52 protein-coding genes and 2 pseudogenes (2 of these 54 cut by a window edge) are annotated in these 54,800 nt (G+C 73.8%); 25 read left to right on the top strand and 29 right to left on the bottom strand.

Features of this window, described 5'->3' with window-relative positions; genetic code table 11:
* The 4 genes from QWJ13_RS19515 to QWJ13_RS19500 form a co-directional block, all read right to left on the bottom strand.
* A protein-coding gene (locus tag QWJ13_RS19515) for a sensor histidine kinase (RefSeq protein ID WP_316525953.1) crosses the window boundary here: on the bottom strand, positions 1-904 show its 5' portion. The gene continues 377 nt to the left of window position 1, outside the view; 904 of the gene's 1,281 nt are visible here — the first part of the coding sequence; it begins with the start codon at positions 902-904; its stop codon lies off the left edge, out of view.
* Between the two features lie 175 nt (positions 905-1,079).
* On the bottom strand, positions 1,080-2,471 hold the full coding sequence (locus QWJ13_RS19510; protein WP_316525952.1) for an FtsX-like permease family protein: 1,392 nt from the start codon (positions 2,469-2,471) through the stop codon (positions 1,080-1,082).
* Positions 2,468-3,253: an ABC transporter ATP-binding protein gene (locus tag QWJ13_RS19505; protein WP_316525951.1), complete on the bottom strand. Its 786-nt coding sequence runs from the start codon at positions 3,251-3,253 to the stop codon at positions 2,468-2,470. The genes QWJ13_RS19510 and QWJ13_RS19505 overlap by 4 nt, the downstream gene beginning before the upstream one ends.
* A gap of 88 nt (positions 3,254-3,341) precedes the next feature.
* Positions 3,342-4,742 carry a HEAT repeat domain-containing protein gene (locus QWJ13_RS19500; protein WP_316525950.1) on the bottom strand — a complete coding sequence of 467 codons (1,401 nt, stop codon included), beginning with the start codon at positions 4,740-4,742 and terminating at the stop codon, positions 3,342-3,344.
* A 124-nt stretch (positions 4,743-4,866) separates the two neighbouring features.
* Between QWJ13_RS19500 and QWJ13_RS19495 the strand changes: the two genes are divergently transcribed.
* The 4 genes from QWJ13_RS19495 (at position 4,867) to QWJ13_RS19480 (ending at position 7,768) form a co-directional block, all read left to right on the top strand.
* Positions 4,867-5,397, top strand: coding sequence for a hypothetical protein (locus QWJ13_RS19495; protein WP_316525949.1), 531 nt, complete (start codon positions 4,867-4,869; stop codon positions 5,395-5,397).
* A gap of 135 nt (positions 5,398-5,532) precedes the next feature.
* Positions 5,533-6,438: a ketopantoate reductase family protein gene (locus QWJ13_RS19490; RefSeq protein ID WP_316525948.1), complete on the top strand. Its 906-nt coding sequence runs from the start codon at positions 5,533-5,535 to the stop codon at positions 6,436-6,438.
* Positions 6,439-6,584: 146 nt separating this feature from the next.
* Complete coding sequence (locus QWJ13_RS19485; RefSeq protein ID WP_316525947.1) at positions 6,585-6,992, top strand: hypothetical protein; 408 nt, start codon at positions 6,585-6,587, stop codon at positions 6,990-6,992.
* A 116-nt stretch (positions 6,993-7,108) separates the two neighbouring features.
* A complete protein-coding gene (locus tag QWJ13_RS19480) occupies positions 7,109-7,768 on the top strand; it encodes a thiaminase II/PqqC family protein (protein WP_316525945.1) in 660 nt (219 codons plus the stop codon).
* A 151-nt stretch (positions 7,769-7,919) separates the two neighbouring features.
* Here the strand turns inward: QWJ13_RS19480 and QWJ13_RS19475 are convergent, their stop codons facing one another.
* From QWJ13_RS19475 to QWJ13_RS19460, 4 genes are all read right to left on the bottom strand, one after another.
* Positions 7,920-8,459, bottom strand: a complete 540-nt coding sequence (locus QWJ13_RS19475) for a hypothetical protein (protein ID WP_316525944.1) — start codon at positions 8,457-8,459, stop codon at positions 7,920-7,922.
* Between the two features lie 155 nt (positions 8,460-8,614).
* On the bottom strand, positions 8,615-9,838 hold the full coding sequence (locus QWJ13_RS19470) for an ROK family transcriptional regulator (RefSeq protein WP_316525942.1): 1,224 nt from the start codon (positions 9,836-9,838) through the stop codon (positions 8,615-8,617).
* Positions 9,839-10,128: 290 nt separating this feature from the next.
* Positions 10,129-11,337, bottom strand: coding sequence for a trans-sulfuration enzyme family protein (locus tag QWJ13_RS19465; RefSeq protein ID WP_316525941.1), 1,209 nt, complete (start codon positions 11,335-11,337; stop codon positions 10,129-10,131).
* A 148-nt stretch (positions 11,338-11,485) separates the two neighbouring features.
* Positions 11,486-11,860, bottom strand: a complete 375-nt coding sequence (locus QWJ13_RS19460; RefSeq protein ID WP_316525940.1) for a hypothetical protein — start codon at positions 11,858-11,860, stop codon at positions 11,486-11,488.
* 223 nt (positions 11,861-12,083) lie between these two features.
* Here QWJ13_RS19460 and QWJ13_RS19455 point away from each other — a divergent pair, with 223 nt between their 5' ends.
* Positions 12,084-13,733: an LCP family protein gene (locus tag QWJ13_RS19455; RefSeq protein ID WP_316525938.1), complete on the top strand. Its 1,650-nt coding sequence runs from the start codon at positions 12,084-12,086 to the stop codon at positions 13,731-13,733.
* A gap of 17 nt (positions 13,734-13,750) precedes the next feature.
* Here the strand turns inward: QWJ13_RS19455 and QWJ13_RS19450 are convergent, their stop codons facing one another.
* The 4 genes from QWJ13_RS19450 to QWJ13_RS19435 form a co-directional block, all read right to left on the bottom strand.
* Positions 13,751-14,410 (bottom strand): double zinc ribbon domain-containing protein, encoded by a 660-nt coding sequence (locus QWJ13_RS19450; RefSeq protein WP_316525937.1) that lies wholly within the window; start codon positions 14,408-14,410, stop codon positions 13,751-13,753.
* Positions 14,411-14,505: 95 nt separating this feature from the next.
* Positions 14,506-14,769 (bottom strand): hypothetical protein, encoded by a 264-nt coding sequence (locus QWJ13_RS19445; protein WP_316525936.1) that lies wholly within the window; start codon positions 14,767-14,769, stop codon positions 14,506-14,508.
* Positions 14,770-14,937: 168 nt separating this feature from the next.
* Entirely contained in the window at positions 14,938-15,918 is a 981-nt protein-coding gene (gene lepB / locus QWJ13_RS19440) for a signal peptidase I (RefSeq protein ID WP_316525935.1), read from the bottom strand.
* A 63-nt stretch (positions 15,919-15,981) separates the two neighbouring features.
* Entirely contained in the window at positions 15,982-16,578 is a 597-nt protein-coding gene (locus QWJ13_RS19435) for a helix-turn-helix domain-containing protein (RefSeq protein ID WP_316525934.1), read from the bottom strand.
* Between the two features lie 129 nt (positions 16,579-16,707).
* On the opposite strand from QWJ13_RS19435, the gene QWJ13_RS19430 reads away from it, so the two are divergent.
* Positions 16,708-17,052 carry a hypothetical protein gene (locus tag QWJ13_RS19430; protein WP_316525933.1) on the top strand — a complete coding sequence of 115 codons (345 nt, stop codon included), beginning with the start codon at positions 16,708-16,710 and terminating at the stop codon, positions 17,050-17,052.
* 10 nt (positions 17,053-17,062) lie between these two features.
* Here the strand turns inward: QWJ13_RS19430 and QWJ13_RS19425 are convergent, their stop codons facing one another.
* Positions 17,063-18,226, bottom strand: coding sequence for a magnesium and cobalt transport protein CorA (locus tag QWJ13_RS19425; protein ID WP_316525931.1), 1,164 nt, complete (start codon positions 18,224-18,226; stop codon positions 17,063-17,065).
* A 495-nt stretch (positions 18,227-18,721) separates the two neighbouring features.
* On the opposite strand from QWJ13_RS19425, the gene QWJ13_RS19420 reads away from it, so the two are divergent.
* The gene (locus QWJ13_RS19420; RefSeq protein WP_316525930.1) at positions 18,722-20,056 is read left to right on the top strand and encodes an NAD(P)/FAD-dependent oxidoreductase; all 1,335 of its coding nucleotides are present in this window, start codon (positions 18,722-18,724) and stop codon (positions 20,054-20,056) included.
* Positions 20,057-20,090: 34 nt separating this feature from the next.
* Here QWJ13_RS19420 and QWJ13_RS19415 read toward each other — a convergent pair whose 3' ends face one another.
* The gene (locus QWJ13_RS19415) at positions 20,091-21,011 is read right to left on the bottom strand and encodes an ATP-grasp domain-containing protein (protein WP_316525929.1); all 921 of its coding nucleotides are present in this window, start codon (positions 21,009-21,011) and stop codon (positions 20,091-20,093) included.
* Positions 21,012-21,263: 252 nt separating this feature from the next.
* Between QWJ13_RS19415 and QWJ13_RS19410 the strand changes: the two genes are divergently transcribed.
* Entirely contained in the window at positions 21,264-22,865 is a 1,602-nt protein-coding gene (locus QWJ13_RS19410; RefSeq protein WP_316525928.1) for an ABC-F family ATP-binding cassette domain-containing protein, read from the top strand.
* A gap of 76 nt (positions 22,866-22,941) precedes the next feature.
* Here the strand turns inward: QWJ13_RS19410 and QWJ13_RS19405 are convergent.
* Positions 22,942-23,366, bottom strand: a pseudogene (locus tag QWJ13_RS19405) (SAM-dependent methyltransferase); the annotation flags it as partial.
* A gap of 447 nt (positions 23,367-23,813) precedes the next feature.
* Between QWJ13_RS19405 and QWJ13_RS19400 the strand changes: the two are divergent.
* The 3 genes from QWJ13_RS19400 to QWJ13_RS19390 all read left to right on the top strand — a co-directional run bounded on the left by QWJ13_RS19400 (position 23,814) and on the right by QWJ13_RS19390 (position 25,521).
* The gene (locus tag QWJ13_RS19400) at positions 23,814-24,176 is read left to right on the top strand and encodes a hypothetical protein (RefSeq protein WP_316525927.1); all 363 of its coding nucleotides are present in this window, start codon (positions 23,814-23,816) and stop codon (positions 24,174-24,176) included.
* 65 nt (positions 24,177-24,241) lie between these two features.
* Complete coding sequence (locus QWJ13_RS19395) at positions 24,242-24,886, top strand: TetR/AcrR family transcriptional regulator (RefSeq protein WP_316525926.1); 645 nt, start codon at positions 24,242-24,244, stop codon at positions 24,884-24,886.
* Positions 24,883-25,521, top strand: a complete 639-nt coding sequence (locus QWJ13_RS19390; protein WP_316525925.1) for a VC0807 family protein — start codon at positions 24,883-24,885, stop codon at positions 25,519-25,521. The genes QWJ13_RS19395 and QWJ13_RS19390 overlap by 4 nt, the downstream gene beginning before the upstream one ends.
* 120 nt (positions 25,522-25,641) lie before the next feature.
* On the opposite strand, the gene QWJ13_RS19385 is transcribed toward QWJ13_RS19390, so the two are convergent.
* The 4 genes from QWJ13_RS19385 to QWJ13_RS19370 all read right to left on the bottom strand — a co-directional run bounded on the left by QWJ13_RS19385 (position 25,642) and on the right by QWJ13_RS19370 (position 29,340).
* Entirely contained in the window at positions 25,642-26,862 is a 1,221-nt protein-coding gene (locus QWJ13_RS19385) for a glycosyltransferase (protein WP_316525923.1), read from the bottom strand.
* On the bottom strand, positions 26,859-27,653 hold the full coding sequence (locus QWJ13_RS19380; protein ID WP_316525922.1) for a MerR family transcriptional regulator: 795 nt from the start codon (positions 27,651-27,653) through the stop codon (positions 26,859-26,861). Before QWJ13_RS19380 ends, QWJ13_RS19385 begins: the two co-directional genes overlap by 4 nt.
* 113 nt (positions 27,654-27,766) lie before the next feature.
* The gene (locus QWJ13_RS19375; protein WP_316525920.1) at positions 27,767-28,885 is read right to left on the bottom strand and encodes a DUF6745 domain-containing protein; all 1,119 of its coding nucleotides are present in this window, start codon (positions 28,883-28,885) and stop codon (positions 27,767-27,769) included.
* 128 nt (positions 28,886-29,013) lie between these two features.
* Positions 29,014-29,340: a DUF8820 family protein gene (locus tag QWJ13_RS19370; RefSeq protein WP_316525919.1), complete on the bottom strand. Its 327-nt coding sequence runs from the start codon at positions 29,338-29,340 to the stop codon at positions 29,014-29,016.
* A gap of 201 nt (positions 29,341-29,541) precedes the next feature.
* On the opposite strand from QWJ13_RS19370, the gene QWJ13_RS19365 reads away from it, so the two are divergent.
* The 7 genes from QWJ13_RS19365 to QWJ13_RS19335 all read left to right on the top strand — a co-directional run bounded on the left by QWJ13_RS19365 (position 29,542) and on the right by QWJ13_RS19335 (position 37,243).
* The gene (locus tag QWJ13_RS19365) at positions 29,542-30,519 is read left to right on the top strand and encodes an STM4015 family protein (RefSeq protein ID WP_316525918.1); all 978 of its coding nucleotides are present in this window, start codon (positions 29,542-29,544) and stop codon (positions 30,517-30,519) included.
* 49 nt (positions 30,520-30,568) lie between these two features.
* Positions 30,569-31,510, top strand: coding sequence for an STM4015 family protein (locus tag QWJ13_RS19360; protein WP_316525917.1), 942 nt, complete (start codon positions 30,569-30,571; stop codon positions 31,508-31,510).
* A 15-nt stretch (positions 31,511-31,525) separates the two neighbouring features.
* Positions 31,526-32,650 (top strand): STM4014 family protein, encoded by a 1,125-nt coding sequence (locus tag QWJ13_RS19355; protein WP_316525916.1) that lies wholly within the window; start codon positions 31,526-31,528, stop codon positions 32,648-32,650.
* 29 nt (positions 32,651-32,679) lie between these two features.
* Entirely contained in the window at positions 32,680-33,522 is an 843-nt protein-coding gene (locus QWJ13_RS19350; RefSeq protein WP_316526030.1) for an STM4013/SEN3800 family hydrolase, read from the top strand.
* Complete coding sequence (locus tag QWJ13_RS19345) at positions 33,519-34,853, top strand: STM4012 family radical SAM protein (RefSeq protein WP_316525915.1); 1,335 nt, start codon at positions 33,519-33,521, stop codon at positions 34,851-34,853. Before QWJ13_RS19350 ends, QWJ13_RS19345 begins: the two co-directional genes overlap by 4 nt.
* Positions 34,850-35,800 carry an STM4011 family radical SAM protein gene (locus tag QWJ13_RS19340; protein WP_316525914.1) on the top strand — a complete coding sequence of 317 codons (951 nt, stop codon included), beginning with the start codon at positions 34,850-34,852 and terminating at the stop codon, positions 35,798-35,800. The genes QWJ13_RS19345 and QWJ13_RS19340 overlap by 4 nt, the downstream gene beginning before the upstream one ends.
* Before the next feature lie 285 nt (positions 35,801-36,085).
* On the top strand, positions 36,086-37,243 hold the full coding sequence (locus tag QWJ13_RS19335; RefSeq protein ID WP_316525913.1) for a class I SAM-dependent methyltransferase: 1,158 nt from the start codon (positions 36,086-36,088) through the stop codon (positions 37,241-37,243).
* A 190-nt stretch (positions 37,244-37,433) separates the two neighbouring features.
* On the opposite strand, the gene QWJ13_RS19330 is transcribed toward QWJ13_RS19335, so the two are convergent.
* Positions 37,434-40,112, bottom strand: a complete 2,679-nt coding sequence (locus QWJ13_RS19330) for a ligand-binding sensor domain-containing protein (RefSeq protein ID WP_316526029.1) — start codon at positions 40,110-40,112, stop codon at positions 37,434-37,436.
* A 258-nt stretch (positions 40,113-40,370) separates the two neighbouring features.
* The gene (locus QWJ13_RS19325) at positions 40,371-41,081 is read right to left on the bottom strand and encodes a rhomboid-like protein (RefSeq protein WP_316525912.1); all 711 of its coding nucleotides are present in this window, start codon (positions 41,079-41,081) and stop codon (positions 40,371-40,373) included.
* A gap of 452 nt (positions 41,082-41,533) precedes the next feature.
* On the opposite strand from QWJ13_RS19325, the gene QWJ13_RS19320 reads away from it, so the two are divergent.
* The 3 genes and pseudogenes from QWJ13_RS19320 to QWJ13_RS19310 all read left to right on the top strand — a co-directional run.
* Positions 41,534-41,809 (top strand): hypothetical protein, encoded by a 276-nt coding sequence (locus tag QWJ13_RS19320; protein WP_316525911.1) that lies wholly within the window; start codon positions 41,534-41,536, stop codon positions 41,807-41,809.
* A 250-nt stretch (positions 41,810-42,059) separates the two neighbouring features.
* Complete coding sequence (argG, locus tag QWJ13_RS19315) at positions 42,060-43,472, top strand: argininosuccinate synthase (protein ID WP_316525909.1); 1,413 nt, start codon at positions 42,060-42,062, stop codon at positions 43,470-43,472.
* A 190-nt stretch (positions 43,473-43,662) separates the two neighbouring features.
* Positions 43,663-44,112: pseudogene (locus QWJ13_RS19310) on the top strand (GAP family protein); the annotation flags it as partial.
* A 190-nt stretch (positions 44,113-44,302) separates the two neighbouring features.
* On the opposite strand, the gene QWJ13_RS19305 reads toward QWJ13_RS19310, so the two are convergent.
* From QWJ13_RS19305 to QWJ13_RS19295, 3 genes are all read right to left on the bottom strand, one after another.
* A complete protein-coding gene (locus QWJ13_RS19305; RefSeq protein WP_316525908.1) occupies positions 44,303-45,100 on the bottom strand; it encodes a hypothetical protein in 798 nt (265 codons plus the stop codon).
* Positions 45,097-45,669 (bottom strand): RNA polymerase sigma factor, encoded by a 573-nt coding sequence (locus QWJ13_RS19300; protein ID WP_316525907.1) that lies wholly within the window; start codon positions 45,667-45,669, stop codon positions 45,097-45,099. The genes QWJ13_RS19305 and QWJ13_RS19300 overlap by 4 nt, the downstream gene beginning before the upstream one ends.
* Before the next feature lie 268 nt (positions 45,670-45,937).
* Positions 45,938-46,411: a MarR family winged helix-turn-helix transcriptional regulator gene (locus tag QWJ13_RS19295; protein WP_316525906.1), complete on the bottom strand. Its 474-nt coding sequence runs from the start codon at positions 46,409-46,411 to the stop codon at positions 45,938-45,940.
* Between the two features lie 207 nt (positions 46,412-46,618).
* Between QWJ13_RS19295 and QWJ13_RS19290 the strand changes: the two genes are divergently transcribed.
* Positions 46,619-47,029 carry an organic hydroperoxide resistance protein gene (locus QWJ13_RS19290; RefSeq protein WP_316525905.1) on the top strand — a complete coding sequence of 137 codons (411 nt, stop codon included), beginning with the start codon at positions 46,619-46,621 and terminating at the stop codon, positions 47,027-47,029.
* Between the two features lie 88 nt (positions 47,030-47,117).
* On the opposite strand, the gene QWJ13_RS19285 is transcribed toward QWJ13_RS19290, so the two are convergent.
* The 4 genes from QWJ13_RS19285 to QWJ13_RS19270 all read right to left on the bottom strand — a co-directional run bounded on the left by QWJ13_RS19285 (position 47,118) and on the right by QWJ13_RS19270 (position 50,569).
* Positions 47,118-47,471 carry an SHOCT domain-containing protein gene (locus tag QWJ13_RS19285; RefSeq protein ID WP_316525904.1) on the bottom strand — a complete coding sequence of 118 codons (354 nt, stop codon included), beginning with the start codon at positions 47,469-47,471 and terminating at the stop codon, positions 47,118-47,120.
* 162 nt (positions 47,472-47,633) lie between these two features.
* Positions 47,634-48,284, bottom strand: a complete 651-nt coding sequence (locus tag QWJ13_RS19280) for a LamG domain-containing protein (protein ID WP_316525903.1) — start codon at positions 48,282-48,284, stop codon at positions 47,634-47,636.
* 225 nt (positions 48,285-48,509) lie between these two features.
* On the bottom strand, positions 48,510-49,136 hold the full coding sequence (locus QWJ13_RS19275) for a CBS domain-containing protein (protein WP_316525902.1): 627 nt from the start codon (positions 49,134-49,136) through the stop codon (positions 48,510-48,512).
* 248 nt (positions 49,137-49,384) lie between these two features.
* Positions 49,385-50,569, bottom strand: a complete 1,185-nt coding sequence (locus QWJ13_RS19270; protein WP_316525901.1) for an FAD-dependent monooxygenase — start codon at positions 50,567-50,569, stop codon at positions 49,385-49,387.
* Positions 50,570-50,749: 180 nt separating this feature from the next.
* Between QWJ13_RS19270 and QWJ13_RS19265 the strand changes: the two genes are divergently transcribed.
* Complete coding sequence (locus QWJ13_RS19265; RefSeq protein WP_316525900.1) at positions 50,750-51,463, top strand: TetR/AcrR family transcriptional regulator; 714 nt, start codon at positions 50,750-50,752, stop codon at positions 51,461-51,463.
* 151 nt (positions 51,464-51,614) lie between these two features.
* Positions 51,615-51,884, top strand: coding sequence for a GlsB/YeaQ/YmgE family stress response membrane protein (locus tag QWJ13_RS19260; RefSeq protein ID WP_316525899.1), 270 nt, complete (start codon positions 51,615-51,617; stop codon positions 51,882-51,884).
* Positions 51,885-51,919: 35 nt separating this feature from the next.
* Here QWJ13_RS19260 and QWJ13_RS19255 read toward each other — a convergent pair whose 3' ends face one another.
* Entirely contained in the window at positions 51,920-53,800 is a 1,881-nt protein-coding gene (locus QWJ13_RS19255) for an APC family permease (protein WP_316525898.1), read from the bottom strand.
* Positions 53,801-54,262: 462 nt separating this feature from the next.
* Between QWJ13_RS19255 and QWJ13_RS19250 the strand changes: the two genes are divergently transcribed.
* Positions 54,263-54,800, top strand: the 5' end (the start) of a protein-coding gene (locus QWJ13_RS19250; RefSeq protein WP_432277551.1) for a N,N-dimethylformamidase beta subunit family domain-containing protein. The gene runs 1,073 nt beyond the window's last position; only the first 538 of its 1,611 coding nucleotides appear in the window; it begins with the start codon at positions 54,263-54,265; its stop codon lies beyond the right edge, outside the window.

The following is a 54,800-nucleotide window of genomic DNA, read 5'->3' as shown; positions in this document are numbered from 1 at the left end:
CCGGGTGGATGCCCTTGGTCAGCCGGCGCAGACCGGTGATGGTGGCGTCGGTCTGCTCGCGGGCCCGGTCGACCAGGGTGCGCAGCCGCCCGAGGTCGGGGCCATCCGGGCGCCTTCCCGCTACGGGAGCACCGTCGGCCGGAACGCTGCCGCCCGGCACGTCATCGGCCAACACGTCGTCGGCCAGGGACAGGGTGATGGCGAGCGCGACCAGCTGCGCCTGGGTGCCGTCGTGCAGGTCGCGTTCCAGGCGCCGCAGTCGGTCGGTGTTCTCGGCCAGCAGGACGGCCCGGGCGTGCTCCAACTGGCGCACCCGTTGCTGGGAGCGCGCCGGCCCGAGCAGCGCGCGGGCCAGCGCACGGTTCGCCGCGCTGACGACATGCAGCGCGGCGGGTACCACGGCCAGCACCGTGAGGCCGGCCGGGACCGCGCCCAGGTCCAGCAGGCCGATCAACCTCGGGCCCGGCTCCACCATCCGCGCCCAGAACGGGAAGCCCACCAGCCAGATGCTGCCGAGCGGCAGCACGACCACGGCCAGGAAGCCGAGCACGCCCAGTGGAAGCCGCAGGAAGAGGTAGAGCAGCGTCCGCCAGGCCACCGGGTCGGTCAGCGCCACCCTGCCCCGGGCGAGCACCCCGGACGGGCGCGGCAGCGGAGGAGGAGCGGGCACCGACTCCCCCAGTAGCCGCCCGACCAGCCACCGGTGCGGGCCACCGAGCCTGCGCGCCCCGAGCAGCGCGGCCACCACGAACGGCAGGCCCAGCACGGTGAGTGAGAGCAGGGCCCCCGCGTAGAGGACGGCGACGGCGTACACCCCGCCGAGCACTCCGAGCGGCAACCCGGCCACCGCAAAGGCCAGTTCACCACCGTGCACCGACCCGTACCGCCGCCGCTCAGCCACCATCCACCTCACCACTCACCCGCCGACCAGCCCCCAGCATCCACCAGGCACCTCCGGAACCCTCGCAACCACCGCACTCACCGCACTCACCTGCCCCTCCGTACGGACGCCCCGTCAGTCCGCTGACGCATGCCCGCACCCGGAAGCCTCCCTCCGTCGCCTCTTCACCTCCCTGGCCTCACCCCCGTTCCACGCCCGCCGACTCCACCGCCGCGCCGCCGACCGCCCACAGACCGGTACCCACGATCCCCGGCACGGTGAGCACCGCCGCCCCCAGCAGCACCCAGGCGCACGCCGCGCCCGGCACCACCGGCACCACCGAACCCGTCACCGCCAGGCTGAACGCCCCGGAGGCCGCCGCCGCCACCGCCGTGCCCAGCAGCACGCCGATCGCGGTGGTCAGCGCCGCCTCCACGGAGAGCATCCGCAGCAGCTGCCGCCGCGTCGCCCCGACCAGGCGCAGCAGCGCGAACTCGCGGCGCCGGTCGGCGGTCAGCGCCACCAGGGTGTTGACCGTGGAGACCGCCGCGAAGCAGACCAGCAGCCCGAGCTCCATCTCGCGCAGCCAGATGTCGCTCTCCTTGGTGACACTGGTCGTGGCACCCGTCGCCCGGGCGACCTGCTCGGCGGTGCTGGTCAGGACCAGCATGGTGCCGGAGAGCCCGACCAGCAGCGCGACCGGCACCACCGCGGAGGCGAGCCGGGCCGCGTAGCCGCGCAGGTTGGCGTCCGCCAGCCAGCCCGCCCGGGGGGCGAGTGCCCGCGCCGGAGCGCCCAGCACCGGGGCCAGGACCCGCGCCGCCGCCGGCCCCAGCAGTCCGACCGCCACCAGCAGCACCAGCGAACCGAGCAGCGAGGCCTGCCCCGCCTTGTCCAGCTCCCCGGGCGGCCGGCTCGCCGCCAGCCGCAGTAGCACCCCGCCGCCCGCGAGCACCGCCACGCCGGCGAGCAACCGCGGCGCACCCGTCCGCCGAGGCCCGCCCGCGCCCTCGGTCAGCGCGACCGCCGGAGCCGGCCGGGTGACCCGGTGCACCGAGACGGCGGTGGCGGCGAGGCCGACCAGCAGCGCCACCGCGAGCGCGACCAGCGCCGGCACCGGCGCGCCGGGTATGCGCAGCCCGGGCGCGGCCATCCCGCGCCGCTGGAGCGCGGTGAGGAAGGCGCGGGCGGCAAGGTGTCCCGTCAGGCCGCCAGGTACGGCCACCAACAGGGTGGTCGCGGCCACCTGCGCGCGCACCACCCGCCGCACCTGACGGGGTGTCGCCGCGACGGTGCGCAGCAGCGCCAGGTCGCGGTGCTGCTGGCGCAGGGTGAAGCCGAGCGCGTTGACCACGACGAACAGCGCGACCAGGACGGCGATCTCCCCGAAGCCCCCGGCGATCGGCATCAGGCCCGGCCCGGACACCGCCGCCCGCGTCACCGCCGCGGGCGCCGTGACCTGCGCGGCGACCAGTGAGCCGAACAGCGTCACGGCCGCCATCGCCAGGAACAGCGCCGCCCCCAGCCCGGCGAAGGACGCCGGACGGCGACGGATCTGCCCCGCCGACAGGGCCAGCACGGGACTGCTCATCGCGCTCCCCCGCCCAACCGGCTGAGCGCCTCGCCGACCCGCGCGGCGGTCGGATGGGTCAGCTCGTCCACCAGCAGGCCGTCCGCCAGCAGCAGCACCCGGTCCGCGTATCCGGCGGCGACCGGGTCGTGGGTGACCATCACACAGGTCTGCCCGTCGGTGTCGACGCCCGCGCGCAGCAGACCGAGGATCTCCTGTCCGGTGGCGCGGTCCAGCGCGCCGGTCGGCTCGTCGGCGAACAGCACCTCCGGTCGGGAGGTCAGCGCACGGGCTATCGCCACCCGCTGCTGCTGGCCTCCCGACAACTGCCCGGGCCTGTACCGCTCCCGCCCGCCCAGCCCGACCCGGGCCAGCGCCTCGCGGACCCCGGCCCGCTCCGGTGGCTGCCCGGCCAGCCGCCCGGGCAACTCGACGTTCTGCGCCACCGTCATCGCGGGCATCAGGTTGAAGGCCTGGAACACCAACCCCACCCGGGTGCGGCGCAGCTCCGCCAGTCGCCTCTCCGGCAGCCCGGACACCTCGGTGTCGCCCCACCGCACGGTGCCCCTGGTCGGGCGGTCCATCCCGGCCAGGCAGTGCAGCAGGGTGGTCTTGCCGGAGCCGGAGGGCCCCATCACCGCCGTGAACGTCCCCGGCGCGAAGGCCACCGAGACCCCGCGCAGCGCCCGCACCGCCGCCGCGCCGCGCCCGTACTCCCGGTGCAGCCCGGCCGCGCTCAGGGCCGCACCCGACACCCCGCCGCCGTACGCCGCCGTGGTGGCGGCTGTCGTCATCCCGTTCATGCCCTCCATCGTGGGCGTCCGGGCCCGGGAGATCGATTGTGCTGGCACCCGAATCCGGGGTTCGGAAAACCGAACCCCGCAGGTGGTGCTAGGTCTCCTTGGAGCCCCGGATCCCCGCAGACCCCCGGATCCCCGCAGACCCCCGGATCTCCTCGGGCGCGCGGGTCTCCCCGGGCCGGTTGCGGAGCCGCCAGTCCCTCACCGCGTCCGCCCTGTGTTCGTACCGGTACTCCGGCCGGCTCAGCGGCCCGAGCCGCTCCACCGCCAGCGCCGTGCGCGGGTCGTCCCGCACCGCGAGGCCGTGGGCGGCCGCCAGCCGCACCAGGTGGTCGTCCACGTCCAACAGCGCGGCCAGGGCGTCGGCGACCTCGGGCGTCCGGTCCGCGGAGTGGGCGAGGACGTCGGCCGCGGCGCCCTGGACGGCCGCCGACTCGTCCCGGGTCAGGGCGAGCAGCGCGGCCCTGGTCTGCGGGGTGCGCCGTCCGTCGCCGAGCGAGCCGGCGGCGGCACGCCGGACCGCCGCGTCCGGGTCCCGCGTCAGCCGGAGCACGCAGGCGTGCCCCGCCGCGGTCAGCGGGGCGCCGAGGCGGCGCGGCACCTCGCTGCGCACCCTCGGGTCCGGGTGGTCGGCGTGGCGCAGCCCGAGGGCCTCCTCGTCGGGGTGGTCGCGGTCACTCAGGGCACGGAGGACCTCCGCCAGCACCTCGCCGTCCGGCTCGACGGCCGCCCAGGCGGCGATCAGCTCCGTCTCCTCCGCCTCGTACTCGACCGTGGCGCCCATCCTGAGGAACGGGCAGCTCAGGAAGGTCGCGACGAAGCGGCGATGGGCGGGGTCGGGGTGCCGGTGGTGGGCCATCAGGGCCGACCAGGTCTCCCGGCTTCGGCGGTTGTGGAACACGTACAGGCAGGCGGACTGCCCGACGTGCAGGGCGTCACGGTGCCTGACGGCCCGGTTCACCAGTTCGTCGACCGGAGTGAGGATGCGGAAGGCCCACTCCAGTTCGGTCAGCACGGCCCCGTGTCCGGCCCGGACGGTCAGCCCGCCGAGCGAGACCTGTTCGACCTTCGCGTGGTCCTCGGTCAGCGACACCCGGTGCGCCGGTCCGACGGCCCCGGTCCGACGGCGCAGTTCCTCCTCCGCGCCCGTCTCGTCCCAGGACCTGGCCAGCGCCAGCAACCGCTCCCGGGCGTCGACCGACAGCCTGAGCGCCGGGTCCTTGCCCAGGACCGCCGTGACCAGCGCGGGGGAGCCGAGGTCCACGGCGCGCAGCAGCAGCGTCGTCCCGTCGTGCTGCGGACGGTCGGGGTCGGCGCCCTGGTCGACCAGGACCTCGGCGACCTCGTGGTCGAATCCGAGCACGGCCTCCCACAGCAGCGGCAGCCCGTCCGCGCCGCGGGCGTTCGGGTCCGCTCCCGCACCGAGCGCCTCCCGCACCGCGTCGACGTCCCGCGCCCGTACCGCCGCGACCAGCCGTCCGTCCGCCGTCATCCGCTCGTTCCCCCCTCGAAGCACAGCGCCGCCTGCCGCACCCTAACCGCGCCGTGGCGGAAGGCGCTCGCCCCTTTCCGACCCCGGCTCCCCGTCCGCCCGCCCGACGGGGAATCATGATCCGGTGACCATCGACCTGCTGCCCGGCCACGGCGTCCGGCTGCCCGCCCCGCTGCCCGAGCTGCGCTTCGGCCTCACCGAGGCGCAGGCGCGCGGACTGCTGGCCGGGCACGGCGAGTCGCCGGCCCCGGACGGGGTGCGGAACACCTTCGTCTGCGGCTGCTCCTGGGCTCTGTGCTTCCTCCTGCCCGGTCTGAACGTCACCCTCTGCGCGGACGACGACGGCCGGCTCCGCGCCGTGATGTTCGACCGGAATCCGAGCGATGACCGGCCTGCCTGCCCGGTCGGCTACCACGGGATCGACCTGCTGGGCTGGCCGGCGCACGAGCTGGTCGAGGCGCTGCGCGCCGAGGGCGTGCCGGTGTCCGACCCCGCTCACGGCAACCTGCGTCACGAGGGCCTCCACCTTCGCCGCGCGCCCGACACCCGGCGCCGCCGCCCCGCCCCGGGGCGCAAGCCCCGCCACGAGGAGCCGTTCGGCTTCGACCACGTGTCCCTCCACGCGCCCGGCGCACTCACCAGGTACGCCGAGTGATCCTCCTCCCCCGCGCCCAACCCGTCCCGCGCATACCGCCGTTCACCGTGATCGGTCTGGAGGTCCGCCTCCTCCGGGAAGCCCCGCAACCGCGGCCCTCCGCTTCCCATCCCCACCCACCCCAAGGGAGTCATCATGACCACCACCCCCCTGACCGTCGCCGTCCTCGGCCCGGGCGGCGTCGGCGGGCTGATCGGCGGGCTGCTCGCCCGTGACGGCCACCGGGTCGTCTGCCTGGCCGGCGAGGCGACCGCGGCCACCATCGCACGGGACGGACTGCGCGTCCGCAGCAGCCAGTTCGGCGAGTTCACCGCCCGGGTCGAGGCCGCCACCGAGCTGCGCGAGCCGGTCGACGCGGCCTTCGTGACGGTCAAGGAGACGGCTCTGGCCGCCGCGCTCGACCGGATGCCCGCGCACACGCTCGGCACCGGGATCGTGGTGCCGCTGCTCAACGGCCTGGACCACATGGCGCTGCTGCGCGAGCGCTACCCGGCCGGGCTGGTGACGGCCGGCACGATCCGGATCGAGGCCACCCGGACGGCGCCCGGGCGGATCGAGCACACCAGCCCGTTCGCCGCCATCGAACTCGGCGCGACCACCGAACACGCCTCTCCCGTCGGCGAGTTCGCCGATCGGCTGCGGCACGCCGGCCTGGACGTCACCCTGCGCGAGGACGAGACCGCGATGCTGTGGAGCAAGCTCTCCTTCCTCGCCCCGTTCGCCCTGCTCACCACCCGGCACGCGAGCGAGATCGGCACCGTGCGCACCGAGCACCGGGCCGAACTCCTCGCCGTCCTGGACGAGATCAGCGCCGTCACCCGGGCGGTCGGCGCGCCGGCGGACGCACAGACCCTGCTCGCCTCCTTCGACCGCATCCCCGGCTCGATGAAGTCCTCGATGCAGCGCGACGTGGAGGCGGGCCGGCCGACCGAACTGGACGCCATCGGCGGCGCCGTCCTGCGGGCGGCCGACGCGCACGGGGTGGCCGCCCCGACCATCGCCCGCCTGGTGCGCGACCTGTCCGCACCCGCCAACCGGTAGCCCCCGACCGGACGGCGGCCCCGCGGGCCACCACCCGCGGGGCCGCCGCACGCACAAACTGACGCCACATCACCATCATTGCCCGCTGAAGACTTTCCCAACATTCACGCAGGCTCCCGGAACCCCGGGGCGGCGCAACGGCGTTGATGCGACGGGAGGGATACGGAGATGACAAGGAAGCCGCACCGCCTGGCCGCCACCACGCTCGCGCTGCTCCCCCGCTGGTCGCCGCGTGCGACACCGACCAGGCCTTCAACCGCGGAAAGCCGGCGATCACCCTCACCAGCGATGTCCAGGACCTCGGCGATGCGGCGACCAGCATCGGGCAGCTCGTCGACGAGGGCCACCGACAGCAGACCCTCGACGCCCTGAAGAAGGTCGCCGACGACACCGAGAAGATCCACCAGAACGGCGGGGACAAGCTCGGCGCGGCCACCGACCGGCTCTCCAAGGCCATCGACGCCATCGACCGGGCCTCCGACGGCCGGCAGCCCGACTTCGAGCCGATCACCGACGCCGCCGGTGACATCGGCAAGACCTGCGCCGGCGACTGACCCCGAGGACCGCTTCGCCCGCTCCCGACTCCACCGGCTCCCGGCCTGTCGCCACCACACCGGCACCGCCAGACGGTAGGAATGGCCCCGGACCGACCCGCACCCCGGAGGCACCGGTGAACCACCCGATCCTCGACCAGATCCAGGACCTGCGCGCCGGATTGGCACCCGGCGACACTGCCCCCGCCTTGGTCACGGCGCTCGCCGACGGCACCGCGCCACGCTCGACGCTGGCCGAACTCGCCGCCCAGCAGCACCGGATCATCCGCTCCGACCGCCGCAGCCTGCTGCTGCTCGCCAGCCGCTGCGCGGACCGGCCGGTCGGCGCCTGGTTCGCCACCATGGCCGAGGGCGAGAGCGTCGCGCTGCGCACCCTGCCCGCGCTCGCCGCCGCCGTCGGCCTCGACCGGGGCGAGCTGGAGACCCGCCCGCCGCTGCCCGGCTGCCAGGCCTATCCCCACTGCCTCGCCTGGTTCGCCCTGAACGGCGAGCCGGCTGCCGCGGCCGCCGCCATGGTCGCCAACTTCGCGGCCTGGGGCGGTTATTGCGGAACGATCGCACAGGCCCTTCGCCACCACTACGGGTTCTCCGACGAAGCCTGCGCGTTCTTCGACTTCTTCGCCCAACCCGCACCCGAGCTGGAGCAGCAGGCCGCCGACGCGCTGGGCCCGGACCGGCTGGACGAGCCGACGCTGGCCACCGCACGCGAGTACGGGCTGTTGCTCCAGGCCTACGAGCACCTGTTCTGGGACACCCTGGGCGTCATCGACGCCTGAACCCGAACACCCCGGGCCCGAACAGCCGCGGGCCCGAACACCCTCGGCCCCCGCACCCTCGCAGGCCCCCCTCGCGGGCCCAAACGCCTTCAGCCCTCGAACGCCTTCGGCCCCGGACGTCCATACCGCGGACGTCCGGGGCCGAAGCGCCTCAGGCCTGCCAGTGCGGCTTGCCGCTGACCATCCGGCAGTAGATCACCCGGCCACCGGCCTCGTGGGTGCTCTTGCCCAGGTCGGCGTTGCGGCAGAACTGCCCGGCCTCGTAGCAGTTGCCCGCGTTCGAGCGGATCTCACAGCCGGCGCCGGCCGCCGCCGGGGGCTCCGGGTCGTTCGGCGGCTGGGCGGTGGTCACCTTCGGCTGCGGCGCCTTGGTGGCGGGCGGCTGCTGGGGGGCGCTGGGCTGGGCCGGAGGCGCCACCGGCGGCGGTGTGACCGCCGGGGCCACGGGCGCCGCCGGGGCCGGCGGGGCGCTGGTCGGCTCCGGCTCCGGGGCGGCCGGCGGGGCGGTCGGCGCGGCCGGCGGGGCGGTCGGCGCGGCCGAGGTGGCGGCGGCGGTCGGCGTGGCCGAGGCCGTGGCACCGCCGTCGGTCGCCGACGGGTCGCAACCGGTCAGCGCCAGACCGACGGTGAGCACGAGTCCGGCGAAACCGGCCAGACCGGCCCGACGGCGACCGGGTATCCGTGAAGGCATGGGAGGAGAACGCTCCGTTCCGTTTGGATGAGTCGTGCGATTCAAGCAGGAATCGCATACGCACCGTCCACCGAACCCTCACTCGTTGGCAGATCGTGATCTTCCGGCCACCGAGCGTCCCGTCCGCGCCGCCGCCGCGGCGCGGCGACCGGCCGTCAGCGCAGCCCCGCCGTCCGGCGCTCGAACACCTCGGGGCGGGCGGTCTCCAGCGCCGTGGAGACCGCGCCGAGGAGCACCGCCTCCTCCCCCAGGGCGCTCGGCGCGAGCGTCGGCCGCATCGGGGCGAGCCGGTGCAGGGCCCGCTCCAACGGTTCCAGCAGCAGGTCCGCGCTGTTGCCGATCCCGCCGCCGAGCACCACCAGGTCCGGGTCCAGGACGGCCGACAGCACGGCCACCGCGTAGGCGAGCCGCTCGGCCTCCCGCTCCACCGCCCGCACCGCCGCGGCCTCCCCGGACCGGGCCCGCTCGAACACCTGCTTCGCCGTCAGCTGGCGCGCCGCCGGATCCCCGTCCAGCCCGAAGTCCCGGGCGACGCGCACCACCGCGTCCGCGGCGGCCTCCTGCTCGATGGTCGCGGCCGGCTGACCGGCCTGCTCGGGCAGCGGGACCAGGCCGATCTCGCCCAGCGCGCCGTGCGCGCCGAGCAGCAGCTCGCCGTCCTTCACCACGCCCAGCCCGAGCCCGGTGCCGACCAGCAGGTAGGCGAACATCCGGCTGCCCCGCCCGGCACCCCGGGTGTACTCGCCGAGCGCCGCCAGGTTGGCGTCGTTGGCCACCGAGACGGCCGTCCCCAGGCCCTCCCCGATCCGGTCGAACAGCCCCGGCCTGCCCCAGCCGGGCAGGCTGCTGGCGTACCGCACCCCGCGCCGCCGCTCGTCCCACACGCCCGGGGTGCCGATCACGGCGTGCACGATGTCCCCGGCGGCCAGACCCGCCTCCGCGATCGCCTCGTGCGCGGTGGCGACCACGGCGTCCGCGACCGCGTTCGCCGACCGGCCCCGGTTGGCCACGTCCCGGCGGGCGACGACCGTCCCGGCCAGGTCGGCCACGGCCACCCGCAGCCGGGCCCGGCCGATGTCCACGCCGAGCACGTACCCGGCCGTCGGGTCGGCCTCGTACAGCACCGCGGTGCGGCCGCGCTCGGGGGCAAGCGTCCCGGCCTCCCGGACCAGACCGGCCCGCTCCAGCTCGGCCAGCGCGGCCGAGACGGTCGGCTTGGACAGGCCGGTGTCCCGGGCCAGCTGGGCGCGCGAGGAGCCGCCTCCGGTGCGCAGCAGTTCCAGCAGCAGCCACTCGTTGTTGCTGCGCAGCCGCTGCCGGTTCCATGGCACCCCGGGAGCCCCGGCCGCCGGTCGAGTGGTCGGCTGGTGGGGGCTCATCGGGCTTCCTCCGGGGCGGTCTGCGGGCGCGGGCACGGGGTGTGCGCGGGCCGGATCGGTGCGGCGCCGGGTGCGCCGGGCCGGGCGGCGGCGTCCGGGGCCGGGCGCCGCCGCCCAAGTATGACCGGTGGTCATCCGGCGTTCGCGCTCCCCGGCGGCCCGCCCCGGTGCCCGCGCGGAGCCGGCCACCCGGTCGCCCGCCCCCGGCCGCGCTGACGGGCCGCGCTGACCGGCCGCCGAGCCGACCCTTCATGACGTCGGCCGGCCGGCGCCGACGGCTCCTCCCGCGCTCACACCTTCGCCAGCGCCTGCCGGACGTCCGCCCAGATGTCCTCCGGGTGCTCGATGCCGACCGACACCCGAACCGTGCCGGGGCCGATGCCCATCGCCGCCAACTCCTCGTCCGACAGCTGCCGGTGGGAGGTGCTGGCCGGGTGCAGCACCAGGGTGTGCACGTCGCCCAGGGACGGAGCCAGCGAGGCCAGCCGGACGGACTCGGTGAACGTCTCCGCCGCCGTACGGCCGCCGGCCAGGTCGAAGGCCAGGACGCCGCCGTGGCCGTCGGGGAGCAGACGGCGGGCGAGCCCGTGGTCGGGGTGGGAGGGCAGGCCCGGGTAGTGGACGGCGGTGACCGCGGGGTGGGCGGAGAGCCGTCCGGCCAGGTCGAGCGCGGTCTCGCAGTGGCGGCGGACCCGCAGGGCGAGGGTCTGCATTCCGCGCAGGGTGAGCCAGGCGGCGAACGGGTCGGCGGCGGCGCCGAGTTCGAGCGAGCGCCGCCAGACCCGGTGGTGCAGCTCCGGGTCGGCGAAGACGGCGATCCCGCCGAGGACGTCCGAGTGCCCGCCCAGGTACTTGGTCACGGAGTGGATCACGATGTCCGCGCCGTGCTCGATCGGGCGGCACAGCAGCGGGGTCGCGAAGGTGTTGTCCACCACGCTCACCACTCCGGCCCGCTTCGCGACGGCGATCAGTCCGGGCAGGTCGGTGACCCTGGTGGTGGGGTTGGAGACGGTCTCCAGGAGCAGCACCCGGGTGGTGGGGCGCAGCGCGGCCGCCACTCCCGCCGGGTCGTCACCGTTGACGTAGCCGACCTCGACGCCCCACCGCTCGGTGAGGTCGGTCAGCGCCCCGACGGTGCCGCCGTACAGGCTGCGTTGGGCGATCACGTGGTCGCCGGCGCGCAGCAGGGCGAGCAGCGCGGTGTTGATCGCGCCCATGCCGGAGGCGGTGGCGATGGCTCCGGTGCCGCCCTCCAGGTCGGCGACGGCCTGTTCCAGGGTGCGGACGGTGGGGTTGCCGAAGCGGTTGTAGAAGAAGGCGCCGTCCGGTCCGCCGTGGGCCCGGGTGAGCGCGTCGCCGGTGTCGAAGGCGAACAGGTGGCCCTGGTGCAGTGGCACGCCGAGCGGACGGCTGCCGACGACCTCGGCGAGCGGCGGGTGGACGACCCTGCTGTCGGGGCGCAGCCGGTCGGGGGCCTCGTGGGAGTGGTTGTCGCTCATGGCGCTCATCCTCGGGCGGTCCCGGCGTCCGGGCCAGGGCCAATCGCCGTCAAGTGGCCCGCCCCGGGCGGTCGTTCCGGCTCCACCGCTCGGAGAGCGGCGGCGAACGCCCGGGTCGCGGCCGGCGCCCGGAGGCTACCGGCGGCGGCTACTTGCGGCGGCTGAAGATCCGCTTCACGGCGTAGACGATCCCGACGATCAGCAGCACGAAGAACAGGATGATCAGGATGATCACGACCAGCAGGAACTTGCCCAGCTTGGCGAAGAAGCCCTTTTTCTTCTTCTCGTCCTTGGCCGCGAGGTGCACGGAGTCGGCGGTCGACCCGGCGCGCGCCTCGGTGCGGACCTCCTGTCCAGTGCTCGCGCCGAAGGCGCCCTCGGCAGAAGTGCCCGGGGTCGCTGCCGCTGCCGCGACGCTTCGGGGTGCGGCCACCGCCGCCCCCGCTGTGGCGGCGCCGAGGCCGACGGCGGCCAGCAGAGCCACCAGGGCGCCAGCTATCGAACGTATGATCCGATCAGTCATCATGCTCCTTGCACCGGTACGGAGCAGCGCGGACCAGCCAGTCTGATCAATTTCTCATGGTCTGACCAGCTGGTTTTCTGATCCGCGCCTAGTATGCTCCACTGAAGTTCTACAGCGGTGTAAAAGTTTAGCGACGGGTCCTGCCTGGATCGGCCCCGACCCCGGCCCATGCGAACCCACCGCTTCGACGGGGGTTCCCATGGCAACTGTGGAGGATGACGACATGCCTGGCCGCAAGGGTTCCCCCGAAGCCGAGAATTCCCCGCGCCGGGCGGGCGGGCGCCGGACCGCAGGCCGCAGAACCGACCGGAACCAGGACAGTACGGACACAGCGGGCGGCCGTTCGGCGGGCCGGGCCAAGAAGAAGCCCAAGCGCGGTGCCAAGGAGAAGGTGCTCTGGGCGACCGCCGGCTGCACCGCCCTCGCCGTCCTCGGCGGCGGCGCCCTCTACTACCGGCTGAACAGCAACATCAACACCTTCGACGGCGACGCCCTCAGCAAGGACCGCCCGGAGGCCGCGGCCCCGGACGCCCAGGGCCGCACCCCGGTCAACGTCCTGATGATCGGTTCGGACAGCCGCGGCAACGGCAACAGCGACCTGGGCGGCGGCGGGGACGGCGGCGCCCGCTCGGACACCGCGATCCTGCTGCACGTCTACGCCGACCACAAGCACGCCGTCGGCATATCCATCCCCCGCGACTCCCTGGTCACCATCCCGCCGTGCAAGCTCCCCAACGGCAAGTGGACCAAGGAGCAGACCAATGTGATGTTCAACAGCGCCTTCTCGGTCGGAGACAGCGACCAAGGCAACCCGGCCTGTACCCAGAACGCCGTCGAGAAGCTGACCAACCTGCGCGTCGACCACACCATCGTGGTGGACTTCAACGGCTTCGCCTCGATGACCAAGGCGGTCGGCGGCGTCCAGGTCTGCCTGCCGAACGACATCCACGAGGGAGACCTCAACCCGAACCTCGGCCGCAAGGGGAAGCTGCTCTTCGCCAAGGGCAAGCAGAAGGTCGAGGGCCAGTCCGCGCTGGACTACGTCCGGGTCCGGCACGGCATCGGCGACGGCTCCGACATCGGCCGCACCAAGCGTCAGCAGGCCTTCCTCTCCTCCCTCATCAAGGAGGTCAAGTCCCGCGGCATGGACCCGACCACCCTGCTGCCGCTGGCCGACGCGGCCACCAAGTCGCTGACCGTCGACCCCGGGCTCGGCTCGGCCGCCAAGCTGCTCGCCTTCGCCATGTCGCTCAAGGAGGTGGACCTGCACGACGTCAAGTTCCTGACCGTTCCCTGGCGTTACGAGGGCCCGCGGGTCGCCCTGGTGCACCCCGACGTGGACCAGCTGTGGGCCGCGCTCAAGGCCGACCGCACCATCGACGGCCAGGACGCCAGCGTCCCGGCCGACGCCGGCTCCGCCACCCCCGGCAGCCCCGCCGGCGAGGCCCCGCCCGCCCCGACCCCGGCATCGGACGCCAAGGCCGCCGAGGTGAAGGTCTCCGTACTCAACAGCACCGGCGAGACCGGACTCGGCGGCCGGGCCGCGGAGACCGTCAAGGGCGCCGGCTACACCGTCACCAGCGTCGGCAACGCCGTCGGCAAGCCCCGCAGCACCACCGTCGTCGAGTACGGCACGGGCGAGCGCACCTCCGCCGAGGCGGTCGCCAAGCTCTTCCCCGGCGCGACCGTACAGCCCGGCGGCCGGGGCGTCAGCGTCGTCCTCGGCCACGACTTCGCCGCCGCCGGCCCGGCGAGCGCCACCTCGCCGGCCCCCGGCGGGGCCGCCACCGCCCCGGCCCCGCTGCCCACCAGTGTCAGCGGATCCGCCCGCTCGGCCGACGACGACCCCTGCGCCAACCTCTCGTACGGCTAGGCGCTCCTACGGAGCCGTCAGCGCCTCGTCCCGCAGGACGGGCAGAACGCGGCGCCGTCGGGCACGTCCTTGTGGCAGCCGGCGCACTGGACGGGCTGCGCCAGCCGGAAGCCGCAGCCCGGGCAGAACGGCGTGCCGTGCGTCTCGGTGCGGCACTGCGGGCAGACCAGCTGGCGCGGCGCGTTCACGTCGAACTCGGCGCCGGACTGCTGCCCGGCCTTGTAGGCGCGTTCGGTGACCGTGTCGTTGAGGCCGCGGTGCTGCGCCGCCACCGCCTCGGCCGCGGTGTCCGGCGCGCAGGTGTGGCACAGGCCCTGGGCGGGGTCGAAGCAGCGGCCGCAGACGTAGTGGGTGCACCGGGCGCAGCGGTTGAAGTGGGACTGGGCGTTGGTGATGGCCCGTTGGAAGGCGGCGTCCCGCGAGGTGCCCCAGGTCTGGCCGGCCAGCCCGTCGGCGGCGTTGCTGATGGTGTTGGCGTTGCCGCCGATGAGGTTCCAGGCCGCGCTGACGCCCTTGCCTATCCAGCCGGCCATCTGACCGGTCCGGAACGGCTCGAACGCCGAACGCCAGGTGTCCGAGCAGCGGGAGCAGGAGAACTCGAACTGGAAGCCCGCGCCGGTGCCGTGCTGCTCGCACAGGTCGCGGTAGTTGTTGCTGAAGTAGATCTCCGAAGTCACGTCGTCCCCGGTAGCTAAGTGGCCTGTCAGCGGTCGCTCCCAGGGACGACGGGGGCTCACCGAACGGTTCCGCCGAGGGCTTCCGACCGGTGCGCTCAGAGCCCGGAGAGCGGCAGCAGCAGCACCCGCGAGGGGTCGAACCGCTGCCAGCGCGCCGACTGCCCGCCGCGGCCGATCCGCAGTCGGCACCAGCGCTGCCCGCTCGCGTCCTGCCACCAGGCGCTGATCCGGCCGAGCGCCCAGGTGCCGTCCCCGAGGTCGACCTCGACCGGCTGGTACACCCACTGGACGTCCCGGTCCGCCGGTTCCGCCCCGGCCGGCCCTGCGGCGCCCTCGGGACTGCACTGACTCTCCATCACGGCTCCGCCTCCCGACCCGGACCAGGCCGCCCGGCCACCCGCTCGGGGCGGCCGGGCGGCCCGGGTGCAGCTCACCACCCGGACTCTACAGGCGTGTAGAGATCGGCGGGAGGAGTTCGACGGGGCAATTCCACCGGGGACGTTCGGCCCGGGCGGCGTGAGCGGGCTTCAGTCGTCCTTCCGCGCCGAGGCCTCGCCCACCGAGTCCCCGCGGCGCACCGAGTCCTCGCGCACCGAAGCCCCGCGCGCCGACCGCCGCCGCTGCCACAGCGCGAGCGGCACGATCCCGGCCAGCCCGGCCGCCTCCGGCGCCGGCGGCACCTCGAACGGCGCGCCGGCCGCCCCGGCCGGCACCCGGTCGAAGGTGTCCGGGACCGGCAGCGTCGACCAGTCGGACAGCGGCCAGGCGACCACGAAGGCCCGGCCGACCACGTTGTCCACCGGCACGAAGCCGTCGCCGGTCTCGTTGTGGTGCCAGCGGGAGTCCCGCGAGTTGTTGCGGTGGTCGCCCATCACCCACAGCTTGCCCTTGGGCACGGTGACGGTGCCGACCGGGTCGTTGTCGCAGGGCGTCGCACCGGGGAACAGGTACGGCTCGTCCAGCGCGACGCCGTTCACCTTCAGCGGCGCGCCCGCCTCGCAGTCGACGGTGTCGCCGCCGACCGCGATCACCCGCTTGATCAGGTCCTTCTCGTCCGCCGAGGGCATCAGGCCGACGGTGCTGAGCACCTTCTGGACGGCGCCCATGCCGGAGTCGCCGGAGGCCGTCGGCGTACCCTCCAGCCAGCCGCCCGGGTCGCGGAAGACCACCACCTCACCGCGCTCGGGCTTGGCGCCGAACCACGGGGTGAACTTGTCGACCAGGACCCGGTCGCCGATCGCGAGGGTCTGCTCCATCGAACCGGAGGGAATGGAGAAGGCCTGCACGAAGAAGGTCTTGATGCCGAGCGAGAGCAGCAACGCGATCACCAGCAGGATCGGCAGCTCCTGCCAGAACGGGCGCTTCTTGCGCAGCCGCTCCGACTTCCCACCCGCCTCCTGGTCCGCTCTCCCCGAGGCGGCCTCGGGGACGACGGTGCCCACGGCCGCCTCCGCGCGCTCTCCGGCGCCACCGCTCTCGCCGGACTCCGTGCTGTGCTGCACACTCATTTCCTCGGCCCCTCCCGACGGCCCGACGGGAGCCGGATCGAGGACCCCCTGTCTGGAACGAACCTACCGAACAGAGGTTCCCGGGCGCGCCCTGACGTGGATGCGCTCGCCCTGCGGACCGAACAGGCTGAGGAACTCCACCGGCTGCGGGCCGGCGTTGCCGAAGGCGTGTGGGGTGCGGGTGTCGAACTCGGCGGCCTCACCGGCCGTCAGCACCAGGTCGTGGGTGCCGAGCACCAGCCGCAGCCGTCCGGACAGCACGTACAGCCACTCGTAGCCCTCGTGGACCTTCGGCTCCAGCTCCGGCCCGGCGTTGCGGCCCGGCGGCACGATGTGCTTGTAGGCGTGCAGCCCGCCCAGGTGGCGGGTGAGCGGGACGATGGTCTGGCCGTTCCTGGTCACCGGGCGCGGGTGGATCCGCGGGTCTCCGGTGGCCGGGGCGCCGACCAGTTCGTCCAGCGGCACCCGGTACTCCCGGGCCAGCGGCAGCAGCAGCTCCAGGGTCGGCTTGCGCTGCCCGGACTCCAGCCGGGACAGCGTGCTGAGCGAAATGCCGGTGGTGGCGGCCAGTTTGGCGAGCGTGGTGCCGCGCTCCCGGCGCAGTGCCCGCAGCCTCGGACCCACCGTGGTGAGGACGTTCTCGAACTCTTCGTCGGCCATGCCTGTCATTTGCCGCTACGGCAATGACCCTTGTCAATCCGGCACACGGGTGAGGATCCGCGGCTCACGTCAACGGGCGAGGGGCCATCACCCTTCGGCGCACTCCCGTGAACGGCCTATCCTCCCGTCATGCGCATCCTCCTCACCCGGGACAGCGTGGCGGCCGGCGACGACGCCGACGCCCCGCACGCCGCGACCGTCGACCTCCCCGACGGCCTGGACCTCCCGGCGGCCCTCGCCGCGCTCGGACTCCCCCGGCCCCGGCTCCCGTTGATCGGCGGCGGCCGCGCCACCTGGCTGGTGCGCGGCGCGGACGGCACCGCACTGGCCGTCCTCGCCCAGCAGTGGCCGCAGCCCCGCCCGCTGCCGGCCGGCCACGGCCCGCTCGCCCGCCTGGCCGGACCGGACGGCGTCGTCCGGCTGCACGTCGAGTACCGGCGCCAGGCGGACCCGGAGGCGGAGTACTACGGCTGACCGGAGAGGGTCAGAGCCAGTCCCGCTTCTTGAACACCAGGTACAGCCCGGTACAGACCAGCGCCATCAACCCGATCGCGAACGGGTAACCGAAGGCCCACTTGAGCTCCGGCATGATCTCGAAGTTCATCCCGTACACCGTGCCGATGAGCGTTGGCGCGAAGAGGATGGCCGCCCAGGAGGAGATCTTCTTGATCTCGTCGTTCTGCGCGTGCCCGGCCTCGGCGAGCTGCTTCATCTCCTCGTTCTGCCGCTGCGAGACCAGCGTCGCGTTGACGGTCAGGATGTTCTGGAGCATCTGCCGGAAGCCGTCCACCCGCTCGGCCGCGTAGGTGGCGTGGTCGGCGACGTCGCGCAGATAGCGCTGGAGCTCGTCGTCGGTGCCGTACTTGCCGAAGCCCGCCTCCAGGCTCTTCATGATCTCCAGCAGCGGGCGGGTGGCCCGCTGGAGCTCGATCACCTCGCGGGACAACTCGTAGATGCGGCGGGAGACCTGCGGGTCCCCGCCGAAAACCTCGGTCTCGATCTCGTCGATGTCGTGCTGGAGGCCGGCGATCACCGGCGCGTAGCCGTCCACCACGGCGTCCAGCACCGCGTACAGCACCGCCTCCGGGCCGAGTGCCAGCAGCTCCGGGTCGCCCTCCAGGCGGCGGCGCACCGCGGAGAGGTCGGGGGCCTGGGAGTGGCGGACGGTGAGCACGAAGTCGGGGCCGACGAAGAGGTGGATCTCACCGAAGTCGACCTCCTCCGCCTCGTCCAGGTAGCGGGCGGCGCGCAGCACCACGAACAGGGTGTCGCCGTAGCGCTCCAGCTTCGGCCGCTGGTGGGCGACGATGGCGTCCTCGACGGCCAGCTCGTGCAGGTCGAACCGGTCGGCGGCCTCCAGCAGCTGCGCCTCGGCCGGGCGGAACAGGCCGATCCACGCCATGGTGCCGGGCCGGTCGGGCAGCTTGCGGTAGATCTCGGCGAGGTCGGTGGGCGCCTCTATCCGGCGGCCGTCCCGGTAGACCGCCGCGTCCACGACGGAACGTTCCAGCGTCACCGGCTCGATGGGCTGGTCCGGGCGGGGGTCCATCGAATGCTCGGGCGCCGGACCGGTGTCCGCGGGCCGGACGACGGGACGGGAGAACGGACGCTTGCTCGCGCGCACGGCGCGCACACGCCAGTCGGACATGGCGGGGACCTCCACGGTGGATGCCCGGCCGCCACGGGGAACAGGGCGGGCCGGAGGCGCCCGGCCGGCCGCCACGCGCACGGCGCGACCGGCGGCGCCTCGTCGGGAGGACGAGGTCAGTGTCGCGCGGGAGCCGTACGGGAGGAGGTGTGCCGGGGGCCGCGAGTGGTGCGGGACAACCGGGGGCGGGGCCGACTTCGGCCCGTACTACTGCACTCCACGGCTCTCACCTCCTCGCCCTCGCGCGCTCACGCACCGGAGATGGCGCCAGCACAACCCGGCCGAGTCTAGTACCCGTACGACCGGAGCCCTCGCCGGGGCCCTCGCCGGTCCCCCACCCGTCTCCCACCGGTCCCCCGCCCGTCTCCCTCGGGGACCGCCCGGGTGTGTCCCGCCGGGCGCCAACGACCCTGCCGCGCGGGGGTTTTCGTACGCGATGTGGCAATCGTGAGGAGGCCATCACGGAGAGGCGATTGCGCCACTACGCTGCGTTCCATGACTTCTTCGGAGAGCACCCCGGGGCGGGGTACAGCGGTGGTGGTCGGTGGCGGGCTCGCGGGGATGGCGGCCGCGTGGGCGCTGCGCGGGTTCGCCGAGCGGATCGTCGTGGTGGAGCGGGACCGGTACCCGGCGGGGACCGAGTTCCGGGCCGGGGTGCCGCAGGGGCGGCACGCCCACCTGGTCCTGGAGGCCGGGCACCGGCTGCTGGAGGAGATGATGCCCGGCATCCGGCAGGAGCTGGCGGACGCGGGCGCGCGGCGGGTGGCCGCCTCGGACGTCAAGTGGCTCTGCTCCGCCGGGTGGCTGGCCGAGTACCCGGCGCGGATGAGCTTCCTCTCCTGCACCCGGCCGGTGCTGGACGCCCGCGTCCTGAACCGGGTCCGCACCGATCCCACGATCGAGATCCTGGAGGGGACGGACGTGGTCGGGCTGCTCGGCTCGGCGACGGCGGTGACCGGAGTGAAGGTCCGCGAGCGCGGCCGGGAGCGCCGCGAAGTCCGGGAGATACCCGCCGAGTTGGTGGTGGACGCGGCGGGCCGCTCGACCTCGCTGCCGAAGTGGCTCGCCGAGCTGGGCTGCCCGCCGGTGCCCGAGGAGCGGGTGGACGCGGGCGTCGCGTACGCCTCCCGGATCTTCCACCAGCCCGCCGGCTCCGACCTCGGCGACAGGGCCGTCTACCTCCAGACCAAGGCGCCGGACGCGCGGCGGATGGGCGTGCTGCTGCCGGTCGAGGGCGACCGCTGGATCGTCAGCCTCGCCGGGATGCGCGGCGCCGAACCGGCGAGCGGCGAGGAGGGATTCACCGAGCACCTGGGCCTGCTGCGCGATCCGATGCTGCGGGACGTGCTGCGGGGCGCCGAACCGGCGGGCGAGGTGCGGGGCTTCCTGCCCGGCCCGGGTGTGCGCCGGCACTACGAGCGCAGCAGCCCGGACGGCCTGGTGGTGGTCGGCGACGCCGCGAGCACCTTCAACCCGGTGTACGGGCAGGGCGTCACCGTCGCGCTGTTCTGCGCCCGGGAGCTGCGCCGCACCGCGAAGCGGCACGGCGGCATCGGGCACGCCATGGCGCGGGCCGCGCGCAGTGCCGTCGCCGCGGCGTCCAAGATGCCGTGGATGATCTCCTGCGCCGAGGACGCCCGCTTCGGCGCCACCACCGGCGCGCCCTCCGGCGCCCTGATCGGGCTCCAGCACCGCTTCTTCGACAAGGTGCTGGCCGCGAGCACCCAGGACACGGCCGTCACCGAGGCGTTCCACGAGGTGATGTCGCTGGTGGCGCCGCCGTCGCTGCTGTTCCGGCCGTCGGTGCTCAGGGTGGTGCTGCGGAGCTGAGCCCTCGGGGCGGTTCGGCGGTCGCGACCGGGCATCAGTCGGTGAGGTGTGCGGCGACGTACGGCAGGGCCACCTGCTCCAGGTCGCGCAGGCCGAAGGCGGGGTGGACGTCGACCCCGAGGACCACCCCGCCGCTCTCGGCGGCGAGGTCCACGCCGACGAGGTCGAGCCCCAGGGACGCGGCCGCCGCGACGGCCGACCGCGCGAGCCCCTCCGGCAGTTCGCCGTAGTCCAGCGGCCTGGAGACGGCGCCCCGGCGCTCGCCGCAGGGCCTGTCCGGATCCGCCTGGACGTGTTCGACCACCCTGACCACGCTCCCGTGCAGGACCACCACCCGGTACTGGTGGCGGCGCCCGTCCGGGAGGACGTTGCGGGCGTCTCGGGTGATCAGCCAGTCCGCCCCGGCCCGCGCGTAGTGCCGCGCGGCGGCGGCGAGCCGGGTGCGGGTGGTGACGTGGAAGACGTCGTCACCGCCCGTCCCGATCCGGGGTCGGGCCCAGACGTCGCCGCCGAGTTCCGCGAAGGCCTCGGCGGCGGCCTCCGGGCTCGGCCGGGAGAACACGGTGCCGGGCATGTGCGGCACGCCGTCGCGGACGAAGCGGGCGAGGGTGGCGTCCTTCTCGGTGGCCGCCCGCCAGGCCTCGGCGTCACTGCCCAGCGAGCGGGCAGCGCACCCGCGCAGCCGCCGCTGGCAGTCCGCGAACGCGCGGCGCCGGTGCGGTGGGACCTCGTAGACGATCACCGTGTCGGCGCTCACGGCCCGGTCGTCGGCCATCAGTCGGATCCCGCCCGCGTCGTCGGGCTCGACCAGGCCGCTGCCGCCGGTCATGAAGTGCCGGGCGTCCAGCTGCACGGGCTCCCGGCCGGTCAGCATCCGCGCGGCGGCGGCCAGCACCTGTCGGCTGCCCTCAGTCGAACTGTGATCGGTCAGGAGTACGAGGTCGCGTCGGCGCATGCCGACATGGAAGCGAATAAGGCATGGCCACGACAAGTCGCCCGCGCGCCCCGCAAGGCGAAGGCATCCCTCGACTCGGACGCGCCCCGCGATTCGGATGCGCCCCGCGATTCGGATGCGCCCCGTAATTCGGATGCGCCCCTTCCGCCCGGCCGATAGCCTGCCCCACATGTCTACGCCCCGAATTTCCTAGCCGACGGACTCACTCCCACGCCACCCGTGTGTCCGTTAGCCATTTCGGAGCGTTATCCCATGATCACCACCCGTGGTGTCGACGTGCGCGTCGGCGCCCGTCTACTGCTGTCCGACGTCACCCTGCACATCGCCCCCGGCGACCGGATCGGCCTGGTCGGCCGCAACGGCGCCGGCAAGACCACCCTGCTCGCCACCCTGGCCGGGCAGCTGGCGCCCGCCGCCGGCACGGTCACCCGGACCGGGGCCGTCGGCTACCTCCCGCAGGACTCCCGCGCCGCCGACCCCTCGGTCAGCGTCACCGACCGCATCCTGTCCGCCCGCGGCCTGGACACCGCCGTCCGCGCCCTGCGCGCCGCCGAGAGCGCGATGGCCCGCGCCGGGTCGCCCGCCGAGGAGCGCCGGACGATGGACGCCTACGTGCGGGCCGAGGCCGGATTCCAATCCCGGGGCGGCTACGCCGCCGAGGCCGAGGCGGCCCGGGTCGCCGCCGGACTCGGCCTGCCCACCCGGGTGATGGACTCCCCCGTCGGCACCCTCTCCGGCGGCCAGCGCCGCCGGGTCGAACTGGCCCGCATCCTGTTCGCCGACCACGGCACCCTGCTGCTGGACGAACCCACCAACCACCTGGACGCCGACTCCGTCACCTGGCTGCGCGGCTTCCTCGCCACCCACCAGGGCGGACTGGTGCTGATCAGCCACGACCTCGGGCTGCTCGCGGAGACCGTCAACCGGGTCTTCCACCTGGACCCCCAGCGCGCCGCGATCGACGTCCACAACACCGGCTGGCAGGCCTACCTGACCCAGCGCGCCGCCGACGAGCGCCGCCGCACCCGGGAGCGGGCCAACGCCGAGCGCAAGGCCTCCGCGCTGCACGCGCAGGCCGACCGGATGCGGGCCAACGTCGCCACCGCGACCAGCGCCCGCAGTATGGCCCGCCGGGCCGACCGGATGCTCGCCGAGCTGGAACCCGTCCGGCAGGCCGAACGCACCGCCCGCATCCGGTTGCCCGAGCCCGCCCCCTGCGGCCGGATGCCGCTCGGTGCGATCAGCCTCGCCAAGTCCTACGCCGGCCGACCCGTCCTGACCGGCCTGGACCTGGCCGTGGACCGCGGCAGCCGGCTGGTCGTACTCGGCCTGAACGGAGCCGGCAAGACCACCCTGCTGCGCATCCTGGCCGGCCGGGAGACCCCGGACTCCGGCCGCGTGGTGCCCGGCACCGGACTGCGGCTCGGCTACTTCGCCCAGGAGCACGACACCCTCGACCCGGCGCTCAGCGTGCGCGACAACCTCGCCCAGGCCGCCCCCGCCCTCACCGACGGCGAACTGCGGCACGTGCTCGGCGCGTTCCTCTTCCGGGGCGACGACGCCGACAAACCGGCCGGCGTGCTCTCCGGCGGCGAGAAGACCCGGCTCGCCCTGGCCGCCCTGGTGCACTCCGGTGCCAACGTCCTCCTGCTGGACGAGCCGACCAACAACCTCGACCCCGCCTCCCGCGCGGAGGTCCTGGCGGCGGTCGGCACCTACCCGGGCGCGATCGTGATGGTCACCCACGACCCGGGCGCCATCGAGGCCCTGCGACCGGACCGCGTGCTGCTCCTGCCGGACGGCGACGAGGACCTCTGGCACGACGCGTACCTGGAGCTGGTCGCACAGTCCTGAGGTCCGCCGCCCGCCCGCCCACCGGCCCCCTCCCGGCGGGCGGGCGGCGCTGCGGCGATCACCGCCTGCCTGTCGGCTACGGCTTGCGGGCCTCGATCAGGAAGCGCGCCGAGTGGGGGACGAAAGGGCCCTCGTCGCGGATCAGCGCGTCCAGCTCACGCAACCGGTCTCGGTACCCGGCCACGGTGAAGCCCGGGACCATCCAGATCATCTTGCGCAGCAAGTACACCACCGCGCCGATGTCGCGGAACTCCATCCTCAGCCGCTCGGAGCGCGGGTCCACCACCTCCAGCCCGGCCGCCCGCGCCTCGGCACCCTCCCGCTCGGGGGCGACGGCCCTCCCGCGCCTGCGGCTGGGGGCCGAGGAGGTACTCGACCAGCTCGAAGCCGGACGCCGGGCCCACGTGCTGGGCGAAGGTAGGTGCCGCCAGGGCGCAGCACCCGGGCGATCTCCGTCCACCAGGCCCGCACCGGGTGCCGACTGCCGACCAGGTCGCCGTCCACCGGCGCGGACTCGGCCTCGGCGATCAGCTCTTCGAAGGTGCGCATGCCCGCGTCATGGCGGCGACGGTACCGCAGGGCCGGCGGATGTCTCCTCCGGCACCCGTGCCATGTCCCGGCCCCCTGCGATGGCCCCGAAAACCGGTGCTCCGCACCGGGGCGGCCGGTCCAGGATGGCGCCGTGGCGAACGGCCCGGCCCCACACCTCCGGGCTCGGTTGCCCTGCCGCCCCTGCGCCGTTCCCACCGACGACCCCGTGGAGACCTGCCGCCATGAGCCAGTCCGACCTCGGTCGCTTCTACGACGATTTCACCGACGACTACCACCTCCTCTACCCCGACTGGAACGCCCCCCTCGCCCGCCAGGGCGCGGCGTTGGACGCCCTGATCCGCACGCACCTCGGCGACCGCCCCGCCGAGGTGGGACGGCCGCACCGCGCTCGGCGAGATGCGGCGGGTCCTGCACCCGGGCGGACTGCTGCTGGTCACCACCCGCCCGTACGACGAACTGCGCCGCGACCGCCCCGCCTCCACGGCGCCGCAGACCGCCGAGCACGGGGGACGACGGTCCGTCATCTTCCAGCTCTGGCAGTGGCACGAGGACGGCGAACGGTACGACCTGGAGCTCTTCCGGCTCCTGCCGGACGACACCGGGCAGTGGCGGGTCGCGGTCCGTCGCTCCACCTCCTGGGCGCTCACCCGGGGCCAGTTGAGCGCCTTCGCCACCGAGGCGGGCTTGGCCGGCATCCGCTGGGAGCAGCCCGCCGACACCGGCTTCTTCCAGCCGGTCCTGATCGCCCGGGCGCCCTGAGGTCCGTCGGCACCGGCCACGGCGCTTCACACTCGAAGTTTGCCGATCCGTGTTAATTTTTACTCATGCGAGTAAATCCTGACCCCGCTCCGGCCGGCCACAGCTCCGGCCGGAGCCTCACCACCGATGCCCGACGCACCCAGATCGTCGCGGCCACCATCGAGACGGTCGCCGAACTCGGCTACGCCCGGGCCTCGTTCGCGCAGATCGCCAAGCGGGCGAAGCTCTCCAGCGTCCGGCTGATCTCGTACCACTTCGAGGACAAGGAGGACCTCTTCCGAGCCCTCGTCGGCACCGTCCAGGAGGCGGCCCAGGCCTTCATGCGGCCGCGCATCCAGGCCCGCCCCGAACCCGCCGCACAGCTGGCCGCCTACATCGAGGCGAACCTGGAGTTCCTGGCGGAGCACCCCGTCGAGGTGCGGGCCCTGGTGGACGTCCTCGCCAACGCCCGTAGGGAGGACGGCAGTCCGCTGGTCAGCTCGGCGAGCTTCGACACCCCGGTGGCGCTGCTGGTCGAGCACCTGCGCAACGGGCAGCTCAGCGGAGACTTCCGGCCGTTCGACGCCGAGGCGATGGCCACCGCGATCCGCGCCTCGATCGATGCGGCCGCCAACCGGCTGTCCGCCGGGGACGACTTCGACGCCCGCGCCTACGGGCGCGAGCTGGTCACCCTGTTCACCCTCGCGACCAGGAACGAGGAGGCGAAGTGACCCTCCACGCCGCCCCGCGCCGCGCCGCCGCCCTATTACCCCTGCTGATCGACCTCGGCCTGCCGCTCGCCGTCTACTACGGGCTGCGCACGGCGGGCGTGGACCAGTGGTGGTCGCTGCTCTGGTCCGCCGCCGTACCTGCCGTCACCGTGGTGGCACGGCTGGTCCGGACCCGCCGCGTCGACTTCCTGGCCCTGCTGGTCCTCAGCATGATCGTGCTCGGCCTGGCGCTCTCCGCCCTCACCGGAGACCCCCGGACCCTGCTGATCCGCGAGGCCTGGACCGGCATGCTCGGCGGACTCGTCGGAATCTGGTTGTTGGCCTCGGTCGCCTACGGCCGCCCGGCCCTGATGGTCGTCTTCCGCTCCTTCGTACGGGCCAAGGCCGGCGAGGACGGGCTGCGCGCCTGGGAGGGCCGCTGGGAGCAGGACGCCGCGTTCCGTCACGGCGTCCGGGTGCTCACCGTGGTCTGGGGCGCGGCCAGCCTGCTCAACGCCCTTGCCCAGTTGGCCTTCGCGTACCTCCTGCCCATCGATGCCGCCCCGGCGGCGATGAACCTGAGCTGGCCGGTGATCGTCGTACCGCTGCTCCTGTTCCACCTCGTGTACACCAAGCGCCACGGCCTGCGGGCCTGAGCGGAACGGACCGGATCCCTGACCCGCGAGACCGCCGGAACCACCGGGCCTGCCGAGCCGGTCCAGACCGCCGAGCCCGCCCCCCTGGCCTGAGGCCCCCGGCGGTCCGCCCCGTCTCCCCTATCCGCCCAACGCCACCACCGCCTCCGCGACCCGCCCCACGCCGTCCTCCTTCGCCATCGCGCGGGCCGACTCCTCCGCCCGCTCCCGCAGCCGCTGCTCCGCGACGGCCTGACGGATGGCCTCCGCCAGCCGGTCAGCGGTCAGGTCGGCGAACCGGACCGGGGCGGTGGCGGCTCCGAGCCTGGTGAGCCGGTCGGCCCAGAAGGGCTGGTCCGCCGTCACCGGGACGGGGACGCTCGGCACTCCCGCGCGCAGCGCGGCGGCAGCCGTACCCGCACCCGCGTGGTGCACGACCGCTGCCATGCGCGGGAACAGCCGGGCGTGCGGCAGTTCGCCGACCGTCAGCACGTCGTCGCCCTCCCCGGCGATCCCGGCCCAGCCGGCCTGCACCACGCCCCGGACGCCGGCCCGCCGCAGGGCCTCCACCGCCAGGGTGCTCAGCCACTCGCCGTGCCCCGCCGCCATACTGCCGAAGCCGACGAACACCGGCGGCGGCCCAGCCTGCAGGAAGTCGTCGACCGCGGACGGCAGCTGGTAGCCGTCCGCCACGTGCGGCCACCAGTTGCCGACCACCCGCAGTCCCGGCCGCCAGTCGGCCGGGCGTGGCAGCAGGCTCGGGCTGAATCCGTGCAGCACCGGCCAGTCCGCCCGCTCCACGGCCCGCCGACGGGCCGTCTGCGCCAGTGCCGGGAGGCCGAGCCGCGACCGCAACCGGCGTGCGGCCTCGGTGTGCAGGCGGTCGACGACCCGCTGGCCGAGCGCCCCGGCCACCCGGTTGCCCCAGCCGCCCAGTGAGCGGCCGCCGCCGACGACCGGCGGGAACTCCCTCGTCGGCAGGGTGGGTTGCAGGTAGACCCCCATGCTGGGCACCCCCATGGCCTCCGCGAGGTGCCAGCCCAACGGCGCGGTGGTGGTGCTCAGCAGGAGCAGGTCGGCTCCGGGCGCTGCGGCGTCCGCCAGCCCGTCGCCCAGCTGCCCGATGAACGCGGCGGCCCGCGCGAGCAGGTCGGATCGCCCGCCGGTCGGCCCCCCGGTGCCCGCCCCGCGCGGGTCGACCGGGAGCGGCCGGAAGTCGAGACCGCTGTCGGTCACCAGCTCACGGAAGGTCTCGGGCGCCGCGAGCGCGACCTCGTGCCCCGCGTCGCGCAGGTGGGCCCCGAGCCCGGTGTAGGGGGCGACGTCGCCGTGCGAGCCTGCGGCCATGACGAGGATCCTCATCCGGTCACCTCCGGTCCGCTCGCGGTGTGCCGCTCGGCGTTGGCGCCGATCGCGGCGCGGAGGTAGCCGGCCAGTCCCGGGCGCTGCTCGGCCGGCGGGACGACGAGGGCGAAGGCCCTGGCGTCCGCCTCGTAGTCGTCGGCGATCCGGCAGTGCATCTCCGGCGGGCAGGGCGTGAACCACCGGGCGATGTGCCGCCGGTGCTGCTCGGCGAGTTCCAGCACCGCCCGGTGATCGACCGGCAGCCCCTCGTCGAAGGCCTCCAGCAGCCGGCCGCGCCACTCGGCGGCCTCCGCCATCAGCCGTTGCCAGTCCTCCTTGGAGTGGGAGGCGGCGCGGGCCAGCGCCTCCTGGTGGCTGTCCCGATCACCCCACTTGAGGTGGGCGTCGGCGGCGTAGCTGAGGTCGAAGACGACGTCCCCGAAGACCTCGAAGCGTTCCTCCGGGGTCAGCTCGACCCCGGTGCGCTGGACCTCGATGGCCCGTTCGGCGACGTCGACCAGCTTCTGCAACCGGGTGATCTGCTCGGTGAGGGCCTGTCGTCTCGCCAGCAGGTGGTCGAGCGCGTTGGCCTGCGGGTCCGCCAGGATGTCGGCGATCTCGTCGAGCGGGAAGCCGAGCTCCCGGTAGAAGAGCACCTGTTGGAGCCTGGCGAGGTCCGCGCCGTTGTAGAGCCGGTAGCCGGCCGGGCTGCGCTCACTGGGCGAGAGCAGCCCGGACCGGTCATAGTGGTGCAGGGTCCGGATCGTGACTCCGGCGAAGCCGGAGACTTGTCCCACTGACCAGCTCATGCGTCCCTCCGATCATCCGTGCGTTCGCTGCGCCCCACCGTGCGGCCTGACGTGGGGTAAGGGTCAACACGCGCAGTTCGGGGGCCTGCTCCGGATGCGGTGAGGCGCCGGGATCAGGTCTCGCGCTGCGGGTGGTAGGCGCTCTCGGGTATGCCGAAGGTCCAGGCGACCCCGGCGCGCGCGGTGCGGGTGGCCGGGGGGACGCGCAGCCAGTAGGTGCGATGGGTGCCGTCCGGTTCGGGGGTGGAGTTGACCACCTCGACCATCACCACCGGCTCGTCGTCGGGCAGGACGATCCGCCAGAGCACACCGGTCTCGTCCCGGTGGACGGGCTCGGCGCCGGAGTCGGCGAGGTACCGCTCGTAGCCGTAGTGCTCCAGCAGGACGCGGCGCAGTTCGGCGTTCTCCTCGGTGCGGATCCGTTCGACCGTCACCTCGGCCAGGCCGGCCAGGAACTCCGGCGGGACGGGCATGCCGCGCCAGGCGTGCAGGGCGAAGCCGTCGGCGTACTCCAGGGCGGGCCCGTCCGCCCGGTCGAGCCGCCCGGCCTCGTCGCGGTGCAGGGCGCTCGGCCGTTCGCTGAGCAGGGCCACGCCCTGGTACGGCCACCACCAGCCGACCTCCCGGGCGAGCTCGGCGAGTGGTGCGACGGCGTCGGCACTCGCGCCGACGGCCTCGAAGGCGGCGAACCACGGCGCGTCGTGCTGGCCCCGCACGGCGTCCAGCAGGGCGAGCCGGACGGTGGTGCGCCGGGCCCGGGCCTCCTCGGCCGCGGCGGCGTCGGCCTCCCCGTCGGCCTCGGGGGCGAGCCGGTCGAGCACCGCGTTGCGCAGCCGGTCGGCGAGCGGGGTGGTGACCGGGCCGAGTTCACCACCGGTGAGCGCCCAGTGGCCCGCCCATCCGGTGGTGCCGACCCGCTCCACGGCCCGTCGCCGGGCCTCCTCCCAGGGCCGGGTGCGCACGGCCTCGCGTACGCTCTCCGCACCGGCGGCCCGCAGCTCCAGCGCCGCCTCGGTCGCGGCGAGCGGCGAGCCGAACCAGCGGATCGCCGCGGGCTCGGGCAGCCCGGCCGCCCGGTAGGCGGCCCGGACGGCGCGTTCGGCCACCGCCCGGTCGCCCGCGCCGGTGGCCGCCGCGGCCGCCCGCCAGCGGGCCGTCACCCCGGCCGGCCCGGGCAGCGCCCGTGCGTGCGTCCGGTCGCCGTGGACCTCGTCGTGGATCGCCGTCTCCATCCCTGCTCCGTTCCCGGTCGGGCTCCCCGCCCGCCGTCCGTTCCCGTTCCGTGCCGCGGCCCCGGCCGCGTCCTGCCCCGCTGCCCCGCTGTCGCCCGCCGACCCCCGTACGGCGGGCGGAGCGGTCGTCAGTCCGCGACCATCCGCACCGCGCCCGGCACGTACTCGCGCTGGCGGACCACCCGGTACCAGCCCTTGGGCAGCGATATCGCCGCGTGCTCCTCGTGCACCACCCGGCCGCCCTCGGGCAGGTGCAGCCAGCCCGCGCCGAACGGCCCGGTCTCGCGGCGCAGCTCGCCGGGGCCGACGACGGCGTGCGCGTGCCCGGTGACCTCGCCGAGCGCCAGCACCATCCGGCCCCGCACGTCCCGGGGCTGCGCGGCGAGCTCGGCCGCCCGCGGCGGTACCGCGCTCTCCTCGACCGGCACGATCAGCACATCGCCCTGGCGGTACATCAGTCCTCCCTCGCCGTATGGCCGGACCCCGGCGGGCGCCGGAACCCATGGCTCCGCCGCGTCCGCCGCGGTCACTCTCCGGAGCCAGGACCCGAACATAGAGCAAGGGTCTGACAACGCGCCCGGGCGGCGCCCCGGCCGCCGGATTGTCAGTCCCTGCTGGTAGACAGTTGTTCGGCCCAGACCCCAGAGGAGCAGCGCATGACTGTCAACGCCCACATCGAGCGGTTCCACGGCCTTCCCGTCTTCGACTTCGTGGAGGCTCTGGAGGAGGCCGAGGAGAAGGGCGGCTCCGGCGCCGTCCGGCTGCCGGAGGCGGACGCGGCCGCCTGGCGGATCAAGCTCGACTACGAGTCCGAGGCGACGTTCGTGGAGCGCTGGGAGCAGTTCCTGGGCGCCGTCGACACCGCACGCGTCACCGCCCTGGTGATCGGCCAGTGGTCGCCGGAGGAGCCTGGCAGCTTCCGGGAGCCGATGGAGGCGATCGTCGCCGCCGCCGGTCGGCTGCCCGCCCTGCGCGCGCTGTTCGTCGGTGACATCACCTACGAGGAGTGCGAGATCTCCTGGATCCAGCAGTGCGACATCACTCCGCTGCTCACGGCCTTCCCGCAGCTGGCCGAGCTGGTGGTGCGCGGCGCCTCGGAAGACTGGGACGGCAAGGGTGGTCTGGCCCTGGCGCCGCTGCGGCACGAGGCGCTCAAGGCGCTGCGCTTCGAGGCCGGCGGCCTGCCGGGCGCGGTCGTGCGGTCGGTGGCCGGCTGCGACTTCCCGGCCCTGGAGCGGCTGGAGCTCTGGCTGGGCGTGGACAACTACGGCGGCGATGCGACGATGGCCGACCTCGAACCGTTCCTGGCCGGCACCCGTTTCCCGGCGCTGCGCCACCTCGGGCTCCAGAACAGCGAGTTCCAGGACGACATCGCCGCCGCCGTGGCGCACGCCCCCGTGGTCGCCCGGCTGGAATCGCTCAACCTCTCCATGGGCGTGCTGACCGACCAGGGCGCCACCGCCCTGCTGGAGGGCCAGCCGCTCACCCACCTGCGCTCCCTCGACCTGCACCACCATTACCTCACCGAGGAGATGCAGCAGCGCCTGCGCCAGGCCCTGCCCGAGGTCCGGGTCGACCTCTCCGAGCCCGGCAAGCCCGACGACCAGTGGCGCTACGTCGCCGTGGCCGAGTAGCCGTCAGCGCCCCGCCTCCGCCAGACCGACCTACCCACCGGGATCCGCCATGACCATCGCCCGCCACATCGAACGCTTCCACGACCTGCCGGTCCATGAGTTCGTCCCCGACGACACCCGGCCGCGGCCCGCCGCCGACGCCGTCGCCTGGCGGCTCGCCCTCGCGTACCGCTCCGAGCAGGACTTCGCACAGCTCTGGCAGTCCTTCCTGCGCGATGTCGACCCGGCCGACGTACGCGCCCTGGTGATCGGCCCCTGGTGGGACTGGGACAAGGGCTACGACTCCGTTCGCCCCGTGATCGAGGTCCTCACGGCCGAGGCCCGGCGGCTGCCCGCCCTCGAAGCGCTGTTCCTCGCCGAGGTGACGTTCGACGAGTGCGAGGTCTCCTGGCTGGTGATGGACGACGTCACTCCGTTGCTGGCCGCCTTCCCGACGCTGACGTCGCTGACCGTACGCGGCGGCACGGGCCTCGGCCTGGACCCGGTCCGGCACGACGCGCTGACCACCCTGCGCATCGAGTCCGGCGGGCTGCCCGCCGCCGTGGTCCGCGCGGTGGCCGGCTCCGAGCTGCCCGCGCTGGAGCACCTGGACCTCTGGCTCGGCGTGGACGAGTACGGCGGGGACGCGACGATCGACGACCTGGCGCCGTTCCTGGACGGCTCCCGGCTGCCGAAGCTGCGCCACCTCGGTCTGGCCAACAGTGAGTTCCAGGACGAGATCGCCGCCGCCCTCGCACACGCCCCCGTGGTCGCCCGGCTGGAGTCGCTCGACCTCTCCATGGGCGTGCTCTCCGACGAGGGCGCCACCGCCCTGCTGGAGGGCCAGCCGCTCACCCACCTGCGCTCCCTCGACCTGCACCACCACTACCTCACCGAGGAGATGCAGCAGCGCCTGGGCGACGCCCTGCCCGGGGTCGCGCTCGACCTCAGCGAGGCCGAGGGCGACGACATGGACGACGAGGACGACCGCTACGTCTCGGTCGCCGAGTAGGCGGGTGGCAGAACGATGACTGTGCAGCTGACCGTTCTCGGCAATCCGGGCCACCGCCGGGTGACGCTGTTCGCGGCCGCGGCCAGGGCCGCCGGGCTGCCCGAGCCCGCCGTCCTGCCCTGGCTGGACGTGCTGCGCGGCCGGTACCGACTGCCCGAGGGAGGTCTGCTGCGCATCGAGTCGCCCGGCGAGGAGCCCGAGGTCGACCGGCTGCTGCGCGGTCCGGTACTCGGCCCCGGCTACGCGCCGACCAGGGTCGAGGGCACGGCCGCCTGGTACGCGGGGATCATGGCCGCGCTGCGCGGGCTGGCCGCCCGGCCGGGCGTTCGGCTGCTCGGCGATCCGGAGGAGATCGCGGTGATGTTCGACAAGCGCCGGGCGCACGCGCTGCTCGCCGGAGCCGGGGTGCCGGTGCCCAGGGCACTCGGCGGCGAGGTCGCCGGCTGGGAGCACCTGCGCGAGCGCCTCGCCGCGGCGGGGCTGCGCCGGGTCTTCGTCAAGCCCGCGCACGGCTCCTCCGCCTCCGGGGTGATGGCCCTGGAGTTCGGGCCGCGCGGGCAGCTGCTGGCCACCACCTCGGTTGAGCTCGCCGACGGTCGGCTGCACAACTCACTGCGGGTGCGCCGCTACCGCAGCGAGCGGGAGGTCGCCGCGATCGTGGACGGCCTGGCGCCGGACGGACTGCACGTCGAGCAGTGGATCCCGAAGGCCTCGCAGTCCGGCCGGTCGGCGGACCTGCGGGTCGTGGTGGTCGCCGGCCGGGCCACCCACGCCGTGGTGCGCACCAGCGGCCAGCCGATGACCAATCTGCACCTCGGCGGCGCCCGGGGCAGCATCGAGCAGGCCCGGGAAGCGGCTGGTCCGGCCTGGCCCGCCCTGGTGGAGACGGCCGAGCAAGCGGCGGCCTGCTTCCCCGGCTCGCCGATGGTCGGCGTCGACGTCCTGCCCACGGCCGGCTGGCGGCGCGCCCTGGTCGGTGAGGTGAACGCCTTCGGCGATCTGCTCCCCGACCTCACCGGCCTGCCCGGCGGCCCCGCCGAGGGCCTCGACACCTACGGCGCCCAAGTCGCCGCGCTCACCGTCCCCTCCCCGTCGTCGCCGTCGGCGACGGACCACCAGATCACGGAATCCGCCCGATGAACCACCAGACCACCGCCCCGGCCCCCGACATGAACGCGGTCGTGGGCACCCACGACCTGCTGCTCGTCACCCTCGACACGCTCCGCTTCGACGTCGCCGAGGAACTGGCCGCCGCCGGCCGGATCCCGAACCTCGCCGCCGTCCTCCCGGGCGGCCGCTGGGAGCGCCGGCACTCGCCGGGCAGCTTCACCTACGCCTCCCACCAGGCGATCCTGGCCGGCTTCCTGCCCACGCCCGCCTCCCCCGACGGCCCGCACCCACGCCTGTTCGCGGCCCGTTTCGCCGGCTCCGAGAGCACCGCCCCGCGCACCTGGGTCTTCGACGCCCCCGACCTGCCGACGGCCCTGGCCGCGTCCGGGTATCGCACGGTGTGCATCGGCGGCGTCGGGTTCTTCAACCGGCAGGGCCCGCTGGGCTCGGTGCTGCCCGGCCTCTTCCAGGAGAGCCACTGGGCGCCCGAGCTGGGGGTGGCATCGCCGACGTCCTTCGAGGAGCAGGTCGCCCGGGCCGAGCGGGTCGCCGCCGAACAGCCCGCCGAGCAGCCGCTGTTCCTGTTCCTGAACGTCTCGGCGCTGCACCAGCCGAACTGGTTCCACCTGCCCGGCGCCACCCGCGAGCACGGGGACTCCCGGGCCAGCCACGCCGCCGCCCTGGAGTACGTGGACGCGCACATCGGCCGGTTGTTCGCCGCGATGAGCGCCCGCCGCCCCTGCTTCGCGATCGTCTGCTCCGACCACGGCACCGCATACGGCGAGGACGGCTACACCGGGCACCGGATCGGCCACGAGGTCGTCTGGACGGTCCCCTACGCGCACTTCACCCTCCCCGCCCGCACGGCGCAGGCCGCCGCGACCTCCGAGGAACGCGCATGACCGCCGCGCCCCCGCTCTCCGACTCGCCGTACCAGTCGTACGTCTACGCGTACCCCCACAAGACGGCCTACCGCCCGCTGCCCGAGCGCCCGCTGCTGCGCGAGCTGTGGGCCGGTGAGGCGCAGCACGCGCTCTCGCTCTACCTGCACATACCGTTCTGCGAGGTCCGCTGCGGCTTCTGCAACCTGTTCACCCGGATCGGCAGCCCCGAGGGCCTGACCACGGCCTACCTGGACGCCCTGGAACGGCAGGCCACGGCGGTGCGCGCCGCGCTGGACGAGGGTGCCCGGTTCGCGCTGGCCGCGTTCGGCGGGGGCACCCCCACCTATCTGACGGCCGCCGAGTTGGAGCGGCTGTGCGACATCGCGGAGCGGCGGATGGGTGCCGACCTGCGGGCGATACCGCTGTCGGTGGAGGCCTCGCCCGCCACCGCGACGGCCGACCGGCTGGAGGTGCTGGCCGCCCGGGGCACCACCCGGCTGAGCCTCGGAGTGCAGTCCTTCGACGACGCCGAGGCGCGTTCCGCCGTCCGCCCGCAGAAGCGGGCCGAGGTGGAGGCCGCCCTCGGCCGGATCCGCGCGGCCGGGTTCCCGGTGCTCAACATCGACCTCATCTACGGCATCGACGGCCAGACCGAGGCGAGCTGGCTCCGCTCGCTGGACGCCGCGCTCGCCTGGCAGCCCGAGGAGCTGTACCTCTACCCGCTGTACGTCCGCCCGCTCACCGGCCTGGCCCGGCGCGGCGAGCAGGAGAGCCCCGCCGCCTGGGACGCGCGCCGGCTCGGGCTCTACCGGGCCGGCCGCGACCACCTGCTCGCCCACGGGTACCAGCAGGTGTCGATGCGGATGTTCCGCCGCGTGGCCTCCCCGCAGGCCGGGGCGAGCGAGTACGCCTGCCAGACCGACGGCATGGTCGGCCTGGGCTGCGGCGCCCGGTCCTACACCTCGCGGCTGCACTACTCCTTCGACTACGCGGTGAACGCCACCAAGGTGCGCGGCATCATCGACGACTACGTCGCCACCGCGGACTTCGACCGTGCCCAGGTGGGCCTGTGGATGGACGGCTCGGAGCCGCGGCGGCGCCATCTGGTGCAGTCGCTGCTCCAGGCCGAGGGCCTGCCGCTGGCGGACTACCGGGACCGGTTCGGCAGTTCACCGGCCGAGGACTTCCCGGCCGAGCTGGCCGGGTTCGCCGAGCGCGGCTGGCTCGCCGAGGGCGACGCCGCTCTCCTGCGGCTCAGCCCCGAGGGGCTGGCGCACTCGGACGCCGTCGGGCCGATGCTGTTCTCACCCGAAGTCATGGCGCGGATGGCGGAGTACGAGACGAAATGACCTTCCTCGGCATGCCCTCCCGCGGGCCCGGACCTTCGCTCGACCCCACATCGGTACCCACGCCGCCGCTCAAGGACGGCGCGCGGGACCTCACCCTGCTGTACCGCGGTCCACTCGCCTCCTGCGACTACGACTGTCCGTACTGCCCCTTCGCCAAGCGGCGCGACAGTCCCGGGCAACTGCGGGCCGACCGGGCCGCGTTGGAGCGCTTCGCCGACTGGGCCGCCGGGCGCGCGGGCACCGGCGACACCCTGTCTCTGCTGTTCACCCCCTGGGGCGAGGGGCTGGTGCGCTCCTGGTACCGCCGCGCGCTGGTCGGGCTGAGCCACCTGCCGCACGTCCGTCGCGTGGCGATCCAGACCAACCTCAGTTGCCGCACCGGCTGGCTCGCCGAGGCGGACCTCGGCGCCCTGGCCCTCTGGGTGACCTTCCACCCCGGCCAGGTCACCCTCGACCGCTTCCTCGCCAAGTGCCGCGAGCTGGACGCGCTCGGCGTGCGCTACAGCGTCGGTGTGGTCGGCCTGCCCGAGCACCTCGCCGAGGCCCGCCGGCTGCGCGCCGAGCTCGCCGAGGGCGTCTACCTGTGGGTCAACGCCGCCGAGGGCCTGGACTACACCGACGCCGAGGCCGCCCGATGGACCGCGCTCGACCCTCACTTCGGCTACAGCCGGCATGCCCACCCCAGCGCCGGGCTGCCGTGCCGCACCGGCGAGTCCGTGCTGTCGGTGGACGGTGACGGCACCGTGCGCCGCTGCCACTTCGTCCGGGACGCCCTCGGCAACCTCTACGACGGCAGCTACCGCGCCCGACTGCGGCCGCGCAGCTGCCCGTTGCCGGTCTGCGACTGCCACATCGGCTACGTCCACCTGGAGACGCTGCCGCTGTACGAGCTGTTCGGCGCGGGGGTGCTGGAGCGGGTGCCGCACCACTGGCCACCGGGCCGGTGATAAATCGGTTGCCATCCGGCCACTCTGTGTGAAAGCGTACGAACAACCGCGCAGGACCGGCAAGTTCGGAAGGGAGGCCCGCAGATGATCAGTGGCATACGGCTCGCCGTCGTGCCGGGCCTCGTGCTCGGTGACTCCCCGGCTCGCGCTTCGACGCGTGAGCCGCACCCGGCCTGACGCCCGCGCCCGCCGTCCCGGCGGCGCCACCGCCCGACGCGCCAGCTGCTCACCTCCTCGTCGAAGCGCTCTTCGTGCCCCTTGCACGTTCGACCACGAGGAGCTCCGGTGTCCGACACCCACCGGCCCAGCACAGTCACCCTGCCCACCCTCTCCGCCCTGCCCGCCCCCTGGCACAGCGAGAACGGCACGCCCGCACCACGTCGCCTGATCGCCGCCGACGACACCCTTCGCGCCGAGGCCGCCTATCGGCTGGTCTGCGAGGGGACCGCCCTGCTCTGGCGGGGCGACTACCCCGGCGCGCTCCGACTCCTGCACGCCATGCGCCGCCGCGCCGAGCGGCGCCGGCCCCGATCCGCACCCGATTGCCCGGCCGAGGCCTTCCGGCAGCACCGACGGGAACGCGCCCGCCTCGCGCGCGTCCTCGGCCTGCTGCTGGTACCGCTCGACGCGGATCACCGCGTCCGGCTCCATCGGGCGCCCGACGTCCGCGAGGCCTGCCTGGCGGCCTACGGACCGCTCCTTGACAACAGAATCGTGTCCCTGCGCGAACTCCTCGGTGTGATCGGCGCACACCAGTGGCGCATCAGGGGTGTCGAAGTTCCGGCCCTCGGCGCCCACATCCACCCGCACTACGGGGTCTTCTCCCCCGTCCGCGGCGAGTACGTCGACCTCGTCGCCCGGACGCCGCTTCCCCAGGCCGCCCTGGACCACCCCACCGCCTACGACCTCGGCACCGGTACCGGGGTGCTCGCCGCGCTCCTCGCCCGGCGCGGCCTGCGCAAGGTCCTGGCCACCGACACCAGCGTGCGCGCGCTCGCCTGCGCCCGCGACAACGCCCACCGCCTCGGTCTCACCGAGCGCATCGAGACCGCCGGCAGCGGCCTCTACCCGCCCGGCCGCGACCGGGTCGCCCTGGTCGTGTGCAATCCCCCGTGGCTGCCCGGCCGGCCGGGCTCCGCCCTCGACGAGGCCGTCTACGACCGGGACGGCCGGATGCTCCACGGCTTCCTCGACGGACTGGCCGACCGTCTACTACCCGGCGGCGAGGGCTGGCTCATCCTCTCCGACCTCGCCGAACACCTCGGCCTGCGGTCCCGTGCCGATCTGCTCGACGCCGTCTCCGGAGCCGGACTGCGCGTGACCGGACGCCTCGACACCGCCCCCCGTCACCCTCGCGCCACCACCCCCGGCGGGGCCGACCCGCTCCTCCGGGCCGCCCGCGCCGCCGAGGTCACCTCACTCTGGCGGCTCGCCCCCGCATGACCTCCGGCCGTCTCGTGCGCGCGGCCTGGTCCCGGGACAGCGGGGGCAACATCCCCTGCCCATACCTGCGCACCGGCCGGTAGCCACGCCTTCGGCCGCAAAGCCGTTGCCCGGCCCGCTCGTTGGGAGCGGACCGGGCAACGACACCGGTCGGGGGCGGGCAGCAACCCGTTACCCGAAGACCGGTCGGTCAGTCATCCGTCTCGTCGTAGCGCCCGTGGCCGAGACGGTGCAGGTCGAAGGACCAGATGCCCCGCCCGAAGGTGGCGGCGTAGAGCTTGCCGTCCGGGCCGACCTTCAGCTGCTGCACCGCGGTGGTGGGCAGGTTGCGGCCGAGGACCCGCCAGTCGGTGGTGCCGGGCGCACGGTAGAACGCGGCGAGGTCGGTGCCCAAGGCCAGCCCGCCGTTCGGCAGGATCTTGACCGAGGTGGCGGGGACGTCCGGCAGGTTGGCCGAGATGTCGGTCCAGGTGGCGCCACCGTCACGGGTCTCGAAGAGGTGGCCGACACCCGCCCCGGGGCCCTCGGTCCAGGTGCGCGAGAAACCGTTGAAGGCGACGAGGACATGCTGGGCGTCGTTCTCGTCCACCGCGAAGGAGGAGATGTAGCGGTTCGGCAGCGTACCGTCGACCGGCAGGTCGAGCTGGTGCCAACCGGTGCCGTCGGTCTTGCCCACCGCGATGCCGCGGCTGAAGCCGACGTTGTTGCACGGACCGCACCAGCCCGCGTACACCGTGCCGTTGACCGTCGCCACCGCCGTGGCGACGTGGCCCTTGCCCAGGTCGTAGGCACTGGTCCACTCGCTGCCGCTGCGGATGGCGTAGCCCTTGTGCTGCACCCAGACGTGCTGGCCGCCGGCGATCCAGGTGTTGCCGTCCTTGGGGTCGGCGGTGATCGGCGCGATGAAGCGCGCGGCGCTGGTGTCCTTGTCCGGCGGGGCGACCTCGTAGGAGGTGGCCTTGCTCGGGTCCTTCGTCCAGCTGCCGTCGTTGGTCGCGCAGTTCTGGGTGACCCAGATGTCGAGGTAGACGTACTCCTCGGCGATGTTGCAGCCGTTGGCCGGGTCCACGATCGTGTCGGCGCCGTCGCCACCGAAGTCGGAGCCCATCACCTTGTCGTGGGCCCGCAGGATCGACTCACCGTTGTCCTGGAGGCCACCGCTGACGATCACGCCCCGCCCGGAGCGGTCCGCCGGGTCCTTGCCGACGCCGACCGAGTAGTACTGGAGGGTGTCGATGGTGCCGTCGTTGAGCGGCGTCCAGTCCTTGGCGTGCCCGTAAGCGTCCAACTGCCCGTTGCCGGGGCGGCGGTAGACACCGCCGTCGTTGCCGACGTAGACGTTGACCTGGCCCTGGTAGCTGCCGAAGGCGACGGCGTGCTGGTCGGAGTGGGTGGTCGGCGAGCAGTCACCGGTCTGCTTGGCCGGGTCGATGCTCCAGCACGGGAAGCCGTTGTTCCAGTACGGCCCGACGGTGTCCCACTTGGCCCCGCCGTCCTTGGTCTCGAAGACCTCTTCGAGGCCTGCGTAGACGTGGTCCGGGTTGGCCGGGTCGACCTGGAGGAACTGGTTGTACCAGGCCTGGATGCCGGGCTGGTAGCCCTCGTCCTGGAGCGCGGAGCCGGAGTTCCTCAGCTTCTCCTTGTCCGCGACCACCGTCCACGGCCCGAACGGCGAGCCGGACTTGGAGACGTAGATGCCCTTGAGACCGGTGTCCGGGTCGGTGGCCATGACCTCCGGCGACTGGTCGATCGCGTAGTAGCGCGAACCGTCCGCCGAACGGGCGAAGGTCACGTTGCCGACGTTCGCCGCGTCCGTCGGCAGGTCGCCGAGCGAGCCGACGCGCTGCCAACTGCCGTCCGCGGCCTTGCTGTAGAAGCCGTTGTAGCTGTCGCCGCTGCGCCAGCCGACCGCGAGGACGACCTTGCTCGGGTCCTTGGGGTCGATCGCGATGTCGTTGGCGATGTTCTTGTACGGTGCGGCCGGGTCACCGGCCTTCGCACCGCCCGGCAGGTACTCCGGGTTCGGCGCGAACTCCTGCTTCCACGGGCCGGAGAGGTCCGTCGCGGAGTGGCTCCACACGCCCCGGCTGGTGGCCGCCCAGACCCGGCCGCCGCCGAAGCGCAGCGCGTGGATGATGGTGGACTCCAGCTCGGCGCCGCCGACCCGGTTGCCGGGCTGGAACTGGCCGTGCCGGGGGTCGCCGAGCACGTACACGCCGGTGCCGACGTAGGAGGTCGCGCCGGTGTTGGACTCGCCGGTGGCGTACCAGAGCCGGCCGCCCTCGTCGAGGTCGAGGGTGCCGGTGGACAGCGTGGGCAGCTTGTCCGCGATCGGCTCCCAGTGCCCGCCGCCGGTGCGGGAGCGGAACACGCCTCCGTTGGCGCCGCCCGCGTACACATAGCCGTTGCTGTCGGCGGCGAGGCCGGTGATCCGGCCCGTCACCAGGCCGGCTCCGCCGCTGGAGTTGGAGTTGACGTCCCGGTAGCGCGGGTCGTCGGAGTTGTACGGCTTGTCGGTCACGTGGTCCCAGTCGCCGCCGGTGCGCGGCATGGACTGGAGCTGCGCCCAGGCCGCTCCGTAGGCACCCGGCGCGACCACACCGGGGGCGGTGCGGGCCTCGGTGTACTGCGCGGTGCCCTCGGCGGAGTTCTCCGCCTCGTCCCCGCCGTCTCCCTCCGCCTCGATCTTCGGGCTGAGGCTCGGAGCAGCAGCGCTCGCGGCGGCCGCGCCGTGGACCTTCTTGGCGTGGTTCTTGCCGACGTCCGCCTGGTGCCGGACCTGCCACGGCTGCTGTTGCGGCGACACCGTCGGCGCGGCGAACGCCTGGGTGGTGGTCAGTCCGATCACGGTGAGTGTGACGGCGCTCATCAGCAGCCGTCGTCGTTGCCTGGTGGGCACGGTTCGCGGTCCTCCCCTGGGGCCGGTCGCGCGGTCGCGCGCACTCGGCGGAAACAGGGGAAGCCTGCTGGGCCCGCCCGGCCAGGGGAAGAGCCGCACGGTAAGAATTCGGTAATAGCCTTACGGTTACGGACAGTTGGCATTCACAGAATGTCCAGCCATGACCGCGCGGGCGACCGGGTGCGACCGCACCAGGGCCCGGCGCCACCCGTCGTCACGAACCGCCGCTCACCGCCCGCGGGCCCGCCGCCAGAGCGTGCGCGCCGAGGCGACCGGGTCGAACGAACCCGGGCGGTCCCGGGTCAGCGGATAGCAGGCGAACCCGATCAGCGCCGCGCTGAAGTGTCCGATGCTGGTGTAGTCCCGGCTCTGCTCCACACCCAGCCCGTAGACCACCAGCACCCCCACGGCGTACAGGTACCGCCAGGGCCGCACGATCAGGTAGGTGAGCACCGCGACCACCCCGGCCAGCGCGTAGCTGACGCCGTAGTCCAGGGTGTAGACGGCCCTCGGTGAGACCAGCCCCCGGTGGATCGCCCAGCCGAGCACCCCCTCGCTGAGGTAGGTGGCGCCGACGTGCGCCAACGCCGCCACCGAGATCCAGCGCAGCGTGCCGAGCCACCGTTCGGCGGGCACGTGGAAGAGGTTGTACAGCAGGAAGTAGGACAGCCAGCCACCGCCCGAGATCCACAGCGCGCTGGCCACCAGGACGCGGAGCGGAGAGACCTGGAGGTGGTGGAGGTTGGTCGAACGGCGCTCCAGGATGCGGTCGGCGGTCGCCGGATCGACGTGCCGGATCACCTGTGTGGTGAGGAGCAGGATCGCCAGCCAGAGGTAGGTGCCCGGCGCGCGCCGCATGTAGGCCCACACCGCACGGGCGGCCCGCGCCCACCAAGGCCGCCGGTGCGCCGCGGAGCCCCTGGCGGTGCTGCCGGCCATCGGCGCCTCCTCGACACTCCTCCCCATCCCCTCACCCTCACCCCCGCCCGGCCCCGCCGCCACCTGCCGCTCCGGCCTCGCCGCACGGGCGCCCCGCCTCCCCCCGCCCCACCTCTCCCGCCCCCTGCCTCTTCCCGGCCCGGGCGACCAGCCGACCGTTCACGTCCGCCGGCGCTTCGACCGTCCCGGTCATGCTCCCGGCCCCGGTCCCCGGCCACGCACCGGGTGAGCCGGTACCGGGAGCCGTCGAGCAAGGGCACCAGGCACCAGGAGCGATCGCCTCGCGACGAGGACACCGACGGGCCCCGCCACTTCCCGCCGTCCGGCGCTGAGAGCCGCCGCCCGGCTGCGGCTCACCGCGGCGTACGTCCTGCTGCTGACCGTGACGGCCTGGTGGCTGGCGAGCCAGAGCCGTGCCGAGCGGGCCCGGTTCGTCCGGCACCGAGGGCTCCATGTGGGTGATGGTGTCCGCCCGCATCCCCGGCGCGCTCTCCGGGGCCCGGGACGTGGGCATCAGCTACGGACTGGTCGCCACCGCAGCCTGCCTCCTCCCGCTCGGCCCGCGCCCGCTGCGCCGCTACGGGCTGCCGGCGCTCGCCCTTGCCCTGGCCACCGCCTGGGTCCTGGACCAGCAGGTGGCCGACGCCGGCCATCTGGTCCCACTCGGGCTGGGCGCATTCGCCTCCCGCACCGCCTGGCTGCACACCCGGGCGCCCGCACGGCGTTGACCCGGGACAGCCACAGCCGACCACCCAGCCGCCACGCCTAGCACCCAACACCGCCTCCAGCCAGCCGAGTTGGCCGCTTCACCGATCGCGTGACGCCACCCCCGCAAGGGCCCTTCACCATCCCGGCGACCGCATGCCCTTGCATTCCTCTGCAAATCTATGCCAGAGTTCGGGCATCGGATCGATCACGCCGAATTCCGTCACACATCGCTAGTCAGGGGCCCGCTCCTCGCGGGTCAAGGGTGCATCCATGTCGAAGGTTTTGAGCAAGCTTCCGGTCGGTGAACGGATCGGTATCGCATTCTCCGGCGGGTTGGACACCTCCGTCGCCGTCGCATGGATGCGCGAGCACGGTGCCTTCCCGTACGCCTACACGGCCGACATCGGCCAGTACGACGAGCCGAACCTCGCCGACGTCCCGGCCCGGGGCCGCGCGTACGGCGCCGAGCAGGCCCGCCTGGTGGACTGCCGGGCCTCGCTGGTCGAGGAGGGCCTGGCCGCCCTCGCCTGCGGCGCCTTCCACATCCGCTCCGCCGGGCAGACGTACTTCAACACCACCCCGCTCGGCCGCGCCGTGACCGGCACCCTGCTGGTACGCGCCATGCAGGAGGACGGCGTCTCCATCTGGGGCGACGGCTCCACCTACAAGGGCAACGACATCGAGCGGTTCTACCGCTACGGCCTGCTCGCCAACCCCAACCTGCGGATCTACAAGCCGTGGCTGGACCAGGCGTTCGTCGACCAGCTCGGCGGCCGCAAGGAGATGTCCGAGTGGCTCGCCGAGCGGGACCTCCCGTACCGGGACTCCGCGGAGAAGGCCTACTCCACCGACGCCAACATCTGGGGCGCCACCCACGAGGCCAAGCGGCTGGAGTACCTGGACGCCTCCCTGGAGATCGTCACCCCGATCATGGGCGTGGCCTTCTGGGACCCCGAGGTCGAGATCCAGACCGAGGACGTCACGATCGAGTTCGAGTTCGGCCGCCCGGTCCGGATCAACGGCCAGGAGTTCGCCAGCGCCGTCGACCTGGTCCACGAGGCCAACACCATCGGTGGCCGGCACGGTCTGGGCATGTCGGACCAGATCGAGAACCGCATCATCGAGGCCAAGAGCCGCGGGATCTACGAGGCCCCCGGCATGGCGCTGCTGCACATCGCCTACGAGCGGCTGCTCAACGCCATCCACAACGAGGACACCATCGCCACGTACCACACCCAGGGTCGGCGGCTCGGCCGCCTGCTGTACGAGGGCCGCTGGTTCGATCCGCAGTCGCTGATGCTCCGGGACAGCATCCAGCGCTGGATCGGCCACCCGGTCACCGGCAGCGTCACCCTGCGGTTGCGGCGTGGCCAGGACTACTCGGTCATCGACACCCAGGGCCCCAACTTCAGCTACCACCCCGAGAAGCTGTCGATGGAGCGCAGCGTCGACGCCGCGTTCGTCCCGGACGACCGGATCGGCCAGCTGACCATGCGCAACCTCGACATCGCCGACTCGCGCAGCAAGCTGGAGCAGTACGCGGTGCACGGCCAGCTGGCGCCGTGGAGCGGTCTGATCGGTGAGCTCTCCCCGGGCGGCGCCGCCCCCATCGCGGCCGGCAACGGTGACGAGGCTGACCCCACCGCGCTCGACCACGCGGCGATCGAGTCCGGCACGGACTGACGCCTCCTGCCCACGGAGGGCCGTCGCACCCAGGGTGGTGCGGCGGCCCTCGCCGATTCTCCCCGACCCGTCTCCGCCCGTCTCCGCCCGTCCCCGGCTCGCGTCCCGCGCGGCCCGTCCAGCCCGTTCCCTTCCCATCCTCACCCGGATGGCGGAACCGGCCGTGCGTGGCCCGTCCGTCGGTAGCTGAATGGCGGACGGCGCCCGGCGACGGGGAAGGCAGGTCCGGGGGATGGGCGAGGCGATCGGCCCGATGCCGGCCTCGGCGATGACGGTCGCGCTCAGTCCGCTGCCGCTGATCGCCGTCCTCCTGATCCTCGCCCCACCGCGCGGCCGGGCCAACGGGATCGCCTTCGCGGCCGACTGGGTGCTCGGCCTGGCCGCGGTGGCGGGCGCCGTCGTGGCCGCGGGCAGCGTGCTGGGCCCCGTCCACACCATGGCGACCTGGCCGTCCCGGCTGAAGCTCGCCCTCGGCGCCCTGCTCCTCCTGCCGGCCGCCCGGCAGTGGCGCGAGCGGCCGCAGCCCGGCCGAGTCACCGCACCACCGGCCTGGTTGCTCTCGATCGACCGCCTGACCGCCGTCCGGTCCGCCGCAGTCGCCGTGGTCCTGGTCTCGGCCCACCCGAAGACCCTGATCCCGCCCGTCGGGGCGGGGCCGCCTCCGTCGCCGCCGCCCCGACCGGCGCCGGGGCCAAGGCCATGGCTGCCGCCCTCCTGGTGCTGCTCGGCGCCGCATACCTGGGCGCCGCGGTCTCCGGTCTCACCTGAGCGCCCCCACCTGCCGCGCCCCAACCAGTGCACCGCACCACCCCGCCCAGGCCCCGCCCCCGTCACCGGATCCGCACCACCCCCCGCCCCCGTACCGCCCGGGCCCCGAGCCCGCCCGGATCGGCGCGGGGCCGCGCCGCCATCGCTTCCCGCACCGTCAGCAGGATCTCGCCGTCATAGCGCTCCGCCAGCACCCGGGCCAGCTCCGCGGCACCTCCTGGCCGGACGTCCGGCGCCAGCTCCGGCAGTCGGCCGGGGGCGCTGAGGTCCTGGGCCTGGGCGGCCCAGCGGGCCGCGTCGCGCCGCGCGCCCTCGGCGGCGTAGTGCACCGCCAGGCAGTGCACGGCCAGCTGGTCCCCGTACTGGGCCGCTATCCGCCACCAGAAGACACCGTCCGCCGTGCGGCCCATGCCGTACAGCAGGCAGCCGAGGGTGCGGAAGGCCGTCTTCTCGGCGAGTTCCAGGTCCAGGGCCAGCTCCCCCGGTTCCACCGCGCCCGCCACCCCGGCGCACAGGTGCCGCAGGTCGCGCCGCAGCTCCGCCCGCCCCCTGGCCCACCGGGCCTGCCCCGGGCCGACGCACGCACCGGCAGCCGCCCCCGGACCGGACCCGGCGGCCGTTGCCGCCCCGCACCCGGAGCCTGCCGCCGCTGCCGCCCCCGGGCTCGTCCCCGAGGTGGGAGCGTGCGGCGGCCGGGCCCCGGCGGGCGGGCGGGCCGGGCGTTCCCGTACGGCCGGGGTGGGTCGACGGGCGGCGGCGAGCCGCTCGGCGAGTCGGCGCGTGAAGTCCACCGGATCGTGGTCGCCGAACTCGCGCTCCAGCTCGACGGCGTGCGCGCGCAGCAGGTCAGCGACCCTCATGGCGCCGTCCCGCCGTCGTCAGGGTGCTCCAGCAGGTACTCCAGGTGGCGCCGGCCGAGGCTGTAGTAGGTGCGGGCGGTGGTGTGCGCGATGCCGAGGGACTGCCCGATGTCGGGGTACGACAGCCCTGCCTGGCGCAGCCGGACCACGTCGGCCTGGACGGGCGCGGCCCGCGCGAGTTCCTCCATCGCCCAGTCCAGGGCGTCCAGCTCGGCGAGCTCGTTCAGCTCGTCCTGGCTGGTGTCGGGGCGGCGCTGGGCGATCACCCGCAGGCGCTTGCGTTCGGTGCGGCGGCGCTCCCGCAGCACGTCCACCACGGCGTCCTTGACGATCTTGAAGGCGAAGGCCTTCGGATCGGGGCTGGCCAGGGCCCGGCGCCAGCTCTTGTAGAGCGTGGCGCCCGCGTTCTGGACGGCGTCCTGGGCGTCCTCGCGGTGCCGCAGGCGCTGCTGGGCGTAGCGGAGGTAGCCGGAGTTCTCGCGGGTGAAGAAGGCCTCGAAGTCGTTCGGCAGGTCGCCGAGCGGGTCGGCTCTCAGGCCCCACTCCTCGCCCGGCCCGGGAGTGCTCACGCGGACCCCCTCTCGTGGGTCAGCTGGCCGGCCCACCGGATGGCACGCCGACGGCCCCTTGGGGCTCGTGGTGTAACCGTCCGGGAGGTGCGGGATGTTGACCGGATCGGGCAGACAATTGGCGAACGATTCCGTTCACTTTTGAACAGCACCGTTGACCTGCCGCTTCGCCTCCGGAAGCCGAACCGCGCCACTCCAAGCGTGAGCCAGATCACAGAGCGCGACAGCACGGCTTGACAAGCCCGGCGACACGCCCCACCGCCGCCCCCTACGGCGCCGGCTCCACCTCCGCCGCGTCCAGCGCGACGGTCACCCGGTCCAACAGGCCGCGCAGCGTCGCCAGATCCTCAAGCGGCAGCCCGGCCGCCGCGAGCAATCGACGCGGCACCTGCCCGGCCCGTTCGCGCAGGGCGATCCCCTCGGCGGTCGGGCGGACGGTGACCGACCGCTCGTCCTCCGGGCTCCGCTCCCGGCGCACCAGCCCTGCCGCCTCCAGCCGTTTGAGCAGCGGGGAGAGCGTCCCGGAGTCCAGCCGCAGCCGCTCGCCGATCCGCTTGACGGGCAGCTCCCCGTCCTCCCAGAGCACCAGCATGACCAGGTACTGGGGGTAGGTCAGCCCGAGGTCCCGCAGCAGCACCCGGTACACACCACCGAAGGCGCGGGAGGCCGCGTTGAGCGAGAAGCAGATCTGCTGGTCCAGGCGGAGGAGATCCTCGTCCGCCATGCCGGGGTCGGTGCTCATGAACCCATGGTACCGATCACCATTGCGCCATTTAGTTGTGCGCAACTGAATTGTGTGCTCTACTTATCGCACCGCAGCACAGCACACCGCGGGGCAACGCAGCACAATCCGACGCCGCAAGGCGCAGCGCAGCGACGCAACGCGGCGACAACCGGAGTCACACCAACCACCGCCACAGCGGAACCCAGGACCCAAGGGGAAGCGATCATGGACGCGATCTACACCGCAGCCGCCACCGCGAACGGCCGTGAGGGCCGTGCCGTCAGCTCCGACGGACAGCTGGACCTCACGCTGGCCATGCCGCCCGCACTCGGCGGCAGCGGCCAGGGCACCAACCCGGAGCAGCTGTTCGCCGCCGGCTACGCCGCGTGCTTCGCCAGCGCCCTCGGCCTGGTCGGCCGGCAGGCCGGGGTGGACACCAGCGAGGTCTCGGTGACCGCCGAGGTGTCCATCGGCAAGGACGAGGCCGGCTTCGCCCTCGCTGCCGTTCTGCGCGTCGAGCTGCCCGACGCCCTCGCGGGCGAGACCGGCGAGCTGCTGGTCAAGCAGGCGCACCAGGTCTGCCCCTACTCCCGCGCCACCCGGGGCAACATCCCGGTCGAGCTGGTCGTCGAGTAACCACCCTCGCCGGGTAGCCGTCGCAGCCTCCGCCGACGGACCGGGCCCGCCGTACCCGTGTGCGGCGGGCCCGCCCCGTACCCCGAGGTCATCCGTCGCCCGGGCCGTTCGCCGAACGCAGCGTGTCCAGTCTGTGCCGGTACTCCTCAGCGTCGATCTCACCCCGCGCGAACCGCTCCGCGAGCAGTTGCTCCGGAGCCGCCCCCTGAACCCCGTCGCTCGCCTGCCCGGACCGGCCCCAACCGGGCGGCCCCACCTGGCCGGACCCGCCGGTGCCCGATCCCGGCCGACCGGGCGGAATCGGCTGCCGCGAGTGCGACACGTAGCGGAACAGGGCCACGGCGAGAAGCACGACGATCACCAGGAACAGCAGCGTCCCGAACGCCATCAGTCCCATACCCCAGCCACCCACGATGTGGCCGCGTCCGTGCCAGTACCTCATCAGGACCTCCTCCTCCGGCCCCGTCGGGGCCCGCCGAGGTGAGCAGCGCCTTACCACCATCGTGCGCCCGTCACCGGTGAAAGCGGCGTGAGGAAGGCACCGGAGGACGGTCCGGCGCTCAGCCGAGGCAAGCAGCATCACGGACCGTGGCCCCCCGGACGCTCAGCGCTCGACCTGGAGGCTGTGGCACACCCAGCTCAGTCGGTCCGGCCCGCCGCGCGGCGGTCGGGCGTGATACGCCCCGTCCGCCACCGACATGTTGACGATCAGGTAGGCGGACCACCCGGCCCCGACCCCGTGCAGGTCCGCGTAGACCAGCTCGTCCTCCACGTACCAGTCCACCGAGTGCGCGCCGAGCACCACCCGCAGGTCGAACGTCGCCCCCAGGTCGATCCCGGCGTCCGCCCCGTGCCAGTACCGGAAGCCGCCCCGGACGTGGTTGGAGATCTCCAACAGGTCCGGGTTGTCCGGGTGGTACTCGAAGACGTCCACCTCGTTGCCGCCGTCCCGCCAGGTCCAGATCGCCGGCCAGGCGCCGAGCTCGACGGGCAGCGTCACGTTCGCCGTCAGCACGTCGTCGGTGCAGACCTGGAAGCCGTCCGGACTGCCCTCGGTGGTCAGCAGGTTGCAGCTCCACAGCCCGCCGTTGTGCCGCCTGGTCGCCGCGAAGACCCCGTCCGGGCAGTAGTCGCGACTGAGGTAGTCGAGTTTGTGGTCGCTCCGGTTGGTCGGCCCCATCCGGGGATAGGCGCTGCTGCGCCCGGCGATCCACTGACTGGTCGAAGTGAAGTCGGCGTCGAACACGACCGCCACGGCCGCCTCCCCGAAGCTCCGGAGCCCCGGCAGTCCACACGGCCGGGCACACAGGGTGAGTTACCCGATACCCTCCGCAGTATGCGAAGTCGGATCGTTCGAGTCGCGGACGAACGTCCGGGATCCGGCACGGACGCGACCGATCGGCAGACCGGCCGGCAGACCGACCGACGAACCACTCCACGGACAAGCTCAACCGGCCGACGAACCACGCGGCCGACGGGCTCAGCCGACCGCCGCCGCTCCCCCGGCCCCGAGCCGGTCGGTCACCGAGACCACCCCGTCCACCGAACGACACAGGTTGAGCACGATCGGCACCAGGTGCGGCTCGGGCACGGTGCCGCTGAGCACCACCCGCCCCTGGTTGACCTCCACCCCGATCTCCGCCGGGCTGACCCCGTCGATCCGGCCGAGCACCTCCTCGACGATCTCCCGCCGGATCACCATGTCCTCGCGCAGGAACACCCGCAGCAGGTCACCGCGGCTGACCACGGCGACGACCCGCCCCTCCTCGTCCAGCACCGGCAGCCGCTTCAGGCCGTGCCGGCTCATCATCCGGGCCGCCGCGACCACGCTGGTGTCGGGGGTGGTGCAGACCGGCTGCGCGGTCATCAGGTCGGCCGCGGTCACCTCGCCGTCCGGGCCCGCCTGCGCCGACTCGGGCGCGGGCAGCAGACTGGCCGGGTCCTCCTGTGCGGCCAGGGTGCGTAGCAGGTCGGCCTCCGAGACCACGCCGAGTGGCCGCCCCTCCGCGTCCACCACGGGTACGCCGGTGATCTCGTACTCGCTCAGCAGTGCCACGATCTCCCGGAATCCGGTCTCGGGCGAGACCAGGACCACGGGGCTGGTCATCACGGATTCGACGGTGGCATGCCGCACGCCGGTTCACCTCGTCCAACGGTGCTGGTCCGACCAGGCGGATCGTCCTGACCGGTTACCCGCAGCATCGCTCGCCACGGCGCAAATGGCCAGGGGCCAAGGGGCCGAACGGGTGGGACCTTGGGCCTCCGCCCCGAACAAGCCCCCTACGCCCAAGCCCCATACGGCCGAGACCCATACGGCCGAGACCCATGCGTCCAAGACCCATGCGACCGAGCCTCCTACGCGCGGATCAGGTCGGACTCGTAGTCCGGCAGTTCGACGCTGCTGACCTGCTTGCCGAGCTCCAGCATCCGGTCCAGCGCCCACCGCCGGTTGAGCAGCCTTTTGCGCAACCGCAGCCCCGTCCCGGTGCGCGGGGCGAGGAACGGCCCGGTCCGGTCTCCGCCCTTCTGGCAGCCCCGCGCGTAGCCGCGCAGCAGCTTCTCGTAGCGGTCGAACGCGGTCCGGTGGTCGCCGCGCGCCCGGGCCAGCTCGCCCGCCAGGACGTAGGCGGCCACCACCGCCGTCCCGGTGCCCATGCCGCCGATGGTCGCGCCGAAGGCGGCGTCGCCGATCAGGGCGATCCGGCCGGTCGACCAGGCGGGCACGTCGGCGCGGCTGATCGAGTCGAAGTACAGCTCGGGAGCGGCGTCCAGGCTGTCCAGCAGCTGCGGCACCCGCCAGCCGAGGCCCTCGAAGGCGGCCCGGACCAGGGCCCGCTGCCGCGCCGGGTCGTGGCGGTCGTAGCGCAGTTCCGGCGAGGCGAAGAGGCAGAACGCGCCGGCCCGGCTCGGGTCGCGGTGGGCGGCGCCGACGGACATCAGCCGGCCGGGGACGTTCAGGCCCACCGCGCCGACCGGTAGCCCGAGGTCGTTCGGCAGCTGCCAGGTGGCCGCGTAGTAGCCGAGGTGGCGGACGTAGCGCCGCTCGGGGCCGAAGGCGAGCCGGCGGACGGTGGAGTGCAGCCCGTCGGCGCCGATCACCAGGTCGAACTCGCGCGGCGCCGCGTGCCGGAAGGCGACCCGGACCCCGCTCGGGGTCTCCTCCAGCGCCGTGACCGAGTCGCCGAAGACGTACTCGGCGCGGGTGCTGCTGTGCCGGTGGAGCAACTGGGCCAGCTCGCCGCGCGGGACTTCCAGGTCGCCGCCCGCGAACTCGGCGGGCAGGTGCAGCAGCCGGCGCCCGTCGGGGCCGACGAAGGTCATCGGGCTGCCGCCGGTGCCGAGCGCGCGCAGCTCGTCCAGGACACCCATCCGCTCCAGCACGGTCAGGTGGGTGCGGCCGCGGAAGTCGACGTCCTGGCCGCCGTCGCGCAGCGCGGGGGCCAGCTCGACCACGGTCACCTCGAAGCCGTACCGGCCCAGCCAGTGGGCCAGCGCGGGGCCGGCGATGCTCGCGCCCGAGATCAGGACCTTGGTGCTCATGGAAACCACTCCGTCCGAGGCAAGAAACTGTGTCTGGCGGACACCGTTTATTGCTGTGTACGGTAGACACAGTTGGATCGGCGTGCAAGCCCCCTGGCAGAAGGCCGATCCGGAGCGCAGGCACCCACCGGGAAGCCCCGGACAGGAGCCCCAGGACAGGACCCCTCAGGACGGGAGCGGATGATGGCCGAGGCGGCGAACGACACGGTGCGGCTGCTGTGGGGCCCGCCGGCCAAGCCGACCCGGGGACCGAAGCCGGCCCTCAGCCTGGAGCGGATCGCCGCGGCCGGGGTCGAGATCGCCGACGCGGAGGGGCTGGGCGCGGTCTCCATGCAGAAGGTGGCCGGGCTGCTCGACTTCACCAAGATGTCGCTCTACCGCTACGTCCCGGGCAAGGCCGAACTCGTCGCCCTGATGGTCGAGTCGGCCGTCGGCGAGCCGCCGACGGCGCCCGAGGGCGTCGGCTGGCGGGGGCAACTCACCGCCTGGGCCCACCACTTGGCCGATTCCTTCGCCCGCCACCCGTGGCTGCTGGACGCCACCGTCGGCCCGCGGGTGCTCGGCCCGAAGGAACTCGCCTGGCTGGAGCGGGTGGTGGCGGCACTCGACGGCCACGGGCTGACCGGCCCCGAGCGGATGGACGCCGCCGTCCTGCTCACCGGGCACGTACGCGGGATCGCCGCGCAGTCCCGGCATACCGGCCCGGCCGGCAACCCCGAGGCCGAACTCCTCGCCGCCCTCGGCACGGTGATCCAGGAGCACGCCGACCGCTTCCCCGCCGTCGCCGCCGCCATGGCCGACCCCGGCGGCCGGGACCAGGCGCTGGAGTTCGGTCTGGAGCGCATCCTGGACGGCCTGGCCGCCCTGGTCGCACGCCGCGCCGACGCCGACTGACGCACCGGGCCGGCCGGACGTCGCCGACCTGCGCGGTCACCCGTCGACGTGCCCGTTCGACCGATCCGGGTGATCATGGGACGAACCGCGTCTTCGACGAGTCGGCGCACCGGGCTGTCGGCCCGGACGGGCGCCCGGAAGGTGGACTCCGATGTTCCAGCTCCTGTGGATTCTGCTCATCGGCTTCGTGCTCGGCGTGATCGCCAAGCTGATCCTGCGCGGACCGCAGTCGATCCCCTGGTGGATGACCATGCTGCTCGGCGCCGCCGGGGCATGGCTCGGCAACGCCGTCTCCGGCTGGATCGGCGTCCGGCACACCTCGGGCATCGACTGGATCCGCCACATCCTGCAACTCGGCTTCGCCGTCGCCCTGATCGGTTTCGTCGCCCCCGCCTGGGCCAAGTCCCATCGGACCCGCTGACGGAGCCGCGACACCAGCGACGGCCCGGGCCGGCTTCAGCCCACGTGCACGGCCGGTCGCCGTGACCGGTCCGGCTCGGCCTCGCGCAGCACCTCGCGGGTGACGGGCGCGATCTCGCCCTGCCCGAACAGGAAGAACCGCAGGAACTGGGCGAACGGGTTGCCCTCGGTCCATTCGAAGTAGATGTGCGGCTGCTGCCCGGTGAGGTCGCGCACCTGGAGCAGCAGCGCGGCCAGCGCGTTGGGCACGCTGGAGCTCTGGAGCGCCAGCACCCGGTAGCGGTCGTGCAGCACCTCGCCGCGCACGGTCAGTTCGGCCTCGAAGTCGGACGGGTCGAGCACGGTGACCTCGACGAAGACCAGGTCGTCCTCGATCGGGATGTCGTTGTCCCGCCGGATCTGGTGGATCTTCTCGCGGTACTCGGCGAGGTCCCGGTTGTTCGGCTCGTTGGCGATCAGCCGGAGCGGCCGGTGCGTGTAGTCCCGGACGAACCGCTCCGCGACGCCGTCGAGCACCACGTCGGTGACACGCAGCTCGAAGGCGCGCTTGAGCCGGGAGAGGAAGGAGACCAGCATGATGCCCGCGATGAAGCAGGCGCCGATCTTGACGCCGTCCGGCCGCTCGTCGATGTTCACCGCCGTGGTGTAGAGGAACACCGCGGAGATCACCGCGAAGCCCACTCGCCAGTGGCGCTGCCCGGCCCGGTGGGCGGCGATGGTGACGGCGATGGCGGCGGAGCTGATCAGCACCAGCACGCCGGTCGCGTAGGCGCCGCCCTGGGCGTCCACGTTGGCGTCGAAGACCCAGGTGACCAGGAACGCGATCAGGGTGAGCACGATGACGGTCGGCCGCACGGCCCGCGCCCAGTGCGGGGCCATGCCGTAGCGGGGAAGGTAGCGCGGCATCAGGTTGAGCAGCCCGGCCATCGCCGAGGCCCCGGCGAACCAGAGGATGGCGATGGTGGAGAGGTCGTAGACGCTGCCGAAGGTGCTGCCCAGGTACTGGTGGGCGAGGTAGGCGAGCGCCCGGCCGTTGGCCTGGCCGCCGGCCTTGAACTGGTCGGCCGGGATGAGCAGCGTGGTGATGAAGCTGGTGGTGATCAGGAAGACGCTCATGATCACGGCGGCGGTGGTCAGCAGTTTGCGGGCGCCGCGGATGCGGCCGGTGGGCTTCTCCTCGGTGTCGTCCGGGTCGCCTTCGATGTGCGGCATCACGGCCACGCCGGTCTCGAAGCCGGACAGGCCTAGCGCCAGTTTCGGGAAGACGATCAGCGCGACGCCGATCATCGCGATCACGTTGCCGTGCTCCACGGTCAGCGCGTCGGTCCAGTCGCTGAACACGTGCGGGGCCCGGAGCACGTGCCACAGCCCGTTGGCCACCACCACCACGTTCAGCGAGAGGTAGACCGCGACCAGCACCACGGCCAGGCCGATCGCCTCGCTGAAGCCCTTGAGGAAGACGGCGCCGAGCAGCGCGACCATGATCATGGTCAGTGTGATCTGCTTGCCGGTCAGGGCGCTGTGCAGGTGCGGGTTCTCCACCAGATGGGCGCTGGCGTCGGCGGCGGACAGGGTGATGGTGATCATGAAGTCGGTGGCCGCGAAGCCCAGCAGGGTCAGTACGAAGAGCTTGCCCTTCCAGAACGACAGCAGCCGTTCCAGCATCGCGATCGAGCCCTGGCCGTGCGGGCTCTCCTGGGCGACCCTGCGGTAGACGGGCAGCGCGCCGAGCAGGGTGACGACCACCAGCACGATGGTCGCCAGCGGCGAGACCAGGCCGGCGGCGAGTGCGGCGATGCCGGGCTGGTAGCCGAGCGTGGAGAAGTAGTCCAGGCCGGTCAGGCACATCACCCGCCACCAGCGCTGGCCCTTCTCGGCCGGCGCCTCGGCGTGCGGGCCGGGGTGCTGCTTGGCCATGTCGGACAGGCCTTCCAGCAGCCAGGCCCGGAACCGCTCGCGCCGGGGGGAGGACGCCGACCCCGCTTCGGCCGAACCCGACGAAACCACGTGCACCCCTGTCCACGACTCGGCCGGGCAGGCACCGCTCCGGCCCCCCGGTGGCCGCCGGACGGCGGGCCTGGTCAGGCTAGGGGACCGGTCCGCCGGGGCCGGGCACCGCGCGGGCCGACACGCCCGGGGTGCGCCCGTACGGCCCTCCCCCGCGCCGGGCCGCACCCGCCGGTGCCCGTCGACACCCGGCGGCGCCCGCGGCCCGGCGCGGCGCTCTGCACAGGCCTCGCGAAACGCGCGAGGATGTGCGCGCGCACCGACACGCCGGAGCGGCGCACCACGGCGCGCCACCGGTCGGGTCGACGCACCCATGCACACGGGCAGGACCAGGGACAGGCCGCGAACCGGCCGGAGAACAGGGAGGTCGCGGTGGCGGAGCCGAGCCGGCGGAGGATTCTGGGCCTGGGCCTGATGGCGGCGGCCGTCACCTCCTGCGGCCCCCGCCGCCCCGACCCGGCCCCGGCCGCACACCCGTCCGACCCGGCGTCCGGCCCTTCCTCCGACGCCGCGCCGGCCGGAGCCGCCGACTCCGGAGCCGCGCCGGGTGGCCGGACCGCCGACGGGCACAGCGGCCCGAAGAGCGAGCAGTCCCTGCGCGGCGACCCCGACTGGGAGATCACCGACCCCGGCCCGGACGGCGCCATCGAGGGGTTCGCCGACCGGGTCAGCGTGCTGCCCGGGGAGACCTTCGGCCTGCACGTCTCCACCCCGGCCGCCGCGTTCACCGTCTCCGCGTACCGGATGGGCTGGTACGACGGCGCCCGCGCCCGGCTGGTCTGGCGCCGCGAGCACGTGCCCGGCACCAAGCAGGCCGCGCCGCACGTGGACCCGACGACCCGCACCGTGCTGACCGGCTGGCAGCGCACCCTCGCGGTGGACACGGCCGGCTGGCCCGAGGGCGCCTACC

The sequence above is a fragment of the Kitasatospora brasiliensis genome (assembly GCF_032654805.1).
GTDB lineage: Bacteria > Actinomycetota > Actinomycetes > Streptomycetales > Streptomycetaceae > Kitasatospora > Kitasatospora brasiliensis.
Note: the sequence above shows the minus strand (reverse complement) of the source record. Positions and strands in the feature narration are given on the sequence as shown.

Bases quoted from the DNA above. Each gene is read 5' to 3' on its own strand.
- QWJ13_RS19510 (WP_316525952.1), bottom strand. From the start codon at position 2,471: ATGAGCAGTCCCGTGCTGGCCCTGTCGGCGGGGCAGATCCGTCGCCGT.
- QWJ13_RS19505 (WP_316525951.1), bottom strand. From the start codon at position 3,253: ATGAACGGGATGACGACAGCCGCCACCACGGCGGCGTACGGCGGCGGG.
- QWJ13_RS19500 (WP_316525950.1), bottom strand. From the start codon at position 4,742: ATGACGGCGGACGGACGGCTGGTCGCGGCGGTACGGGCGCGGGACGTC.
- QWJ13_RS19490 (WP_316525948.1), top strand. From the start codon at position 5,533: ATGACCACCACCCCCCTGACCGTCGCCGTCCTCGGCCCGGGCGGCGTC.
- QWJ13_RS19485 (WP_316525947.1), top strand. From the start codon at position 6,585: ATGCGACGGGAGGGATACGGAGATGACAAGGAAGCCGCACCGCCTGGC.
- QWJ13_RS19475 (WP_316525944.1), bottom strand. From the start codon at position 8,459: ATGCCTTCACGGATACCCGGTCGCCGTCGGGCCGGTCTGGCCGGTTTC.
- QWJ13_RS19470 (WP_316525942.1), bottom strand. From the start codon at position 9,838: ATGAGCCCCCACCAGCCGACCACTCGACCGGCGGCCGGGGCTCCCGGG.
- QWJ13_RS19465 (WP_316525941.1), bottom strand. From the start codon at position 11,337: ATGAGCGACAACCACTCCCACGAGGCCCCCGACCGGCTGCGCCCCGAC.
- QWJ13_RS19460 (WP_316525940.1), bottom strand. From the start codon at position 11,860: ATGACTGATCGGATCATACGTTCGATAGCTGGCGCCCTGGTGGCTCTG.
- QWJ13_RS19455 (WP_316525938.1), top strand. From the start codon at position 12,084: ATGCCTGGCCGCAAGGGTTCCCCCGAAGCCGAGAATTCCCCGCGCCGG.
- lepB (WP_316525935.1), bottom strand. From the start codon at position 15,918: ATGAGTGTGCAGCACAGCACGGAGTCCGGCGAGAGCGGTGGCGCCGGA.
- QWJ13_RS19435 (WP_316525934.1), bottom strand. From the start codon at position 16,578: ATGGCCGACGAAGAGTTCGAGAACGTCCTCACCACGGTGGGTCCGAGG.
- QWJ13_RS19430 (WP_316525933.1), top strand. From the start codon at position 16,708: ATGCGCATCCTCCTCACCCGGGACAGCGTGGCGGCCGGCGACGACGCC.
- QWJ13_RS19425 (WP_316525931.1), bottom strand. From the start codon at position 18,226: ATGTCCGACTGGCGTGTGCGCGCCGTGCGCGCGAGCAAGCGTCCGTTC.
- QWJ13_RS19420 (WP_316525930.1), top strand. From the start codon at position 18,722: ATGACTTCTTCGGAGAGCACCCCGGGGCGGGGTACAGCGGTGGTGGTC.
- QWJ13_RS19415 (WP_316525929.1), bottom strand. From the start codon at position 21,011: ATGCGCCGACGCGACCTCGTACTCCTGACCGATCACAGTTCGACTGAG.
- QWJ13_RS19410 (WP_316525928.1), top strand. From the start codon at position 21,264: ATGATCACCACCCGTGGTGTCGACGTGCGCGTCGGCGCCCGTCTACTG.
- QWJ13_RS19400 (WP_316525927.1), top strand. From the start codon at position 23,814: ATGCGGCGGGTCCTGCACCCGGGCGGACTGCTGCTGGTCACCACCCGC.
- QWJ13_RS19395 (WP_316525926.1), top strand. From the start codon at position 24,242: ATGCGAGTAAATCCTGACCCCGCTCCGGCCGGCCACAGCTCCGGCCGG.
- QWJ13_RS19385 (WP_316525923.1), bottom strand. From the start codon at position 26,862: ATGAGGATCCTCGTCATGGCCGCAGGCTCGCACGGCGACGTCGCCCCC.
- QWJ13_RS19380 (WP_316525922.1), bottom strand. From the start codon at position 27,653: ATGAGCTGGTCAGTGGGACAAGTCTCCGGCTTCGCCGGAGTCACGATC.
- QWJ13_RS19375 (WP_316525920.1), bottom strand. From the start codon at position 28,885: ATGGAGACGGCGATCCACGACGAGGTCCACGGCGACCGGACGCACGCA.
- QWJ13_RS19370 (WP_316525919.1), bottom strand. From the start codon at position 29,340: ATGTACCGCCAGGGCGATGTGCTGATCGTGCCGGTCGAGGAGAGCGCG.
- QWJ13_RS19365 (WP_316525918.1), top strand. From the start codon at position 29,542: ATGACTGTCAACGCCCACATCGAGCGGTTCCACGGCCTTCCCGTCTTC.
- QWJ13_RS19360 (WP_316525917.1), top strand. From the start codon at position 30,569: ATGACCATCGCCCGCCACATCGAACGCTTCCACGACCTGCCGGTCCAT.
- QWJ13_RS19355 (WP_316525916.1), top strand. From the start codon at position 31,526: ATGACTGTGCAGCTGACCGTTCTCGGCAATCCGGGCCACCGCCGGGTG.
- QWJ13_RS19350 (WP_316526030.1), top strand. From the start codon at position 32,680: ATGAACGCGGTCGTGGGCACCCACGACCTGCTGCTCGTCACCCTCGAC.
- QWJ13_RS19345 (WP_316525915.1), top strand. From the start codon at position 33,519: ATGACCGCCGCGCCCCCGCTCTCCGACTCGCCGTACCAGTCGTACGTC.
- QWJ13_RS19340 (WP_316525914.1), top strand. From the start codon at position 34,850: ATGACCTTCCTCGGCATGCCCTCCCGCGGGCCCGGACCTTCGCTCGAC.
- QWJ13_RS19330 (WP_316526029.1), bottom strand. From the start codon at position 40,112: ATGAGCGCCGTCACACTCACCGTGATCGGACTGACCACCACCCAGGCG.
- QWJ13_RS19325 (WP_316525912.1), bottom strand. From the start codon at position 41,081: ATGGCCGGCAGCACCGCCAGGGGCTCCGCGGCGCACCGGCGGCCTTGG.
- QWJ13_RS19320 (WP_316525911.1), top strand. From the start codon at position 41,534: ATGTGGGTGATGGTGTCCGCCCGCATCCCCGGCGCGCTCTCCGGGGCC.
- argG (WP_316525909.1), top strand. From the start codon at position 42,060: ATGTCGAAGGTTTTGAGCAAGCTTCCGGTCGGTGAACGGATCGGTATC.
- QWJ13_RS19305 (WP_316525908.1), bottom strand. From the start codon at position 45,100: ATGAGGGTCGCTGACCTGCTGCGCGCGCACGCCGTCGAGCTGGAGCGC.
- QWJ13_RS19295 (WP_316525906.1), bottom strand. From the start codon at position 46,411: ATGAGCACCGACCCCGGCATGGCGGACGAGGATCTCCTCCGCCTGGAC.
- QWJ13_RS19290 (WP_316525905.1), top strand. From the start codon at position 46,619: ATGGACGCGATCTACACCGCAGCCGCCACCGCGAACGGCCGTGAGGGC.
- QWJ13_RS19285 (WP_316525904.1), bottom strand. From the start codon at position 47,471: ATGAGGTACTGGCACGGACGCGGCCACATCGTGGGTGGCTGGGGTATG.
- QWJ13_RS19275 (WP_316525902.1), bottom strand. From the start codon at position 49,136: ATGACCAGCCCCGTGGTCCTGGTCTCGCCCGAGACCGGATTCCGGGAG.
- QWJ13_RS19270 (WP_316525901.1), bottom strand. From the start codon at position 50,569: ATGAGCACCAAGGTCCTGATCTCGGGCGCGAGCATCGCCGGCCCCGCG.
- QWJ13_RS19265 (WP_316525900.1), top strand. From the start codon at position 50,750: ATGATGGCCGAGGCGGCGAACGACACGGTGCGGCTGCTGTGGGGCCCG.
- QWJ13_RS19260 (WP_316525899.1), top strand. From the start codon at position 51,615: ATGTTCCAGCTCCTGTGGATTCTGCTCATCGGCTTCGTGCTCGGCGTG.
- QWJ13_RS19255 (WP_316525898.1), bottom strand. From the start codon at position 53,800: ATGGCCAAGCAGCACCCCGGCCCGCACGCCGAGGCGCCGGCCGAGAAG.